Raw genomic sequence first — 57150 nt, forward strand, 5'->3', positions numbered from 1 at the left:
TTCGGCTTACTGATGCGCCTGTGGAGCGTCGTACTGCTGGGGAACCTCATCGGTACAGGCATCGCTGCCTGGGCCTTCGAGTATATGCCCATATTTGATGAACCGACCCGTGATGCATTCGTCAAGATTGGGATGGATGTGATGAAAAACACGCCGGTTGAAATGTTCTCTAATGCCATTATCTCCGGCTGGATCATCGCCACGATGGTCTGGATGTTCCCGTCAGCGGGCAGCGCGAAAATCGTGGTGATTATTCTGATGACCTGGCTTATCGCACTCGCCGATACCACCCACATTGTTGTCGGAACCGTTGAAATCCTTTATCTGGTATTTAACGGCACACTCCACTGGAGCGACTTTTTCTGGCCGTTCGCCCTGCCTACCCTCGCAGGCAACATTTGTGGCGGCACCTTTATTTTTGCGCTGCTGAGCCATGCGCAAATCCGTAACGACATGTCCAACAAACGGAAGGCCGAGCTTAAGGCGCAGGAAAAAAAGGATAAAACAGCCGAAAAATCGGCGTGAACGGTGACTCTTTGAGCAGTCAGGCGGCAATGCGCTTAACGAAAAGTGTAAATAACGCTATACTCTTGCCGCTTCGTCCCCTTAGTTAAATGGATATAACGAGCCCCTCCTAAGGGCTAGTTGCAGGTTCGATTCCTGCAGGGGACACTTCTGTTCGTCCTTATACTTCTCTCTTCAGATCCACCCAGTCCTTAGCATACCGATTCCCACATTGCTTCCGGCTACGATTGCCTTTCTCCCTCTTCCGTGGCGTGGTTCTCCATTATTTATTACCTGAGCAAAATCAACCCACTCCGCAACTGGCGCTTTTTTAATCAAAAACGAGTGATAGCTCATAATGTATAACGGTGCTACATTATGCCGCCCACCCAAGTCAGCAATGGCCAGGCAACGTCGTAAAGAACGGTAAAGCCTGCAACCATGACCTCGTCCTACGGTCTCAATGGCACGTGGTATCGCGAAGTCTGCGCTACCTTCACAGGCTTCACATAGGTTCCACTATTTTGTCTCAATCCAAATTTCAGCGGGCGTTTCTGCACCCGCGCTACTGGTTTACATGGTTCGGCCTTGGCGTGCTTTGGCTGCTGGTTCAACTTCCTTATCCCGTGATCCGTTTCCTGGGTTCGAAGCTCGGCAGCGCATCGCGTCACTTCCTTAAGCGTCGTGAGTCCATTGCCCGAAAAAATCTCGAACTTTGCTTTCCGCATTACAATGCGCAGCAGCGCGAAACGCTGATCGCGGAAAACTTTAAATCTATTGGTATGGCGCTGCTTGAAACCGGTATGGCCTGGTTCTGGCCTGACGAGCGTGTCCGTAAATGGTTCGACGTGGAAGGTCTGGATAACCTGAAACGTGCCCAGCTGCAAAAACGCGGTGTGATGGTTGTGGGTGTGCATTTTATGTCGCTTGAGCTGGGCGGCCGCGTTATGGGTCTTTGTCAGCCAATGATGGCAACCTATCGCCCGCACAACAGCGCGCTGATGGAATGGGTACAAACGCGGGGTCGCATGCGTTCAAATAAGGCGATGATCAGCCGTAACAATTTGCGCGGTATGGTTGGCGCCCTGAAAAAAGGGGAAGCCGTCTGGTTTGCTCCGGATCAGGATTACGGCCCTAAAGGCAGCAGCTTTGCTCCTTTCTTTGCGGTTAAAGATGTCGCTACGACGAACGGCACCTTTGTGATTTCACGTCTCTCAGGCGCCGCCATGTTAACGGTGACCATGGTCAGAAAAGCGGATAAGTCAGGCTATCGTCTGCACATCTCCCCAGAAATGGCGAACTATCCTGAAGATGAGAGTGAAGCCGCGACCTTTATCAATAAGGTCATTGAGTTTGAGATTATGCGCGCACCAGAGCAGTATCTGTGGATGCACCGCCGCTTTAAAACCCGTCCACTGGGCGAAGCCTCACTCTATATCTGACCCCTCCTGAAGGTTAGTTTCGCTAAGAAACTAACCTTTTCAAACACCTGTAATCGCAGTGCGTCACGGCTTTTATCAACCGTCGCTCAACAGGCATTTATTGCGTGCTGAAATCAAACTGTCGCCGTTCCACGACACTCGTAAGTATAGGAAATTATTTAAAAAAATGCCTCTTGTCACCCCTGAAATTTAGGCGTACATTAGCGCCGTCTGGCGACAGGAAAGCACAGAATTCAGAGCTGAAGTTAGCGACGTAACGGGATAATTCCGATTTCCCCTTTCGCATGATTTCAACTCTCTATACTCAGTTGGACTCTGTTTTTTTAATGCGTACCGGAAGATACGCGGAGCGATGAAACGTGAAATATTTCTTTATGGGCATTTCGGTTATTGTTTTAGTTTGGGCCGGAACGTTTGCTCTGATGATCTAGTTAAGAAAATGCAGTCAAAAAAACAGGCGCCGTTGGCGCCTGTTTTTTTTGGTGTCCGTTACGACTCGGGTTGTTCCGCAACGCTCTTCCCTGCAAGCAGGCCATCCGCGCGGAACATGCTTTTAATCCCCCGCACTGCCTGACGGATACGGTCGCTGTTTTCGATCAGCGCGAAACGCACGTGGGTATCACCGTAGTCACCAAAGCCAATGCCTGGAGAAACGCAAACCTTCGCATCCTGAAGCAGTTTTTTGGCAAATTCCAGAGACCCCATCGCCGCATACGGCTCAGGGATTTTCGCCCAGACGTACATGGAGGCTTTAGGCATTTCCACCATCCAGCCAGCTTCATGAAGCCCTTTAACCAGCACGTCACGGCGGCGTTTGTACTGGGCGGCAATATCAAGCACGCACTGCTGATCCCCTTCCAGCGCGGCGATGGCTGCAACCTGTAACGGCGTAAAGGTGCCATAGTCATGGTAACTTTTAATCCGCGCCAGGGCGCTCACCAGCGTTTTGTTTCCCACCATAAAACCAATTCGCCAGCCCGCCATGTTGTAGCTTTTCGACAGGGTGAAAAACTCAACCGCCACATCACGGGCACCCGGCACCTGCATAATTGACGGCGCTTTCCAGCCATCATAAACGATATCGGCATAGGCGAGATCGTGTACCACCAGCACGTCGTAACGCTTAGCCAGCGCAACCACTTTCTCAAAAAATTCGAGTTCGACGCATTGTGCCGTTGGGTTGGACGGGAAACCGAGGATCATCATTTTCGGCTTCGGATAGCTTTCACGAATCGCTCGTTCCAGCTCGTTAAAGAAGTCGACGCCTTCCACCAGGGGGACAGAGCGAACCTGCGCGCCGGCAATCACCGCCCCATATATATGGATCGGGTAGCTCGGATTCGGCACCAGCACGGTATCGCCGTGATCCAGCGTCGCCAGCATCAGGTGGGCCAGCCCCTCTTTGGAGCCGATGGTGACAATCGCTTCACTTTCCGGGTCGATATCCACCTGATAACGATCCTGATACCAGCGAGAGATCGCCCGACGTAACCGGGGAATGCCGCGTGAGGTTGAATACCCGTGCGTATCAGGACGCTGAGCCACCGTGCAGAGTTTCTCAACGATATGCGGCGGCGTTGGGCCGTCAGGGTTACCCATGCTGAAATCAATAATGTCTTCGCCGCGCCGACGCGCAGCCATTTTCAGTTCAGCAGTGATATTGAAAACATAAGGGGGGAGACGATCGATACGCGTAAAACGGCGTTCAGGACTGAATTCAGCCATAGATTCCTCAGAGTCACGTTAGCGCCCGGACCGTCCGAGCGACGCTGCCACCTGTGTGGCATGCTGAGAAAATAACCTGAAGAAAAAGGCGCTGTCGAGAGGATAACGCCAAAACACGATATTGCGCTAAAACGGGAATGCGATAGTAGTGAAAAGCGGAACTCTTATCGCGAACAGGCAGTTTTTAGCGCTACGATTTAACACGGTATTTTCAGTATTGTTACCTGACTTTTCCCCCTGAATGGAAAAGCACCGTCTTTCGGGCAAACGCCAGCAATCCCCTTTGATAATTATGGTTTTTCCGCATTTGATAAATCTGACGGATAGCTGGTCATCAGGCCCCATGTTTTCTATCATAGATTTTTCCCGTTTTCCCAGGCCTGACCGTGCACGAAATCTTCAATATGCTCCTGGCGGTGTTCGACCGCGCGGCATTAATGCTGATCTGTCTCTTTTTCCTTATCCGCATCCGCTTGTTCCGCGAACTTTTGCATAAATCTGCCCATTCGCCAAAAGAGCTGCTGGCCGTCACGTTTATCTTTTCGATGTTTGCCCTGTTCAGCACCTGGTCCGGCGTGCCAGTAGAAGGCTCGCTGGTGAACGTGCGCATCATTGCGGTGATGTCAGGCGGGATCCTCTTTGGCCCCTGGGTCGGGATTATCACAGGCATTATCGCTGGCACCCATCGATACCTGATTGATATTGGCGGCGTGACGGCTGTCCCCTGCTTTATCACCAGTATTATTGCCGGGCTGCTTTCGGGCTGGATTAACCGCAAAATCCCGAAAAAGCAGCACTGGCGTGCGGGGATTATCGCGGGGATGATCTGCGAAACGCTGACCATGATCCTGGTTATCGTCTGGGCGCCAACCATCGCGCTGGGGCTGGATATCGTCTCGAAGATCGGTATTCCGATGATCCTCGGGAGCGTCTGTATCGGTTTTATCGTGCTGCTGGTGCAAAGCGTGGAAGGCGAAAAAGAGGCCAGCGCCGCGCGTCAGGCCAAGCTGGCACTCGATATTGCCAACAAAACGCTGCCGCTTTTCCGACACGTTAACGCCGAATCTTTACGTCAGGTTTGCGATATCATCCGCCGGGATATTCACGCCGATGCGGTCGCCATCACCAATATTGACCACGTGCTGGCTTACGTTGGCGTCGGTGAGCACAATTATCGCGACAGCGACGATACCATCAGCCCGACCACCAGGCAGGCGATTAATTACGGAAAAATCATCATTAAAAACAATGATGAAGCCCATCGAACGCCAGAGATCCACTCAATGCTGGTGATCCCGCTGTGGGAAAAGGGCGTGGTCACGGGCACGCTGAAAATTTACTACTGCCATGCGCACCAAATCACCTCCACCCTTCAGGAGATGGCGATTGGCCTGTCGCAGATCATCTCCACCCAACTCGAAGTTTCGCGTGCGGAGCAACTGCGTGAGATGGCAAATAAGGCAGAGCTGCGTGCCCTGCAAAGCAAAATCAATCCCCATTTTCTGTTTAACGCGCTGAACGCTATTTCGTCCTCTATCCGTCTGAATCCGGATACCGCCCGGCAGTTGATTTTTAATCTGTCGCGTTATCTGCGCTACAACATTGAGTTAAAAGACGACGAGCAGATCGACATCAAAAAAGAGCTGTATCAAATCAAGGATTACATCGCCATTGAACAGGCACGCTTTGGCGATAAGCTGACGGTCATTTACGATATTGATGAAGAGGTCAACTGCGTGATCCCAAGCCTGCTGATCCAGCCGCTGGTAGAAAACGCCATTGTTCACGGTATTCAGCCGTGTAAGGGCAAAGGCGTGGTAACAATTAGCGTAACGGAAAGCGGTAACCGCGTGCGCATCGCCGTGCGCGACACCGGGCACGGCATCGATCCGAAAGTCATCGAGCGCGTCAAATCAAACGAAATGCCGGGCAATAAGATTGGGCTGCTGAATGTACACCATCGGGTCAAGCTGTTGTACGGTGATGGTCTGCACATTCACCGCCTTGAGCCGGGCACCGAGATTGCTTTTTATGTTCCGAATGAACGAACGCCCGTTAATGCCCCCCTGCCCTTGTTGCCGTAGGCCGGAGTAACAGATGAAAGTCATCATCGTAGAAGATGAAATTCTGGCTCAACAGGAGTTGAGCTGGCTTATCAAAACCCACAGCCAGATGGAGATTGTTGGCTGTTTTGAGGATGGTCTGGACGTGCTGAAATTTTTGCAGCATAACCGGGTCGACGCGATTTTCCTCGATATTAATATTCCGTCGCTGGACGGCGTCCTGCTGGCGCAAAATATTAATCAGTTCGCCCACAAGCCATTTATTGTGTTTGTCACCGCGTGGAAAGAGCATGCCGTGGAAGCCTTCGAGCTGGAGGCTTTTGACTATATTCTGAAGCCGTACCAGGAGTCGCGGATCATCAGCATGCTGCATAAGCTGGAAACCGCGTGGCAACAGCAGACACTACCCTCCAGCGCCAGCCCGGTAGCGCGGGAAAACGACACCATTAATCTGGTGAAAGACGAACGGATCATCGTCACGCCTGTCGACGATATTTACTATGCTGAAGCGCACGAAAAAATGACGTTTGTCTATACGCGGCGTGAATCCTACGTCATGGCAATGAACATCACCGAATTTTGCAATAAACTCCCGGCCGCTCACTTCTTCCGCTGCCACCGCTCGTTCTGCGTTAATCTGAACAAGATCCGCGAAATCGAACCCTGGTTTAATAACACCTATATTTTGCGTCTGAAGGATCTGGATTTTCAGGTACCGGTAAGCCGCAGCAGAGTGAAAGAGTTCCGCCAGCTCATGCACCTGTAGTGCGTTCCCTCTCCCGCAGGAGAGGGGGACGGGCATCAGAGGATCTGACCCAGTACCTGACGCAGATGCGCGCCGGAGCCCAGTAAGCCTGGGTTGTCGTGGACAATCAGGTAAACAGGAATGTCCTGGACATAGCTCCTGAAGCGGCCTTTGTCTTCGAAGCCGCCACGGAAGCCGGAGGCGGTAAAGAAATCAAGGAAGCGCGGCACGATCCCGCCCGCAATATAGACTCCGCCAAAGGTGCCAAGATTCAGCGCCAGGTTGCCACCGAAACGCCCCATGATGACGCAGAACAGCGACAGAGCACGGCGGCAGTCAATACAGCTGTCGGCCAGCGCGCGTTCGGTCACATCTTTTGGTTGCAGATTTTCCGGCAGACGACCGTCTGATTTCACAATCGCCCGGTACAGGTTCACCAGACCCGGGCCAGAAAGCACGCGCTCGGCCGACACGTGTCCAATCTCGGCGCGTAGCTCCTCAAGAATAATGCCTTCTTCTTCGCTGTTCGGCGCAAAATCCACGTGACCGCCCTCGCCCGGCAGGCTCACCCAGCGTCTGTCGACGTGGACCAGATGCGCCACCCCCAGACCGGTGCCAGCACCGTAAACGGCAATGGGTTTGCCTTCAACCGGCGCTGTACCGCCGAACTGAATCAGATGCTCTGGTTTAAGCATTGGGATAGCCATGGAAACCGCAGTGAAGTCGTTGATAATTTCCAGATGCGAGAAGCCGAGGTTTTTCTGCATTTCGGCAATTGAGAAGGCCCACGTGTGGTTGGTCATCGCCACCCAGTCGCCGGTGATCGGACAGGCGATGGCGATACAACCGTCTTCCACGCTCACTTTATGCTCTTCCAGATAGACGCGAACCACCGCTTCCAGGCTTGGGTAATCCAGCCCTGAATAGGTTTTCGCCTGAGAAATTTCACCGCTGTTTACATCGCACAGGGCAAGGCGCGCGTTGGTGCCGCCTACATCACCTACCAAAGCATACTTTGTCATTCTTCTACTGCTCCGCTAAAGTCAGAATAAATCTTTGGGACACTGTAAATTCAAGGCGTGATAACAACAACGACCAGAAGGTGACTGCCCATGGATTATCGATCTTCGTCACATAATAACTTTACCGTTTCAGCACCTTTTGCACTATTGCCACAATGCTGATTGTGCAAAGTAACGTTAAGCCGTTTTGTACAAGGAAATCATCATGCTCCATCCGCGAGCCAGAACCATGCTGTTATTGGCTGTCCCGGCGCTGATTATTGGCGTAGCGTCGAGCCTGGTGCTCATCGTTGTCATGAAAGTGGCGGCGGTGCTGCAAACAATTTTATGGACCGCGCTTCCGGTAAAACTCGGCATCAGCATTGACTCGCCGGGCTGGATCATGATGATGCTGACCCTGACCGGGATTGTCGTCGGCCTGGTGATCCGCTATAGCCCTGGCCATGCCGGGCCGGACCCGGCGCTGGAGCCCTTGATTGGCGCGCCGGTTTCTCCTTCTGCTCTGCCGGGGCTTATCATCGCGCTGATTGTCGGGCTTGCGGGCGGCGTAAGCCTCGGGCCTGAACATCCCATTATGGCGGTTAATATCGCGCTGGCGGTATTTCTGGGGGGGCGTCTTTTCCCGCGCGTTGGCGCGCTGGACTGGACGATCCTGGCGTCAGCAGGCACCATCGGGGCGCTGTTTGGCACCCCGGTCGCGGCTGCGCTCATCTTTTCGCAAACGCTCAGCAGTGACCATGAGGTGCCGCTGTGGGATAAACTTTTCGCGCCGCTGATGGCCGCCGCTGCGGGGGCTCTCACCACCAGCCTGTTTTTCCATCCCCATTTTTCGCTGCCCATCCCCCATTACGGTCAGATGCATCTCACCGATATTTTCAGCGGTGCCGTGGTCGTCGCGATCGCCATTGCGCTGGGGATGGTTGCGGTGTGGTGTCTCCCGCGTCTGCATCGCCTGATGCACAGGCTGAAGCATCCGGTGCTGATTCTGGGCATGGGCGGTTTTATTCTGGGCGTATTAGGCGCCATCGGCGGGACGGTTACGTTGTTTAAAGGTCTGGACGAGATGCAGCAGCTGGCCTTCAGCCAGGTCTTTAGCGTCTCGGATTATTTGCTGTTCGCGCTGGTAAAACTGGCGGCGCTGGTGGTCGCTTCGGCCTGTGGCTTCCGGGGAGGTCGTATCTTCCCGGCGGTGTTTGTTGGTGTCGCGCTGGGGCTGATGCTGCATGAGCATGTCGATGCTGTCCCTGCGGCGATTACCGTCTCCTGTTCCATTCTGGGGCTGGTACTGGTGGTCACGCGTGATGCGTGGCTGAGCCTGTTTATGGCGGCCGTTGTGGTGCCGGATACCACGCTTCTGCCGCTGCTCTGTATCGTGATGTTGCCCGCCTGGCTCCTGCTGGCGGGCAAACCGATGCTGATGGGATGGCGAAACGACAGGTAATCAGGCGTTATTGCGCGCCTCCAGCGCTTTGGTCAGCGCGCTCAACAGCGGCGGAATATCGGCTTTCGGCAGCATCACTTCGATCAGCGAAAGCCGTTCATGGTGTGCCACTTTATCCAGCACCTCCGCCAGCGCCTCCGCTTCGCTGACCCGCCAGCACTCTGCCTGAGGCGCCAGGCTCAGCGCCTGCGGGATCTGCGTCCAGTTCCAGAGGGCAATATCGTTATAGCGCTGCTCCGGCCCGTGAATGGCCCTTTCGACCGTATACCCTTCGTTGTTAAGCACCAGAATAATCGGGCGCTGCTTGTCGCGCAGCATCGATCCCAACTCCTGAATGGTCAACTGTGCGGCACCGTCACCCGTCAGGACAATTACGCGTCGGTTCGGACATGCCGTTTGTGCGCCAAACGCCGCTGCCAGCGTGTAGCCAATCGAGCCCCACAGCGGCTGGACGATAAAGTTCACGTCCGCCGGTAAACGCAGATCGATAGCGCCGAAAGCAGACGTCCCCTGGTCAGCCAGAATAATGTCTCCGGGGCGAATAAACGTTTGCAGGGTACGCCAGAAGCTCTCCTGGGTCAGCGCCCCCTCGATAGTCGGGAAGGCAAAGCCGCTGTGATCCGATGGCGCGCGCGTATCACGAACATGCGTTTTACACAGCGCTGTCAGCGTTTCAATAGCCTCCCTCATCGGGATACCCGTAAACCAGACGTCACCGACGCGGGACGCGTGGGGCTGAACCTCTATCGTCTGGGCTGGCGTCAGCTGGTGGGTAAACCCGGCAGTGAGCGTATCGGTAAAGCGGGTACCGATGCACAGCACCGTATCAGCCCCCTCGATGGCCTCTTTGACCGGCGCGGCGCTCGCCGACCCGCTATAGGTGCCGTAAAAACCGCTCTGTCGTTCGTCAAATATGCCCTTGCCCATCAGCATGGTGGCGTGTGCCATCGGCACCTCTTTCACCCACGTCTGAAGGGCCGCGCGCAGTCCGTGGCGGAGTACGAGGAAGTCCGCTAACAGCGCAGTGCTTTTGCTCATGGACAAACGCTTTTCGGCAGCCTCACGGAACGCCTGCAAGCAGGCTGAATCGGCCGGCGCGGGGTGCAAAGTGAGAGCGCTTACAGGATGCGTAGCGGCTTTTTTCGCCACATCGGCGGGCAGCATCAGGTAGCCCGGACGACGCTCCCGCAGCATGGTGGTCAGGACTCTGTCAATTTCATAACAGGCGTTTTGTTCGGTAAGCACCGCCTGTGCAACGGTGATGGGTTCGCTCATATGATAGAAGTGGCGGAACTCGCCGTCGCCTAACGTATGGTGCAATAACTCTCCACGTTGCTGTGCCGCCATACCCGGTGCCCCCACGATGTGGAGCACGGGGACATGTTCGGCAAAGCTGCCCGCCACACCGTTCATGGCGCTTAGCTCCCCAACGCCGAATGTCGTCAGGAGCGCGGCAAAGCCCTTACAGCGGGCATAGCCGTCAGCGGCGTAAGACGCGTTTAATTCGTTGGCACAGCCCACCCAGCAGATGTCCGGGCTGTCGATCACATGATCGAGAAATTGCAGGTTATAGTCGCCCGGCACGCCAAACAGATGATCGGCACCGCAATCTGTTAGTCGGTCCAGCAGGTAATCGGCGACGCAATAGGGGGTACGCATTTTATAGGTGTCCTTCTGACGTTGACCTCACTCTGAGTATTAAATAAGCGTGAAGCGTGTCCAGAATTGGCGACAATCAGGCTCTGGAAAGAATGCTTTACGAAAAAAGCTGAGCTATGCTCATTTTCTTCAGGTTAGTGTAAACGTATACACTAAGTTTTCTTTCCAGCGCCAGAGGTCTCGCCAATGGGTTATCAGCCTGACAAAAATCGTTATCAGACAATGCAATACCGCCGCTGTGGGCAAAGCGGACTCAAGCTTCCCGCCATCTCGCTGGGGCTATGGCACAATTTTGGCGACGCGACGCTGCTCGAAAACAGCCGTCAACTTTTACAGCGCGCTTTCGATTTGGGTATTACGCATTTTGACCTTGCCAATAATTACGGCCCGCCTCCTGGATCGGCGGAACGTAATTTCGGGCGTATTTTGCAGGAGGATTTCCTGCCCTGGCGCGATGAGCTGATCATTTCTACCAAAGCGGGCTACACCATGTGGGACGGGCCTTACGGCGACTGGGGATCGCGTAAATATCTGATTTCCAGCCTGGATCAAAGCCTCAGGCGTATGGGACTGGAGTACGTTGATATTTTCTATCACCACCGTCCCGACCCAGAAACGCCGCTTCGTGAAACCATGAAAGCGCTTGACCATGTGGTGCGTCAGGGTAAAGCGCTGTACATCGGTCTGTCCAACTACCCGGCTGAAGTGGCACGACAGGCGATTGAGATACTGGAGGATCTGGGCACGCCATGTCTGATCCACCAGCCGAAGTACTCCATGTTTGAACGTGCGCCAGAAGAGGGTTTGCTGGACGTGTTGCAGCAAAAAGGGGTGGGATGCATCCCCTTCTCCCCGCTGGCAGGTGGGCAGCTGACCGATCGCTATCTGAACGGCATCCCGGCGGATTCTCGCGCAGCAAGCGGCAGTAAGTTCCTGAACCCGGAGCAGATCACCGACAAAAAGCTGGAAAAGGTACGCAAGCTGAATGCGCTGGCGGAAAAACGGGGGCAAAAACTTTCGCAAATGGCACTGGCCTGGATCCTGCGCCACGATGCGGTGACATCCGTGCTCATCGGCGCCAGCAAAAGCGGGCAAATTGATGATGCTGCGGGCATGCTGGAGAATTGTCGGTTCTCCGCAGAAGAGCTGAAGACGATAGACGCGATCCTGTCCAGCTCAGATTAACGTCACTTTTAGCAAAAAGTGCTCTCCTTCATGATTTAGGAGTTGAGGCGATGAAACGAATGTTTACCAACTCGTAAAATTGCGTTAACAGGTCGCACAGCGGCCCCGATCGTGAAGGAGAAGAGTATGTTCAGGTCACTGATTCTTGCAGCGGTATTACTGGCTTCGGCCCCGCTGGTCGCCAACGCTGGCGAAATCACCCTGTTGCCATCGATTAAATTACAAATTGGCGATCGTGATGACTACGGCAGATACTGGGACGGCGGCTACTGGCGCGACCGTGATTACTGGCATCGTCATTATGAATGGCGTGGCGACCGCTGGCGCAGGCATGATAATGGTCTGCATCGCGGGTGGTATAAAAACAACGCGTATGAACGCGGCTACCGTGAAGGCTGGAATGACCGCGATGACCGTCGCGGCGGCTGGGGCCACGGCAAAGGCCGCGGCGGCCACGGGCATGGCCGACATTAATAATGAATACCACAAAGGAGCCGCGAGGCTCCTTTTTTATTGTCCTGCAACGGTGCCAACCAACAGCCACAGGTTCAGCGCCACCACCACCATCACAATGGCCCACCCGACGCGTTTCACCCACGTCGAATTCACCAGATCGCCCATCAGCGATTTGTTGCTGGTGAATATCAGCAGCGGCACCAGCGCCAGCGCAATGCCGAAGCTCAGCAGCACCTGACTCATCACCAGAATGCGGGTCGGATCCAGCCCCATCAGAATCACAATAAAGGAAGGCAGCATCGTGACCGAGCGGCGAACCCACAGTGGAATATGGAAACGTACGAACCCCTGCATCACTACCTGCCCAGCCAGCGTCCCCACAACCGTAGATGAAAGACCCGCAGCAACCAGGCTTAAACCAAAAATAGTGGCAGCGGCATGGCTCAGCAGCGGCTCCAGCGTCAGGTAAGCCTGGTCGAGATCGGCAACCCCGGTATGCCCGTTAAAGTGGAACGCGGCGGCGGCGGTCGCCATCATCGCCAGATTCACAAATCCGGCAATGGTCATCGCGATAGCCACATCCCATTTCGAGGCGGAGTAGCGCTCTTTGCTTGTCCCGCCATGCAGATTCTGAGTTAACGAAGAGTGCAGATAAATCACGTGCGGCATGATAGTCGCCCCCAGCACCCCGGCGGCCAGAAATACGGCTTCAGAGGTCGGTAACGAAGGGATCACCATCCCTTTCGTCAGCTGCACCAGATTCGGCTGGGAGAAAACCAGTTCAACGATATAGGCGGCGGCGACGAACAGCAGCAGGCCGCCGATGACTTTCTCCAGCGGTTTTTGTCCCCGCCGCTGGAGCATCAGAATAAGGAAAGTAGCGATCCCGGTCAGTACGGCTCCCTGAAGCAGAGAGACGCCCAGAATAAGCTTAAAGCCGATCGCCGCCCCGATAAATTCGGCGAGATCGGTGGCCATGGCGATAATTTCCGCCTGAACCCAGTAAAACCAAACTGCCGGTCGTGGATAGTGATCGCGGATTTGCTCCGCCAGGTTTTTCCCGGTGGCAATACCGAGTTTCGCGGAGAGCATCTGAATCAGCATCGCCATCAGATTGGCCCAAACCACAACCCACAGCAGTTTATAGCCGAAACTGGCCCCGGCCTGAATATTGGTCGCAAAATTACCCGGATCGATGTAGCCAATCGCGGCAATGAATGCAGGTCCCATTAATGCGAACCGCAGCTTGCGTGCCGCTCTGCCGCTGCTACTCTCTACGCGACTATTCGTCATTTCTGCCTCTGGAAATATAGCCTTTGCTATGTTTCATGCTATCAAAATGAGAATGATTATCAAGTTCATTTGTGACGGTTAACATGATTTCTCTGATAGTCAGGAACGATAGACAGGCAGGTGGAGCAAGGTCACAGAATGTGAAAATGCGCAGACATTTGTGAAGCGTAGCACACAAACTTAACTTTTCACTCATTTACCTAACATAACAAAAATGTATTGTTGATCACTATTTTTGAGACTCGTCACAGGATGTAACTATAGTGTGGGCTTGATCTCGTTTTCTTTGTGCTTGTTACATAGAATGTGCACGGAAATTAAACCTGCCTCATATTTGGAGCAAATATGGACCGCGTCCTTCATTTTGTCCTGGCACTCGTTGTCGTTACTGCACTTGCATTGCTGGTCAGCACAGACCGCAAAAAAATTCGTATTCGCTATGTTGTCCAACTGCTGGTCATTGAAGTTTTACTTGCGTGGTTCTTCCTGAACTCCAACGTAGGCCTCGGCTTCGTGAAAGGCTTTTCCGAAATGTTCGAAAAACTGCTCGGATTTGCCAACGAAGGGACAAACTTCGTCTTTGGCAGCATGAACGATCAGGGTCTGGCCTTCTTCTTCCTGAAGGTACTCTGCCCTATCGTCTTCATCTCTGCCCTGATCGGTATCCTCCAGCACATCCGCGTTCTGCCGGTGGTTATCCGTGCAATCGGCTTCCTGTTATCGAAAGTTAACGGCATGGGCAAGCTGGAATCCTTTAACGCAGTCAGCTCGCTGATCCTGGGTCAGTCTGAGAACTTCATTGCGTATAAAGATATCCTCGGCAAAATGTCCCGTAACCGCATGTACACCATGGCGGCGACCGCAATGTCTACCGTTTCCATGTCTATCGTGGGCGCGTATATGACCATGCTGGAACCAAAATATGTGGTTGCGGCGCTGGTTCTGAACATGTTCAGCACCTTTATCGTGCTTTCGCTGATTAACCCATACCGTGTTGATGCCAGCGAAGAGAACATTCAGATGTCAAACCTGCATGAAGGACAGAGCTTCTTCGAAATGCTGGGTGAATACATTCTGGCGGGTTTCAAGGTTGCGATTATCGTGGCGGCGATGCTGATTGGCTTTATCGCGCTGATCGCTGCGCTGAACGCCCTGTTTGCCGCCGTACTCGGTATCTCCTTCCAGGGGATCCTCGGCTACATCTTCTACCCGATTGCCTGGGTGATGGGTGTGCCCGCTCACGAAGCGTTGCAGGTGGGCAGTATCATGGCTACGAAACTGGTTTCCAATGAGTTCGTGGCGATGATGGATCTCCAGAAGGTTGCCAGCACACTCTCCCCGCGTGCGGAAGGGATCCTGTCCGTCTTCCTGGTCTCCTTCGCGAACTTCTCTTCCATCGGTATTATCGCTGGCGCGATTAAAGGCCTGAACGAAGAGCAAGGAAACGTCGTTTCTCGCTTTGGCCTGAAGCTGGTTTACGGTTCAACGCTGGTGAGCGTCCTGTCTGCCTCTATCGCAGCACTGGTTCTGTAATTCATACCGCGCAATAAAAACCGGGAGTCATCGCTCCCGGTTTTTTTATGTCTCCAGCGCCGTCAGGGGCAGTGGTTTGCCAATCAAATAGCCCTGCAAATAATCCACGCCGAATCGCAGCAACATCTCGCGTTGTTCAGTCGATTCCACATATTCAGCCACCACACAAAGCGATTTCGTTTTGGCCATGTTGCAAATGGACTGGACGATCATCGCATCCATGCTGTCGGTGCAGATATCTTTCACGAAGCAGCCATCAATCTTAATGATATCGGCTTCCAGCCGCTTCAGGCGCTCAAAGTTGGCATAGCCAGTACCAAAGTCATCGATAGCAATGCGGAAGCCGTAATCCCGTAGCTGCTGGATATTGTTGATGCTGCTTCCCGAGTCAGAGAAAGCCTGTTCCTCGGTGATCTCAATGACGATATCCTCCGGTGCAACGGCGTAACGTTCAAAAAGCGCGATGATTTCAGTTGCGATCTCATTTTGCATCAGCGTCAGCGGCATCAGATTCACCGAGAACCGCGTTCCGGCACGTTCGGACGGATGGCTGCGCATCCACATCAGCAATTTTTCCACCACGTTCAGGTCAAATCGGTGGCTCAGGTTGAACTGAGCAATCAGCGGAATAAAGCGGTCAGGCGTGATGATTTCGCCATCGCTTTCCAGCCTTGAAAGGATTTCAAAGTACCCTTCTCCGCGCGCGTTATGGATTGGCTGGGCGTAAAGGTGAAGCCCTCCGATATCAAGGGCGCGTTTTATGCGGGCCAGCATCAGCACCCTGTCCGTCGTCTGACCGGAGACATCATCCAGACTGTTGGTTAACGCCAGGACGTTATGCCCGGCACAGGACTGCTCGGACAGCCAGCTCAACTGACCCAGCGTGTGATGCAGGCTTTCTCCATCCGGCACTTCCCCCCAGGAGGCACCAAACTCAATGTCGAGCTCAGTCTTGTTCCAGATAATCTTACGGCTGTTCAGATGGTCAACCATATATTGCAAACGCTCAGCCGTGCCCGGCCCCAGCAGGACCACCACCAGCTCACTGCCTGGCAGCTGGAAGAGCTTCTCGTCTTTTTGCAATAACGGTTGCAGCGACGCGGTGATCATCTTTTTACAGTGCACACGCATGAGGATGCCGTAGTGGCGGCTCAGAAATTCCAGATTGTCCAGGCGCAGGCAGCACACTTTGGCCTCAGGATGGTGCTGTAGAAACACTTCCAGCGCACGAATGTTAGGCAGACCGGTGAGCGGATCGGTGAGCGTCCTCTCCTGCCACCCCTGTTTCAGCCATTCACTCTTCTGGTAGATCCGCGACATGTAAAGCAGGCAGATGGCGAAAGAGATGAGTACCGACAGAATAAAGGAGAGCGAATGGCCCGATTCAACGCCATTGAGAAAATTATAATTATAGGTCAACAGCATGAGCGCCGACGCCGCCCAGAATAAAGAGATGAGCGCATAGCTCAGACGACCAATACCCAGGGTAAAAAGAATAAAAACGATCGGCATCAAATAACCGGCAATAAACTGCGACTCAAAAGGCGCGCATAGAATAGCGATCATCGAGACCAACAGCATCAGCCATACAACGATAAATAACGCTTTTTTCTTACAAAAGAGGGGCTTCACGCTTCGCCGCCAGAATGTTCGGGCATAGCGAGGATTAATCATCATTCTTAACGGGTAATAGAACATCATGGTGAAAATCAGGGCGGCACAAATCAGACTCTGAATATCGATAACGTTATAAATTGCAGAGCCTTCGCCGAAATAGGAGGAGATTGTCACCGGGAAATCAAATAAATATCCCGCCAGATACATCGATAATTTGATGCCCACAGGCACCATAAATCCGAGCCAGAAAATACGGATGCCAATGTACTTATTCGGTATGCTGTGCCGCCAGCGCTTGCCCAGCACCAGACGCATGACGCCACAGGCGGCGAAGACGGTAAACGTCTGACAGCATAATAACACGACGGATTGTAGCGGTGCTAAATCAAGATTATAAATATTAGTAACGCTAAATGCTAACAGCAAAGGAATGATTGCCTGCCGTCCAAATAACAACACGATGGCGAGCATGGCACTTAAGGGCAACCACGCTAAATAAACATCATTTTCGCTGACGATGGCACGTGGATAGATATAACGAGAAAAAGGTATTGCAATCAGGCTGAGTGCCAGGGCAATCATAAATATTTTTACATTATTGTAAAGTTTTTCTATTCATTAATCCAGTTAATCTATTTTACCATCGTCTCATTGACCGGATGGATAATAGGTTTATTAATTACTCGAATCAAGTTCAGGTCTATTTATAGACTTATTTATTGATTTGGATTGAGGTGAGGTGTAGAAAACGACGTTAATTGCAACAAAAACAGTCTAAATACTTTACAAGATATAAAAAAACCCCCGTCTTGCGACGAGGGTTTAAATTTTGGTGGAGCTAAGCGGGATCGAACCGCTGACCTCTTGCATGCCATGCAAGCGCTCTCCCAGCTGAGCTATAGCCCCACATGTTACTTTACTACCGCACTCTGTTGGGTTCAGAGTTTGGTGGAGCTAAGCGGGATCGAACCGCTGACCTCCTGCATGCCATGCAGGCGCTCTCCCAGCTGAGCTATAGCCCCGTCGTAAAGCTGTCATGTTGACGGGCGGCATAATATGAATTCCGCCGCAAAGTGTCAACGGCAAATTCAGCCTCCCCCTTTCAACCGCCGAAAATTCATGCAAATGAATCACTTTGCGAGCCTGCTCGCAGCCAGGAGTTAAGCTTGTCACGTTTTCACGTAAAACGGTGCTATAAAATGAACCACTAATTAACCCCACAGATATTCAGGAAATTGTATGATCAAGGAACGAATGACGCCAGAGGAGTTAGCCCTGCTGACTGGCTATAGCCGACAGACCATCAATAAATGGGTACGTAAAGAGGGTTGGATTACATCGCCAAAACCAGGCGTTCAGGGTGGCAAGGCGCGTCTGGTACACGTCAATGAAAAAGTGCGCGACTTTATTCGCAGCGCACGCAGGGCAACAGAGTCGCCGGAAATGCCAGATAAGGCATACCAGGAAGGTTCACTTCACGCCCTGCTCCTGACGCTGGCGAATGAAATGACGCCGGAAGAGCAAAAGCAGATGACTTCGCTGTTACTGCGGGAAGGGATTACCGGTTTGTTACAACGTTTAGGGATTCGCGACCAACGCTGATATGAAAAGATTACGCAGTAAAATGACCACGGAAGAGCTGGCGGACAGTCTGGGTGTAGCCCGACAAACCGTTAATCGCTGGATACGACAAAAAGGATGGAAAACGGAGGGTATTAATGGCGTAAAAGGCGGAAGAGCGAGGGTGATATGTATTGATGCGCACGTTAAGGAACACATCATAAGTCTCCCCGCCATTCGTAACCGTCGGGCTGTTTACCATGTTGCGGAAAGCCCCTCCCACTACGGCGTGGCAACCTCATCCAGCCTGCTCCCACAAATTATTGACTCACTTGAAAACATGACGACTGTCGAACAGGAACGTTTGCGCACATTGCTCGCTCGTGAAGGTTTGCAGGGTTTTCTCACGCGTCTCGGTATTGCTGAATAACAGGCATAAAAAACGGCAGGTCACCCTGCCGTTTTTTATATTACACGAGCATTACTGCTGGCTTTCGCGCTCAGCAATAAATCCCAGCGCCTTGTTGATTCGCGCAACGCTACGTGATTTGCCGATTGCATGAACGGTCACGTCCAGCGCCGGTGACTGGCCTGCACCCGTCACCGCAACGCGCAGCGGCATACCGACTTTACCCATGCCAATTTCCAGCTCATCAGCAGTAGCCTGAATCGCGTGGTGAACATTTTCCGCCGTCCATTCGGTAATAGCGTCAAGTTTGTCGCGCACCACTTCCAGCGGCTGACGCGCAACCGGACGCAGGTGTTTCTTGGCCGCGTCGGCATCGAACGCGTCAAACTCTTCATAGAAGTAGCGGCAGCTCTCGGCGATCTCTTTCAGCGTTTTGCAACGCTCGCCAAGCAGCTTCACCAGATCTGCCAGTTCCGGGCCCGTACGGGTATCAATGTTTGCCTGCTCAATGTGCCATTGCAGATAAGTCGCCACATATTCTGGCTGCATGGTATTGATGTAGTGATGGTTCAGCCACAGCAGTTTGTCAGTGTTGAACGCGCTGGCGGATTTGCTCACTGAGTTCAGAGAGAACAGCTCGATCATCTCTTCGCGGCTGAAGATCTCCTGGTCACCGTGAGCCCAGCCCAGACGCACCAGGTAGTTCAGCAGCGCTTCCGGCAGATAGCCATCGTCACGGTACTGCATTACGCTCACCGCGCCATGACGTTTGGACAGCTTTTTACCGTCGTCACCGTTGATCATCGATACGTGCGCATACACCGGTACCGGCGCGTTCAGCGCTTTCAGAATGTTGATCTGACGCGGGGTGTTATTGATATGGTCTTCACCACGGATCACGTGAGTGATTTCCATATCCCAGTCGTCTACAACCACGCAGAAGTTATAGGTTGGCGATCCGTCAGTACGACGAATGATGAGGTCATCCAGCTCCTGGTTGCTGAATTCGATCGGGCCACGGATCTGATCATCAAAGATAACAGAGCCATCCTGCGGGTTAGCAAAACGCACTACGCAAGGCTCATCAGCAGCATGCTCGCTGTGGTCATGGCGGCAACGACCGTCATAACGCGGTTTTTCGCCTTTTGCCATTTGCTCTTCGCGCAGCGCATCCAGACGCTCCCTGGAGCAGTAGCACTTATAGGCCGTGCCTGCGACCAGCATCTCGTCAATGACGGCGTTATAGCGGTCAAAACGTTTGGTCTGGAAGTAGGGGCCTTCGTCCCACGCCAGATTCAGCCAGTTCATCCCATCCATAATGGCTTCAATTGCTTCCGGCGTTGAGCGCTCCAGATCGGTGTCTTCTATACGCAGCACAAACTCACCTTTGTTGTGGCGTGCGAAAAGCCAGGAATAGAGAGCGGTACGTGCACCACCGACATGCAGGTAGCCTGTCGGGCTCGGCGCGAAGCGAGTTTTGATTTTCATGAAATGGCCTTACGTTATATAGATGCCGGTAATCGGCAAATCCTGGGAAGAAAACAATGGGCAATATTCTATCACTGTGGGCCGATTCCTCAATGTCGATCACTTTATCCGGTTCGAGATTGCTGTTTTTGTTTAGAAATCATGCGCCACAGTCCGTTTTGCGATCGTTTTGACTAATTTTACGACGAACGAATAAAAACTTTAGAAAATGCGTTGACTCATTTTCAACTCTCCCTATAATGCGACTCCACACAGCGGGGGTGATTAGCTCAGTTGGTAGAGCATCTCCTTTACACGGAGGGGGTCGGCGGTTCGAGCCCGTCATCACCCACCATCTACTTCGGTAGACCCGCAGTGTAGATAAGAATTGAGATTGGGCGATTAGCTCAGTTGGTAGAGCATCTCCTTTACACGGAGGGGGTCGGCGGTTCGAGCCCGTCATCGCCCACCATTCTCAACCTTATCGTAGCAGTTCCGAAATGGGCGATTAGCTCAGTTGGTAGAGCATCTCCTTTACACGGAGGGGGTCGGCGGTTCGAGCCCGTCATCGCCCACCATTTCGGGTCGTTAGCTCAGTTGGTAGAGCAGTTGACTTTTAATCAATTGGTCGCAGGTTCGAATCCTGCACGACCCACCAATGTAAAAAAGCGCCCTAAAGGCGCTTTTTTTGCTATCTGCGATACAGTAAATTCCCCTTGCAGCCACATCGCTTGTTTTACTCAAGCTCACGCCTTTTTTGCCGATACCCCTATTTTATGGCGAAAAGGATCTCAAAATGACAACACTTAAGCCCGTTTCTCTGTCGGCGATGGAAATCGGCAGCGTAGATAACAGCTCCGGCGGAAACGACATTGCCTCTCAGATCAACCGGCTGACCAAACAAATAACGAAAGTCACTCAGCAACTCAAAGAAGTCGCCATGGGTGATGCCTCAGCAGAAGAAAAACAAAAGCAGCAAGAATTACTCGAATCCCAGCTGGCTATGTTGCAGGCACAGCTGGCGCAGTTGCAGCGTCAGCAGGCCGAAGAGGCGATGCCAAAACAGGAAAATGGTCAGGCAGTCGCGGAAGGCGTTAATAAGCCCTCCGCGGAACATCAGATTGATATCTACATCTGATTATTGGTTTCGTTAAAGAGTGGATCGCGTGTGCGGGCCTCCATCAAACATCTGGCCTGCATACGCACCACATCCCAGCAGGCATGCGCTGCTCCAGAAAGAGACCTGTTTTTACGGCGTACCAGCATCAGCTGACGTTCGACACAGGGCACGAAACGCTTCACCGTTAAACGACTCCCCTGTGGGAGTGGCAGCGCCAGCGCCGGCAGCACGCTGATCCCAATCCCTGCCTCGACCATGGGGAAAAGCGTGGCAGGATGCCCAATCTCCTGCACAATGGTTGCCTTAACGCCCTGAGCGACCAGTGCGGCATCTATCAGCGGGCGGCTGCCAGATGCATAATCCTGTAGCACCAGGTTTGCCCCCTGCAAGGCTTGCCAGGTCACCTGTGGCAGCGATGCCAGAGGATCATCATCGCGGCAGAGCAACAAAAAGGGCTCCGAGAGCACCACTTCACATTCCAGGTCGCTTACCGCGCCGGGATCAATAACAATCCCGAAATCCACGTCCCCCTGACGAATGCTCTCCAGTACCCACTGCTGCGGCCTGTCGTGTAAAACAAAATCGATATCCGGATAGCGGTGGTTACTTTCTGCGATGCACTGGGGAATAAGATGCGCCGAAATCGTCTGGCTCGCCGCCACTCTCACGGTGCCGGAAAGCTGTTGCCCGAGCCGTCCCACATCCCTCAACGTACTGTTCAGTTCATCCAGCAGCCTCTCCAGACGCGTTGCCAGCTGCTGTCCCGCTTCGGTGAGTACCACTTCCCGCGTCGTGCGGTCGAGCAGCCTCACGCCGGTTTGGGTTTCCAGCTCTTTAACGCTGTGACTGACGGCCGACTGGCTGAGGCCAATCATCTCCCCTGCCCGGCTAAAGCTGCGGGCCTGCGCGACGGTGACAAAAACGCGAAGCTGACGTAAGGAATAATTCATCTGTTAAATTCATGAATGGATGCAATAAATCAATTTTATTTCTCAAAGGGAAGACAGCACAATAGCGGCATCTGTTTTCAGGAGTGATTATGAAACTTTTTCGTATCCTTGATCCGTTTACGCTGACCCTGATTGGTGTCGTCTTGCTGGCCTCGTTCTTCCCGGCGCGGGGCGGTTTCGTTCCGGTTATTGAAGGGCTGACAACGGCCGCCATCGCCCTGCTGTTTTTTATGCACGGTGCCAAACTCTCCCGTGAAGCCATTATTGCAGGCGGCAGCCACTGGCGTCTCCACCTGTGGGTCATGTGCAGTACCTTCATCCTCTTCCCGGTCCTGGGGGTGCTGTTTGCCTGGTGGGCACCGGTGAATGTCGATCCGGCGCTGTATACCGGTTTCCTTTATCTGTGCATTTTGCCAGCCACCGTGCAGTCCGCTATTGCCTTTACCTCACTGGCGGGCGGTAACGTCGCGGCGGCGGTCTGTTCTGCTTCCGCTTCCAGCCTGCTGGGGATCTTTGTTTCACCGCTGCTGGTCGGTCTGCTGATGAACATGCACGGTGCAGAAGGTAATCTGGAGCAGGTAGGTAAAATTTGTCTGCAACTGCTGCTGCCGTTTGTGCTCGGACACTTATCCCGTCCCTGGACTGGGGCGTTTGTGGCGAAACATAAAAAATGGATCGGGAAAACGGATCAAAGCTCAATTCTGCTGGTGGTTTATACGGCCTTCAGCGAAGCCGTGGTGAACGGCATCTGGCACAGGGTGGGCGCAGGATCGCTGCTGTTTATTGTGGTGGTGAGCATCGTTCTGCTGGCCATTGTCATCGCGGTTAACGTTTTTGTGGCCCGCAAATGCGGGTTCAATAAGGCCGATGAAATCACCATTGTATTTTGCGGTTCGAAAAAGAGCCTCGCCAACGGGATCCCAATGGCCAATATTCTGTTCCCGACGTCCATAATTGGAATGATGGTGTTGCCGTTAATGATTTTCCATCAGATCCAGCTGATGGTGTGTGCGGTACTGGCGCGGCGTTACAAGGCGCAGACTGAAAAGCTGGCGCAGGAAGAGACCCGCGCCGCAAAAGTTTAAGGGCGTTTCAGGGGCTGCACCAGCTGGGTCAGCCCCTCAGTTTTGATCAGTAACGTGATTGCCATCAGCTCGCCCAGACGCCCGGCGGGGAACTCGTCCTTACGAGCAAACCACAGCAGATACTCCTCGGGTAAATCAATAAGCCTGCGGCCCTTATATTTACCGAACGGCATCTCCGTATTGGCGATCTCAACGAGCTGCTCTTTTTCCACGTTACTCTCCTAACAGGCGCATCATTTCCGCTTCGTCGATCACCTCGATGCCAAGCTCCTGCGCTTTTGCCAGCTTCGAACCAGCCGCTTCCCCGGCAATCACCAGGTCGGTTTTCTTCGATACGCTGCCCGCCACTTTTGCCCCCAGCGCCACCAGGCGTGCTTTCGCGTCATCGCGCGAGAGCTGGCTCAGGCTGCCGGTCAGCACCACCGTTTTACCGGCAAACGGGCTGTCGATCTCTTCGGCATTAACCACCACCGGCGCAGGCCAGTGAATCCCCTGCTCCAGTAATTTGCCGATCACTTCACGGTTGCTCTCTTCGGCGAAGAAGTTATAGACATGGGTGGCGACCACAATGCCGACATCAGGGACTTTCTGTAGCTCGTCGATGGTGGCTTTCTCCAGCGCGTCCAGCGTGCCGAAATAGGCCGCCAGCCCGGCCGCCGTCGCCTCGCCGACTTCACGAATGCCGAGCGCGTAAAGGAAACGGGCAAAGGTGGTGTTTTTGGCCGCCTCGAGCGCGTTGACGATGTTCTGGGCAGATTTCGGACCCATACGATCAAGCCCGGTTAGCTTACCTGCCGTCAGGGTAAAGAGGTCCGCTGGCGTATGAACGTACTCTTTCTCAACCAACTGGTCGATTATCTTGTCACCCATTCCGTCGACATCCATCGCCCGGCGGGAGACAAAGTGCTTCAGGGATTCTTTACGCTGCGCACCACAGATTAAGCCGCCCGTACAGCGCGTTACCGCTTCACCTTCCACGCGCTCAACGTCCGAACCACATACCGGACAATGGGCTGGAAACTCGATGGCGCGGGTATCGGCAGGACGCTCTGATTCCACAACGTTAACCACCTGCGGGATCACATCCCCCGCACGGCGAATCACCACTTTGTCACCAATGCGCAGACCCAGACGCGCAATTTCATCGGCGTTATGCAGCGTGGCGTTACTTACCAGCACGCCAGCCACCTGCACTGGTTCCAGACGTGCCACTGGCGTAATCGCCCCCGTACGTCCTACCTGAAACTCCACGTCGCGAACGAAGGTCATCTGCTCCTGCGCCGGGAACTTAAAGGCAACCGCCCAGCGTGGCGCACGGGCCACAAAACCCAACTGTTCCTGCAATGCCAGGGAGTTGACCTTGATCACCACGCCATCAATATCAAACCCGAGCGTAGGACGATCTTCTTCAACCTTGTGATAGAACGCCAACACCGCCTCCGGAGAGTCGCAAAGCTGCACGCGATTGCTTACCGGCAACCCCCACTCTTTGAACTGCAATAAACGACCCAGGTGGGTGTCAGGCAGGTCACCGCCTTCCAGGATCCCGACGCCGTAGCAGAAGAAAGTAAGTGGTCGCTTCGCGGTGATACGCGGATCGAGCTGGCGCAGTGAACCTGCCGCCGCGTTACGCGGGTTAGCAAATACTTTTCCGCCGGTACGACGCGCTTCTTCGTTGATCTTCTCAAAGCCCGCCTGCGGAAGGAACACTTCCCCGCGCACTTCCAGCCGGGCAGGAATATTATCGCCACGCAGTTTCAGCGGGATCGCACGAATGGTACGCACGTTGGTGGTGATATCTTCCCCGGTAGTGCCGTCGCCGCGCGTTGCGGCACGCACCATCACACCGTTCTCGTAAAGAATACTAACGGCCAGACCATCCAGCTTTAGCTCGCAGCACCAGCTCAGGTTGTCGACACTCTTCAGGCGATCCTGTACACGCTTGTTGAAAGCCAGAAAACTCTCTTCATCAAACACGTTATCCAGCGACAGCATCGGCACTTCGTGGCGCACCTGGCTGAAAGCGCCCAGCGGTTCCGCGCCGACGCGCTGCGTTGGGGAATCGGGCGTAATCAGTTCGGGGTGCTGCGCTTCCAGCTCGCGCAGTTCACGCATCAGGCGGTCATATTCCGCATCCGGCACTTCCGGTGCATCCATAACATGATAGAGATATTCATGATGGCGAAGCGTGGTTCGCAGTTCAGTAAGTTGTTGTTCGATTGAGTCCATATCGCACCATCAATGAGAAAAACCCCCGACAGGCGGGGGTTGAGGAGGAGTTGACGTTAACGCGACGATTACGCGTTCGCTTCCTTAACTTCGCGGATGCGGTCCTGATACTCGCGCAGTTTCTGCGGCGTCATCATTCGACGCTGATCGTCGAGCACCACACCGCCCACTTCGTCGGCGATGTGCTGAGCGGACTGGAGCATCAGCTTAAAGTTTTGCAGTTCGTCACCGTAGGACGGCACCTGCATAAAGATCGTTACGCCCGGCGTGACGAAATCACCGGTCATTTCCGGGTCAAACGTGCCTGGATTGACCATATTGGCCAGGCTGAACAGCGCCGGACCGCTACCGTCAGGGCTGAGGTGGCGATGGAAAATATTCATGTCGCCGAACTTAAAGCCTGCCTGTTGGATGCTGTTAAGCAGCACGTCACCGTTCAGATGGGTGCCATGATGAGCAGCCACGTTCATGATGATCACCGCTTCTTTACGCTGCGGCTTTTCAACAACCGGTTCTGGCTCGGCTACTGGCTCTGGCGCAACGCGCGGAGCGGGCTGTGGCGCAGGCGGTTCAGGTTGCGGCTGCGGTTGTTGTACCGGCTGCGGCTGTTGAACAGGCTGTGGCTGTTGCACTGGCTGCACAGGCTGTTGCACAGGTTGCGGCTGCACAGGCTGTGGCGCCACGGGTTGCTGTTGCACGGGCTGCTGCGGCGGATGACGCACAGGCTCTTCCACTGGCGGCGGCGCTGGCTGGCGCGGCTGGGCAGAGGCATACGGTGGTTGATACTGGTGCTGCGGAGCGCGGGGGGCTTCATGCTCTCCATGCGCTGCGCCGGGCGTAGTATTGACCCGATGAACACGAACTTCACCCACGCCGTCGTCGTCCAGACCGTCGATGTCGTCTTCAACGTCATCGTCGTCACGACTGGACTTCATGCGCTTCAGTGGACGATCGCGAAACATAGAGGAACGCTCTTTACGGCTGGTCCAGAAACCATGTACCAGTAAAGCGATTATGGCGATCGCGCCAACAATGATTAATATCAGACGCAAATCCTGCATCATTATATTCTCTGTTGTTCTAACACCTTGCCACCACGGCAAACATTTACTCACTAAGAGTATTTGCCGTTTACGTCAAGTGCAAGTGTATGCAGAGCATTCACAGCATAAAGATGAACTAAATCGTGCTTTTTGCTGGTTTTTCGAACATTTCCGAACTGGTCATTGGTCCATAACTGGATAATATAGGCGGGCAATTCCACTGGTTGTGTAAAAAGGAGTACAGCCTGGTATGGTTTCAACATCTTCTTCTGCCCCACGTAGCGGGGTCTGGTACTTTTCTCAGGGCTGGAAACTGGTCTCCCTGCCGGGCATTCGACGCTTCGTTATTTTGCCGTTACTGATCAACATTATTCTGATGGGCGGGGCCTTCTGGTGGCTGTTCACCAGACTGGAACGCTGGATCCCTTCCCTGATGAGCTATGTGCCGGACTGGTTACAGTGGCTAGACTACCTGCTCTGGCCGATTGCGGTCATTTCCGTGCTGCTGGTTTTCGGCTATTTCTTTTCGACGATAGCAAACTGGATAGCCGCGCCGTTCAACGGTCTGCTGGCCGAACAGCTGGAAGCGCGACTGACCGGTGCGACGCCACCTGACACAGGCGTACTGGGTATCGTGAAAGATCTCCCCCGCATCATGAAGCGTGAATGGCAGAAGTTCGCCTGGTACCTGCCGCGCGCGATTGTGCTGCTTATCCTTTATTTTGTACCCGGGATCGGCCAGACGGTCGCGCCCGTGCTGTGGTTCCTGTTCAGCGCCTGGATGCTTGCTATCCAGTACTGCGACTATCCGTTCGATAACCACAAAGTGCCGTTTAAAGAGATGCGAACTGCCCTGCGCACTCAGAAGGTTGCCAACATGCAGTTTGGTGCCCTCACCAGCCTGTTCACCATGATCCCTTTCCTGAATTTGTTCATCATGCCCGTTGCCGTTTGCGGCGCGACGGCAATGTGGGTGGACTGCTACCGTGCTAAGCACGCGTTATGGAAGTAATGCAAAAATGTGTAAAACAGGGGTGGCTTATGCCGCCCCTTATTCCATACTGATCCCCATTATTTCCTTGCAGCATATAGATATGCGATTTCCTTACTTCCCCATACTTATTCAACAGGTATGCTGGGTCGGTATCCCAATTTCATACAGTTAAGGACAGGCCATGAGTAAGATTTATGAAGACAACTCGCTGACTATCGGTCATACGCCCCTGGTTCGACTGAACCGTATCGGTAATGGACGCATTCTGGCGAAGGTCGAATCTCGTAACCCAAGCTTCAGCGTTAAATGCCGTATCGGTGCGAATATGATTTGGGATGCTGAAAAGCGTGGCGTGTTGAAACCTGGCGTTGAGCTGGTTGAACCCACCAGCGGCAATACCGGTATCGCTCTGGCCTATGTTGCGGCGGCGCGCGGCTATAAGCTGACGCTGACTATGCCTGAAACCATGAGCATTGAGCGCCGTAAGCTGCTGAAAGCGCTGGGTGCGAATCTGGTTCTGACCGAAGGCGCGAAAGGCATGAAGGGCGCGATTCAGAAAGCCGAAGAAATTGTCGCCAGCGATCCGGCAAAATATCTGCTGCTTCAGCAGTTCAGCAATCCGGCCAACCCGGAAATTCATGAAAAAACTACCGGCCCGGAAATCTGGGAAGATACCGACGGTCAGGTTGATGTGTTTATCTCCGGCGTAGGCACCGGCGGTACGCTGACCGGGGTGTCTCGCTATATTAAAGGCACGAAAGGTAAAAAAGACCTGATTACCGTTGCCGTTGAGCCAACCGACTCACCGGTTATCGCGCAGGCGCTGGCGGGCGAAGAAATCAAGCCAGGCCCACACAAAATTCAGGGTATCGGCGCAGGCTTTATTCCAGGCAACCTGGATCTGAAGCTGATTGATAAAGTGGTCGCCATTACCAATGAAGAAGCCATTTCTACGGCGCGTCGCCTGATGGACGAGGAAGGCATTCTGGCGGGTATCTCTTCCGGTGCGGCGGTTGCGGCAGCCCTCAAACTTCTGGAAGATGAAACCTTTACCAACAAGAACATTGTGGTTATCCTACCGTCTTCGGGTGAGCGTTACTTAAGCACAGCACTGTTTGCCGATCTTTTCACTGAGAAAGAACTGCAACAGTGATGCCAGCATGTTAAAAACGCGTAAAAAAGCACCTTTTCAGGTGCTTTTTTGTGGCCTGCTTCAAACTTTTACCCCTCCTGGCATTGCTTCACCCCGTTTGGTCTGGTATTTAAACCAGCAATTATTTTGATGCGCGAAATTAATCGGTGAACGAAATAGCGCTGCTGAATCGATTTTATGATTTGGTTCAAGTCTTGCTTTCACTGCATAATGTTTAATGACGATTGAAACGTCAGCGCTAACTATACAGGCTAAAGTTAAGTCGCCAGGCTAGACTTTAGTTCCACAACACTAAACCTATAAGTTGGGGAAATACAATGTTCCAGCAAGAAGTTACCATTACCGCTCCGAACGGTCTGCACACCCGCCCTGCTGCTCAGTTTGTTAAAGAAGCGAAAGGCTTCACTTCTGAAATCACTGTGACTTCCAACGGCAAAAGCGCTAGCGCAAAAAGCCTGTTCAAGCTGCAAACTCTGGGCCTGACTCAGGGTACCGTTGTCACCATCTCCGCGGAAGGTGAAGACGAGCAGAAAGCAGTTGAGCATCTGGTTAAGCTGATGGCTGAACTCGAGTAAGTTTACCGGGTTCTTTTCAATATCAGTCACAAGTAAGGTAGGGTTATGATTTCAGGCATTTTAGCATCCCCGGGTATCGCTTTCGGCAAAGCATTGCTGCTGAAAGAAGACGAAATCGTCATTGACCGGAAAAAAATTTCTGCCGACAAGGTTGATCAGGAAGTTGAACGTTTTCTGAGCGGTCGTGCCAAGGCATCTGCGCAACTGGAAGCGATTAAAACTAAAGCTGGCGAAACTTTCGGTGAAGAAAAAGAAGCCATCTTCGAAGGGCACATTATGCTGCTTGAAGATGAGGAGCTGGAGCAGGAAATCATAGCCCTGATTAAAGATAAAGGCATGACGGCTGACGCGGCTGCGCATGAAGTTATCGAAGGTCAGGCATCTGCCCTGGAAGAGCTGGACGATGAATACCTGAAAGAACGTGCGGCTGACGTACGTGACATCGGTAAGCGCCTGCTGCGCAACATCCTGGGTCTGGCCATTATCGATCTGAGCGCGATTCAGGACGAAGTGATCCTGGTTGCCGCTGACCTGACCCCGTCTGAAACCGCACAGCTGAACCTGAACAAGGTGCTGGGTTTCATCACCGACGCAGGTGGCCGTACCTCCCACACCTCCATCATGGCGCGTTCTCTGGAACTGCCTGCTATTGTGGGTACCGGTAGCGTCACCTCTCAGGTGAAAAACGACGACTATCTGATTCTGGATGCCGTAAACAACGTGGTTTACGTCAACCCAACTAACGATGTGATCGAGCAACTGCGTTCCGTTCAGGAGCAGGTTGCTACCGAGAAAGCGGAACTCGCTAAACTGAAAGATCTGCCAGCCATCACGCTGGACGGCCATCAGGTTGAAGTGTGCGCTAACATCGGTACCGTACGTGACGTTGACGGCGCTGAGCGCAACGGTGCGGAAGGTGTAGGTTTGTATCGTACTGAATTCCTGTTCATGGACCGCGACGCCCTGCCAACGGAAGAAGAGCAGTTTGCAGCGTACAAAGCGGTTGCGGAAGCATGCGGCTCGCAGGCCGTTATCGTCCGTACCATGGACATCGGTGGCGACAAAGAGCTGCCGTACATGAACTTCCCGAAAGAAGAGAACCCGTTCCTGGGCTGGCGTGCCGTGCGTATCGCCATGGATCGCAAAGAGATCCTGCGTGACCAGGTTCGCGCTATTCTGCGTGCCTCTGCTTTTGGTAAGCTGCGCATCATGTTCCCGATGATCATCTCTGTTGAAGAAGTGCGTGCGCTGAAGAAAGAGATCGAAATCTACAAACAGGAACTGCGTGACGAAGGTAAAGCCTTTGACGAATCCATTGAGATCGGCGTGATGGTGGAAACACCGGCAGCCGCGACCATTGCGCGTCATTTAGCCAAAGAAGTTGATTTCTTTAGTATCGGTACCAATGATTTAACGCAGTACACCCTGGCAGTTGACCGTGGTAATGATATGATTTCACATCTCTACCAGCCAATGTCACCGTCCGTACTGAATTTGATCAAGCAAGTTATTGATGCTTCTCATGCAGAAGGTAAATGGACTGGCATGTGTGGTGAGCTTGCAGGCGACGAACGTGCTACACTTCTGTTGCTGGGTATGGGTCTGGACGAATTCTCTATGAGCGCCATTTCCATCCCGCGCATTAAGAAGATTATCCGTAACACGAACTTCGAAGATGCGAAGGTGTTAGCAGAGCAGGCTCTTGCTCAACCGACAACGGACGAGTTAATGACGCTGGTTAACAAGTTCATTGAAGAAAAAACAATCTGCTAATCCACGAGATGCGGCCCAATTTACTGCTTAGGAGAAGATCATGGGTTTGTTCGATAAACTGAAATCTCTGGTTTCTGATGACAAGAAAGACTCCGGAACTATTGAGATTGTTGCTCCGCTCTCCGGCGAGATCGTCAACATCGAAGACGTGCCGGATGTAGTGTTTGCTGAGAAAATCGTTGGTGATGGCATTGCTATCAAACCAACTGGCAACAAAATGGTTGCTCCAGTTGACGGCACCATCGGTAAAATTTTTGAAACCAACCATGCGTTCTCTATCGAATCCGATAGCGGTATCGAACTGTTCGTTCACTTCGGTATCGACACCGTTGAACTGAAAGGCGAAGGCTTCAAACGTATCGCAGAAGAAGGCCAGCGTGTTAAAGTTGGCGACCCGGTGATTGAATTCGATCTGCCACTGCTGGAAGAAAAAGCGAAGTCTACCCTGACTCCGGTTGTTATCTCCAACATGGACGAAATCAAAGAACTGATCAAACTGTCTGGCAGCGTCACCGTGGGTGAAACCCCGGTTATCCGCATCAAGAAGTAATTCTTGCCGCACAGAAAAATGGCGCCTTCGGGCGCCATTTTTGTTTATGCAGGCAGGATAAGCTCGTCATAGCCTTTCGACTGCGTATAGATCATAACGTCAGTCACCCGATCTCCCGCCATGCGAATGGCGTCAGCCACGGTTTTCCCGCCGACAATACCGCTGACCAGCTCTGAACAGAAGAGATCGCCCGTTCCTTTCAGATCCGTCTCTACGCGCGGGTGCGCGCTTACGGTAACCCCCTCTTCACTTACCAGCACGACGTGAATATTCTGCGGATCGTCAGCCACTGGCGCGCTGGTGATCGCCACCCATTTCAGCGAGTCGGACAGCAGCCCCTGCGCGGCGGCAATGGCGCTCTCTGGCGTACGGCACGGTTTACCACTCAACACTTCCAGCTCAAACACGTTAGGCGTAATGCCCTGGGCCAGCGGCAACAGATGCTCACGGTAGGCTTCAGGAATATCAGGCTTCACGTACATCCCGCTGTCGATATCCCCGATTACCGGGTCAACCAGCACCAGGAGATCGGGGTGTTGTACTTTGATCGCCTTCAGCCACTGCGCGAGCAGCACGATCTGGCTGGCGCTGCCCATATAGCCGGTAGTGACCGCTTTTAGCTCGCGCAGGATCTCGCGCTCTTCCAGCGCCTTCAGGTAGCCGCTGAACCACTCATCCGGGATCACACCGCCGTAGAAAGTGTCGTAATGCGGCGTATTGCTGAACAGCACCGTCGGCACGGCGGTAACGTTCAGCCGGTGGGTGCGAATATTCGGCACCGCTATACTGTTACCCACGCTGCCGTACACCACCTGCGACTGAACGGCGACAATATCGGTTTGCTGCGCCCGGGTGTTATCCCGGAATAAAATCATCTCCATGACGCTTAGATCCCCGCCCCCTGCGAATAACTCTCTTCACCAAAGACACCGGTAGACAGGTAGCGATCGCCGCGATCGCAAATAATCGCGACGACCACCGCCCCCGGCGTGGACTCGGCCACCCGGATCGCGCCCGCTACGGCACCACCAGAGCTGACGCCGCAGAAGATACCTTCACGCACGGCCAGCTCACGCATGGTATTTTCCGCCTCACGCTGGTGAATATCCAGCACCTGATGCACAAGCTGCGCATTAAAGATGCCCGGCATATACTCCGCAGGCCAGCGACGAATGCCCGGGATGCTGCTCCCCTCCTCCGGCTGGAGGCCCACAATAGTGACCGCTTTTTCCTGCTCGCGCAGAAAACGGGACACACCGGTGATTGTGCCCGTGGTCCCCATGCTGGAGACAAAGTGGGTGATGCGTCCGTCGGTTTGCTGCCAGATTTCCGGGCCGGTGGTAGTGTAGTGCGCGTACGGGTTGTCCGGGTTGTTGAACTGGTCGAGCAGCTTGCCTTCCCCGCGCTCGGCCATCGCTAACGCCAGGTCGCGTGCCCCTTCCATCCCCTGCTCTTTGCTCACCAGAATCAGCTCGGCCCCATACGCGCGCATGGCGGCCCGGCGCTCCTGGCTCATGTTATCCGGCATCAGCAGCTTCATGCGATAGCCTTTCAGGGCGGCAATCATCGCCAGCGCAATGCCGGTATTACCGCTGGTGGCTTCGATCAGCACGTCGCCGGGCTTTATCTCGCCGCGCTTTTCGGCCTGGACAATCATCGACAGTGCCGCCCGGTCTTTTACCGACCCCGCCGGGTTATTGCCTTCAAGTTTGACCCAGATTTCGCTGCCGTTATCACACCCCATGCGCTGAAGTTTGACCAGAGGGGTGTTGCCGATGGTGTGTTCGAGTGTATTCACGATTTTTACTCAATAAAAAAGCCGGGTGGCGCTTAGCTTACCCGGCCTACAAGACGCAGTGATAACTGTAGGCCCGGACAGCGTAGCGCCACCGGGCGATAAACATACTAATAACCTATCAGGCTGATTCCGCCAGAGCAATATCCTCGCACGTCTCGATGCGCTCGTTGCCGTGATAAATGCGCGCGTGTTGCAGACCCACAAACAGGCGTTCGCCCCGGTGCGGCGGCACGTCGTCACGCATAACCACGGTCAGCGGCTCGGTGTACCAGCCCAGGGGCTGTACTACCAATTGGGTGTAGTGACCTTTAGGGCTAGCTTCCAGCACCTGCACCGGAAGCGGTGAATCCAGGCTGGTACGGCGGCTGACATCCACTTCCCACGGACGCAGGAACAGATCGACCGGCCCCTGATGTGCTGAGGTATACCCCAGCGGCCAGCGGTGCGCACCAACGTGGAACTGCCCCCCGCGAATGGTGCCCTGAAGGCGGTTTACTTCCCCCATAAACTCCAGCACAAAGCGGGTCGCCGGTTCACGCCAGAGCTGCTCTGGCTCGTCAACCTGCTCAATGTTGCCCTGACTCATCACCACCACGCGGTCGGCCACTTCCATCGCCTCTTCCTGATCGTGGGTGACGAAAACGCTGGTGAACTGGAGTTCCTCATGCAGCTGACGCAGCCAGCGGCGCAGCTCTTTTCGCACCTGGGCATCCAGCGCGCCGAACGGTTCGTCCAGCAGCAGAATTTGCGGTTCAACGGCTAACGCGCGCGCCAGCGCCACACGCTGCTTCTGCCCGCCGGAAAGCTGTGCCGGGAAGCGGTCCGCCAGATGGGCAAGCTGCACCATCTCCAGCAGTTTGGTCACTTTCGCTTTGATGGTGGCAGCATTCGGACGCTCACGACGCGGCAGCACGGTCAGGCCAAACGCGATGTTGTCGAATACCGTCATGTGGCGGAACAGCGCGTAATGCTGGAATACAAAGCCCACTTTACGGTCGCGGGCATGCAGGCGGCTCACGTCGGTGCCGTGAAAGCGGATATGTCCGCTGGTCTGGTGTTCAAGCCCGGCGATAATACGCAGCAGCGTCGTTTTACCGGAGCCAGACGGCCCCAACAGCGCCACCATTTGTCCGGAAGGGATATCCAGCGAGATATCATTCAGCACCTGGGTGCGACCAAAAGACTTCTTAATATTGGCAATCTCAATGCTCATGATTTCCCTCCTGATGCTGACGTTTTTCCTGATTCTCTAAACGCCACTGCACCACACTCTTCAAAAACAGGGTCAAAATGGCCATCAGCGTCAGCAACGCTGCGGCAGTAAACGAGCCGATGGTGTTGTAGTCCTGCTGTAATAATTCAATCTGTAACGGCAGCGACAGGGTTTCACCCCGAATGGAACCGGAGACGACGGATACGGCACCGAACTCGCCAATCGCACGGGCGTTGGTCAACACCACGCCGTAAAGCAGCGCCCAGCGAATATTCGGCAGCGTGACGCGGCGGAACATCTGCCAGCCGGAAGCGCCGAGCAGCACCGCGGCTTCATCTTCATGGCTGCCCTGGCTGAGCATCACCGGCACCAGTTCGCGTACCACGAACGGACAGGTGACAAAGACCGTCACCAGTACCATTCCCGGCCATGCGAACATAATTTGCAGGTCGTGCTCATCCAGCCAGCCGCCCAGCGGACCGTTGGAGCCGTAGAAGAGCAGATAAACCAGGCCCGCTACCACCGGCGACACCGCAAACGGGATATCCAGCAGGGTCAGCAGCAGCTGACGCCCCGGGAAGTTAAAGCGCGTTACCAGCCAGGCCAGCAATACGCCAAACACCAGATTCACCGGGACGGTGATCAGGGCAATCATCACCGTCAGCCAGATGGCGTGGAGCATGTCCGGATCGGCCAGGTTGTTCAGCGCAGGCATCAGCCCCTCACTGAACGCATGAACAAAGATATAAACCGTTGGTACGACGAGAATTAACGTTGAAACCAGCACGCCGGTACCAATTAAAAACCATTTACCCCAGTTGATGCGGGGTGCGTCATAGCGCTTCAATTGCGTAACTTCCGCCATCAGTGACCTACCACACGTCGACCAAAGCGACTTTGCAGAGTGTTAATCGAGAACAGCAGCAACAGCGACGCGGCAAGGATCACCGAAGCAATCGCGCTCGCGGCCGGATAATCAAACTCCTGCAAACGGACAAAAATCATCAGCGAGGTTACTTCAGTTTTCCACGCGATGTTCCCGGCGATAAAAATAACCGCGCCAAATTCGCCGAGGCTGCGGGTAAAGGAGAGCGCCACTCCCGCCAGCAAGGCCGGAGACAGTTCCGGCAGCACAACCTTACGGAAACTCTGCCAGCGCGTGGCGCCGAGGGTTTCTGCGGCCTCTTCGTATTCCGGGCCTAACTCTTCCAGCACCGGCTGCACGGTACGCACCACAAACGGGATGCTGGTGAAGGCCATCGCCACCGCGATACCGAGCCAGGTATAGGTCACTTTAATATCAAATTTCGCCAGCCATTCGCCGTAAAACCCGTTCACCGAGAACAGCGACGCCAGCGTCAAACCGGCCACCGCAGTAGGCAGCGCAAACGGCAGATCCATCAGCGCGTCGAGCAGCGTACGCCCCGGAAAGCGGTAGCGGGTTAAGATCCACGCCATCAGCAGGCCAAACACGCCGTTAAAAATCGAGGCCACAAACGCCGAAAGCAGCGTCACTTTGTAGGCCGCCACCACCTGTGGGTTGGTGACCACTTCCCAGTACTGGGACCAGCTCATCTCAGCAACCTGCATTACCAGCGCGCTGAGCGGTAACAATAAAATCAGACAGACGAACAGCAGGCTGGTCCCGAGGCTTAAGGTAAAGCCCGGCAGCACGCGTTTTGTCGAGACTGCAAACATTACTTACGCCCCGCCGCCAGCAATTTATCTAACTCACCGCCGCTGGCAAAATGCGTTTTCATCACCTCAGGCCAGGCGCCGAAATGGTCTTCCACGCGGAACAGTTCGGTCTGCGGGAATTTGTCTTTCAACTTGTTCATCACGTGCGGATTGTTGACGCGATAGTAGTAGTCGGTGATCACCGTCTGCGCCTGCGGGCTGTACAGATAGTTGAGGTAGGCTTTTGCCGCTTTCTCCGTGCCGTTGGCTTTAACGTTTTTATCCACCCACGCCACCGGGAACTCGGCCAGAATATTGGTTTTCGGGATAACGACCTCAAAGCCCTGCGCTTCGTACTGCTTGCGAATGTTATTCACTTCAGATTCAAAGCTGATCAGCACGTCGCCCAGCCCGCGTTCGGCGAAGGTGGTGGTAGCACCCCGACCGCCGGTATCAAACACTTCGACGTTTTTCAGAAACTGGGTCATAAACTGTTCGGTTTTCGCTTTATCGTTACCGTCCGCTTTGTCCGCTGCACCCCACGCGGCCAGATAGGTATAACGCGCGTTACCGGAGGTTTTCGGATTCGGGAAGATCAGCTTGACGTCAGAACGCACCAGGTCGTTCCAGTCGTGGATGTTTTTCGGGTTGCCCTTGCGCACCAGGAAGCCCATGGTGGAATAGAACGGCGAGCTGTTGTTCGGCAAGCGGCTTTGCCAGTCCGCCGGGATCAGCTTGCCTTTGTCGTGCAGGATCTGCACGTCAGTCACCTGGTTGTAGGTCACCACATCCGCTTTCAGCCCCTGCAAAATAGCCAGCGCCTGTTTGGATGATCCCGCGTGAGATTGTTTGATGGTCAGCTTGTCGCCGTTGTTCTCTTTCGCCCACTGCTGTTCAAATGCGGGATTAAGGGCAGCAAACAGTTCGCGCGAAACATCATAAGAACTGTTCAGCAACTCGGTTGCCTGCGCCTGTGCCACCAGCAGTAAACCTGCCAGCGCCAGCGATCCTTTTTTCAGTACAGTAACGGCCATTGCGCACCCTTATAAATGTGATGACTATCTTATAGTCATAATATTTATAACGGAGTCTAAAGGAGTAACGGTTTTATATACCGTTTGGTGATTTAGAAGCAGAAAAGGGAATAAGGCATTTTTCCCCTCTCCCCTGTGGGGAGAGGGTCAGGGTGAGGGGCATTACAGCGCCAGCAGGCGCTCAACGGACGGCGCAAAGTAGTAGCCGCCAGTCACCGGCTTAGTGAAGCGCAACATGGCGTCACGCTTGCCGTCGGTATCGCCGAACATGCTCAACAGCTGCTGTTCGATGTTGTAGAGGCGTGCGCAGTAAGCGCAGAAGTACAGGCCGTGCGTACCGCTCGCGGTGCCGTACGGCAGGCTCTGGCGAACAATCTTCAGCCCCTTTCCGTCTTCTTTAAGGTCAACGCGGGTCAGGTGGGAGGTGACCGGACGCGCATCGCCGTCAATCTCTTCATTGGCGTCTTTGGTGCGGCCAATCATCATCTCCTGGTCATGCACGCTCATGCGGTTAAGCTGTTTGAGGTTATGCTCCCAGCGCTGGACGAACACGTAGCTGCCGCCCGCGTCCACGCCATCTTTGATAACAGCCACCTCGCGGCGCGTCTCTTCCCCGGCCGGGTTTTCGGTGCCGTCGACAAAGCCGCTCAAATCGCGCTCTTCCACCCAGCGGAAACCGTGAACTTCTTCCTGCACGTCGAGGCTGTCACCAAAGGCCTCCATCGCGGCCTGAGCGACAGAGAAATTCACGTCGTGGCGCAGGGAGAGGATATGGATCAGGACGTCATACTGGGTGGCTGGCGCAAGACCTTTGCCGTAAGGAATAAAGTCTTTCAGCTCTTCTGCGCCTTCGCCGCCGCTCAGCTGACGCCAGACGGTGTTGCCAAAGGCAACCACCGCGCCCAGATGGGCTTCCGGGAATTTGGCCTGGAAGGTGGCCAGTTTATCAACGAAAACTTTGCTGGCCGCGCGCAGGGCATCCACGTCCCCTTTGACATTGGCTTCAATCCAAATCGCCGCGCGGCAATGTTCTGGCAAAATGCCACTCTGAACCTGAGACATCGCTCCTCCTGAAAAAAAGATGCCACGACAGCGTGGCATTGATGGCGGCTATTATACCTGGATTTCAGCGAGGCGGCTTGCTCAGGCGCAAATTACTGCTTCCAGATAATTTTGCTCACTTTCCACTTTTTCAGGGTGTCGTCAGACGGCATTAACCCTTCCGGACCGTTCCAGGTGCCGCTGAAAACGTAGCTGATGTGCTGACTACCGTCGGCCTTACACTCGACCGCCACGCTGTCATCCGACGGCACACTGGCGCAGTGGCCAAACGCTTTTTGATACAGCTCGCCAAATGGCGTCCCCACTTTCACGCCACCCGAGGTCGGGATCTCTTCATCCATCACCGCAATGCGGTTGACCGTGCCGTTATCGCCGTTAATGACCATCGCTACCTTGTCGTCTTTCAACGCTTCGAAATAGCGCACAATGTTGCCGTTCTCGGTTTTCATGCCGCTGCGCAGGCGATAATCACTGCCGATGGCATCCTGAATGGCGTCCTGATCCAGCGCCGTCGAGGCGGTGATTTTGCCCACGCCCTGCTCGGTCACCTCCGTTGAGGAGCCAAACCAGTTCCACGGATAGGCCGCCGACCAGTTGATGGATGAGAGCGTGGAACAGCCGGTTAACGCCAGCGGGAGAGCGCATAAAAGTAAACGCAGCGATTTCATTGAGACGTCCTTACGTAGTAAATCAACGCTTGTTGGAGTGCGGTATCGGCAAAAAGTGCCGTTTTAATCTGACTCTTGCGTAAAACAGGCGCGTAAACGGGGATTCGTGACCAGCCACAGCAGCGCGACAATATCCGCCACCACCAACGCAATCCCGATACCGGAAAGCGGCTCGCCGTACAGCCAGAGCACGGGCTGCCAGACCAGGAGCACAACCTGCGCCAGGATCAACAGCCAGCGAAGCGCGCGCCAGAATCGCGGGAGAGCCTGCCGCCGACCGCTGCACAGGAACGCCAGAACCGCCGGTACACCGGGCAGCAATCCCAGCCAGAACGCATCGTGATCGGGATAAAAGAGATTCAGTAACGTATCGCCCTGCCCGCGCGACGCGCCAGCCATCACGAACAGCACCCAGGTTCTGGCCTGCAACAGCAGAACGCACCAGAACAAAAAAGGCAGACGCAGACGACCGTGAACATCATAGTCGCCAGGGTGGAATTCAGTACTCTTCATCTTCGATCAGGCGCTTACCCAGCGTCAGTACATCCGCGTGCTCGTAGCCCAGACGTTCATACATACCCAGCACCACGTCGTTATCTTCCCGGACCATAATCTGGATTTTCGGGCAGCCACGGGCGATCAGTTTCTTTTCCAGACGGTTAAGCAGCGCATTTGCAATGCCGCGCGCACGGTATTCTGGGTGCACGCCCAGATAGTAAGCCGACCCGCGGTGGCCGTCGTACCCGCCCATCACCGTCCCGACCACCTCGCCGTTAACCTCTGCGACGAGAAACAGACTGACGTCGTGATTCACTTTCCGCTCAATGTCCATTTCCGGATCGTTCCACGGACGCAGCAGATCGCAGCGCTCCCAAAGGGTGATCACCTCTTCGAAATCTTCCTGGCGAAAAACGCGTATCTCCATGGTATTAACCGCCTTTTCGGGTTCAAAAACAGTGATTATGGCGTGAACGGGGCGTTTAGCCAATAACCGGGGAAAAACTCGCCAAAATTTGGCATAATGTCACTTTGTCACGTATTGAAATGAAAAGTAAAACAATTCTCAATAAGGAATGTCGTCACGCAAAACGCGATACGATATAACACCAGGACCCCAATTTTTACAATTCAGGCCGCATGAGCACATTCAAACCATTAAAAGCACTCACATCGCGTCGTCAGGTTCTCAAAGCGGGGCTGGCGGCCTTAACGTTAACGGGCATCGCACAGCAGGCTCAGGCAAAAGAAGAGAGCACGCTTAAAACCAGTAACGGACACAGCAAGCCGAAAACCAAAAAAGCGGGCGCAAAGCGTCTGGTCATGCTCGATCCGGGCCACGGTGGGATCGACACCGGCGCCATTGGCCGAAACGGTTCGAAAGAAAAACACGTCGTACTGGCAATTGCAAAAAATGTGCGATCGATTTTACGCAGCAACGGTATTGACGCCCGCCTGACGCGCACGGGCGACACGTTTATCCCGCTGTACGATCGCGTGGAGATTGCCCATAAGCACGGCGCCGACCTGTTTATGTCCATTCACGCGGATGGCTTCACAAACCCTTCCGCCGCAGGCGCGTCGGTGTTCGCCCTCTCTAACCGCGGCGCCAGTAGCGCCATGGCGAAATACCTCTCCGATCGCGAAAACCGGGCGGATGAAGTGGCGGGGAAGAAGGCTACGGATAAAGATCATCTGTTGCAGCAGGTGCTGTTCGATCTCGTTCAGACCGATACCATCAAAAACAGCCTGACGCTCGGATCGCATATCCTCAAACGGATCAAGCCCGTGCATCGTCTGCACAGTAAAAGCACCGAACAGGCCGCGTTTGTGGTGCTGAAGTCCCCGTCCATTCCGTCCGTGCTGGTTGAAACCTCGTTCATTACCAACCCGGAAGAAGAGCGTTTGCTCGGCACCACGGCGTTTCGCCAGAAGATCGCAAACGCCATCGCCTCCGGGGTCATCAGTTATTTCAACTGGTTCGATAACCAAAAAGCGCACTCCAGGAAACGTTGATGAAACCGAATGCACAGCTGGTCAAAACGTTCCTGATGCAGCTTCAGGACGCGATTTGCCAGAAACTGGCCGCCGCAGACGGCGGTGAATTCCAGGAAGACGCCTGGCAGCGCGAAGCGGGCGGCGGCGGACGCAGCCGCGTGCTGCGTAACGGCGGCATTTTTGAACAGGCCGGGGTCAACTTCTCCCACGTCCACGGTGATGCAATGCCAGCCTCCGCCACGGCGCATCGCCCTGAGCTGGCAGGCCGCAGCTTCGAGGCGATGGGCGTCTCGCTGGTGGTGCATCCGCATAACCCGTTTGTGCCAACCAGCCATGCCAACGTGCGCTTTTTCATCGCGGAAAAACCGGGCGCCGATCCGGTCTGGTGGTTTGGCGGCGGTTTCGACTTAACGCCCTACTATGGCTTTGAAGAGGACGCCGTACACTGGCACACCACCGCGCGCGATCTCTGTCTGCCGTTTGGTGAAGATGTTTACCCGAAATACAAAAAGTGGTGCGATGACTATTTCTATCTGAAGCACCGCGACGAACAGCGCGGCATTGGCGGGCTGTTCTTTGACGATCTCAACACGCCAGATTTTGATACCGCGTTCAGCTTTATGCGCGCGGTGGGTGAAGGCTTTACCGACGCCTATCTGCCGATTGTCGAACGCCGTAAAAATACCGATTACGGGGTGCGCGAGCGTGAGTTCCAGCTGTACCGCCGCGGGCGCTACGTGGAATTTAACCTGGTGTGGGATCGCGGGACGCTGTTTGGCCTGCAAACCGGCGGACGCACGGAGTCAATTCTGATGTCGATGCCGCCGCTGGTGCGCTGGGAATACAGCTACGAGCCAAAAGAAGGCAGCCCGGAGGCTGCCTTGAAAGAGTTTATTCAGGTTCGGGAGTGGGTGTAACTGCCGGATGGCGCTGCGCTTATCCGGCCTACGAGTCCCGTAGGTCGGGTAAGCGAACGCGCCACCCGACACGCAGCGCTTACAGCGGCTGCGTTTGCGCCTCCACTACCGCCAGCGCAACCATGTTGACGATACGACGCACGGAAGCAATCGGCGTTAACACATGTACCGGTTTTGACACCCCCATCAGCACCGGCCCTACGGTCACCCCTTCAGAACTCGACACGCGCAGCAGGTTATAGCTGATACGCGCCGCTTCCACGTTCGGCATAATCAGCACGTTCGCCGAACCTTTCAGCGGGCTGTCCGGCATACGTTCATTACGAATGCTCTCCACCAGCGCGGCGTCGCCGTGCATCTCGCCGTCAATCATCAGCTCCGGCGCGCGCTCACGCACCAGCTCCAGCGTCTGGCGCATTTTGCACGCCGCCGCGGATTTGGATGAGCCAAAGTTAGAGTGCGACAGCAGCGCCACTTTCGGCTCGATACCAAAGCGGCGCACGGTTTCCGCCGCCATCACGGTGATTTCCGCCAGCTCCTCCGGAGAAGGATCGTCGTTGACGTAGGTATCGGCGATAAAGGTGTTACCGCTCGGCAGCAGCAGCGCGTTCATCGCCCCGGCAGTGTGGACGCCCTCGCGATAGCCGAAGATCTCCTGCACCACGCTGAAGTGCTCATGGTACTCACCGATGGTGCCGCAGATCAGCGCATCCGCCTCACCGCGGTGAACCATGATCGCGCCGATGACCGTGGTGTTGCTGATCACCGCCCGCTGCGCCTGCTCCTGCGTGATCCCGCGACGCTTCATGATCGAATAGTATTCGTTCCAGTACTCTTTGAAGCGCGGATCGGATTCGTTATTGACGATCTCAAAGTCGACGCCCGGCTTAATTTGCAGGCCCAGCTTCTGGATACGCATCTCGATTACGCTTGGACGACCAATCAGGATCGGTTTCGCCAGCCCTAAGGTGATCAGCTCCTGCGTGGCATGCAGCACGCGCGCCTCTTCCCCTTCCGCCAGCACCACGCGCTTCGCGTCGGCGCGCGCCTGGGAGAAGATCGGCTTCATAAACAGGTTGGTTTTGTAGACAAACTCGGTGAGTTTATCGACATAGGCATCGAAATCGTCAATCGGGCGCGTCGCCACGCCGGAATCCATCGCCGCTTTTGCCACCGCAGGCGCGATCTTCACGATCAGACGCGGGTCGAACGGTTTAGGGATGATGTAATCCGGACCAAAGCTCAGATCCTGATCGCCATAGGCGGAGGCCACCACTTCGCTCTGCTCGGCATGCGCCAGCTCGGCAATAGCATGAACGGCGGCGAGCTTCATCTCTTCGTTGATTGCCGTGGCGCCAACGTCCAGCGCACCGCGGAAGATAAACGGGAAGCAGAGCACGTTGTTCACCTGGTTCGGGTAGTCGGAACGACCCGTACAGATGATTGCATCTTCACGCACCGCTTTCGCCAGCGGCGGCAGAATTTCCGGCTCCGGGTTCGCCAGGGCCAGGATCATTGGCGCGCGCGCCATCTTCTGCACCATCTCCTGGGTCAGCACTTTCGGGCCTGAACAGCCGAGGAAAATGTCCGCGCCGTCAATCACGTCCTCAAGCGTGCGTTTGCCGTCGTCTTCCACCGCATAGGCCGCTTTGGTTTCCGCCATGTTCGGCTCGCGGTCTTTGTAGATCACACCCTTGGAGTCGCAGACCACAATGTTGTGTTTCTGCATCCCCAGCGCCACCAGCAGGTTCATACAGGCGATGGCCGCTGCCCCTGCGCCGGAGACCACCATGCGCACGTCGGAGAGGCTTTTCTCCACCACACGCAGGCCGTTCAGAATGGCGGCGGTGCTGATGATCGCCGTGCCGTGCTGGTCGTCATGGAACACGGGAATGTTCATACGCTCGCGCAGCTTCTGCTCGATATAGAAACATTCCGGCGCTTTGATGTCTTCCAGGTTGATGCCGCCAAAGGTCGGCTCCAGCGCCGCCACCACGTTGATAAATTTATCCGGATCCAGTTCGTCCACTTCGATATCGAAAACGTCGATACCGGCAAATTTCTTAAACAGAACGCCCTTTCCTTCCATTACCGGCTTACCGGCCAGCGCGCCAATGTTCCCTAACCCCAGCACCGCCGTACCGTTAGAGATAACGGCCACCAGGTTGCCGCGCGCGGTATATTTGTACGCTGCCAGCGGATCTTTTTCGATTTCAAGGCACGGAGCGGCTACGCCTGGCGAGTAGGCCAGCGCCAGATCGCGTTGGGTCGCCAGCGGTTTGGTCGGGGATACCTGGATTTTACCCGGAACAGGAAACTCGTGAAAATCGAGAGCGCCCTGTTTTAACTGATCATCCATCTTGTTATTCCTTTCACGTTTCGGTCAAAAAGGGTGATGTTGACGTTCCTATGCACACCCTGGTGTGCCGCATAGTATCGCCGCAGGCAGGCTCCTAAACTTTGAAGGCTGCCAAACTCTCACCATTGCAGAATAAAAATTGTTATCAATTTATAACAACCATGTTACCCGTCTCAGGGAGCAATGCCTCCCCCGTCTGCTATGCTTTTTTGTTAAGTCCATCATGATTTTCTCAGAAGTGTGACCTAACGCACTCGACTAACTCTTTTATTTCCAAGGAGTAATTATGAACCAGCTAGACGGCATCAAACAATTTACCACCGTGGTTGCAGACAGCGGCGACATCGAGTCGATTCGTCACTACCAGCCGGAAGACGCGACCACCAACCCCTCGCTGCTGCTGAAGGCGGCCGGTCTTGCGCACTTTAGTCATCTGATTGATGACGCCCTGGCCTATGGCAAACAGCGCGGGAAAACGCAGGAGCAGCAGGTCGCCGAGGCCAGCGACAAGCTGGCGGTCAATATCGGTGCGGAAATTCTTAAAAGCATACCGGGACGCGTCTCCACCGAAGTGGATGCCCGCCTCTCATTCGACCAGGAAAAGAGCATTAACAAGGCTCGCCGCCTGGTGGAACTCTACCAGGAGCAAGGGATCGATAAATCACGCATTCTGATTAAGCTCGCGTCCACCTGGGAAGGCATCCGCGCGGCGGAAGTGCTGGAGAAAGAGGGGATCCACTGCAACCTGACGCTGCTGTTCTCCTTTGCTCAGGCCCGTGCCTGCGCCGAAGCGGGCGTATTCCTGATTTCACCGTTTGTCGGGCGTATCTACGACTGGTATCAGGCGAAACAGCCGATGGATCCGTATGTGGTGGACGAAGATCCCGGCGTGAAATCAGTGCGTAATATTTACGATTATTACAAGCAGCACCGCTACGAGACCATTGTGATGGGGGCCAGCTTCCGCCGCACCGAGCAGATCCTGGCGCTCGCGGGCTGCGACCGTCTGACCATCTCTCCTGACCTGCTGAAAAAGCTTCAGGAGAGTGAAGATACGGTGATCCGCAAGCTGGTGCCGACCTCCACCGTCCTGCCAAAACCGAAAGCCATGACCGAAGCGGAATTCCGCTGGGAGCACAATCAGGACCCCATGGCCGTGGAAAAACTGGCGGACGGCATCCGTCAGTTCGCCGTCGACCAGCGCAAACTCGAAGATCTTCTCGCCGCTAAACTTTAACCTTGCCACGGAGTGAACTATGTCCCGTAAAGAGCTCGCCAACGCCATTCGCGCCCTTAGCATGGATGCCGTACAAAAAGCCAATTCCGGCCACCCTGGCGCCCCCATGGGTATGGCTGATATTGCCGAGGTGCTGTGGAACGACTTCCTGAAGCACAACCCAACCGATCCGACCTGGTACGACCGCGACCGTTTTATTCTTTCCAACGGGCACGCCTCGATGCTGCTCTACAGCCTGCTGCACCTTTCCGGTTACGACCTGCCGCTTGAGGAGTTAAAAAACTTCCGCCAGCTGCACTCAAAAACGCCGGGCCACCCGGAGATCGGCTACACCCCGGGCGTTGAAACCACCACCGGCCCGCTGGGTCAGGGGCTGGCGAATGCCGTCGGTCTGGCGATTGCCGAGCGTACGCTGGCCGCGCAGTTCAACCAGCCCGACCACGAGATTGTCGATCACTACACCTATGTCTTTATGGGTGACGGCTGTCTGATGGAGGGGATCTCCCACGAGGTTTGTTCTCTGGCGGGCACGCTGGGTCTGGGTAAGCTGATTGGCTTCTACGATCACAACGGCATCTCCATTGACGGGGAAACCGAGGGCTGGTTTACCGACGACACGGCGAAACGCTTTGAAGCCTATCACTGGCACGTGGTGCACGAGATCGACGGTCACGATCCTGAGGCGGTGAAAAAAGCGATTCAGGAAGCGCAGAGCGTGAAGGACAAACCGTCCCTGATCATCTGCCGCACCACCATCGGCTTCGGCTCGCCGAACAAAGCGGGCAAAGAAGAGGCGCACGGCGCGGCGCTGGGTGAAGAGGAAGTGGCGCTGACCCGCCAGAAACTGGGCTGGAAACACCCGGCCTTTGAGATCCCAAAGGAGATCTACAAGGCCTGGGATGCCCGTGAAACAGGTGAAAAAGCGCAGCAGGCCTGGAACGAGAAGTTTGCCGCCTACAAAAAAGCGTACCCGGAGCTGGCCGCCGAATTTACCCGCCGCATGAGCGGCGGCCTGCCGGAAGACTGGGAAGAGAAAACCCAGGCGCTGATTGAAAACCTGCAATCCAACCCGGCGAAAATCGCCACCCGTAAGGCGTCACAAAATACCCTGAACGCGATTGGCCCTGTCCTGCCCGAACTGCTGGGCGGCTCGGCGGATCTGGCGCCAAGTAACCTCACCATCTGGTCCGGCTCTAAATCCCTGAAGGAGGACATTGCCGGGAACTACATCCACTATGGCGTGCGCGAGTTCGGGATGACCGCCATTGCTAACGGCATCGCCCACCACGGCGGCTTCGTGCCGTACACCGCCACCTTCCTGATGTTTGTCGAGTATGCCCGTAACGCGGCGCGTATGGCGGCCCTGATGAAAGCGCGGCAGATCATGGTGTACACCCACGACTCCATCGGGCTGGGTGAAGATGGCCCGACGCACCAGGCGGTAGAGCAGCTGGCGAGCCTGCGCTTAACGCCTAACTTCAGCACCTGGCGTCCGTGCGATCAGGTTGAAGCGGCAGTGGGCTGGAAGCTGGCCGTAGAGCGTCATAATGGCCCCACGGCGCTGATCCTGTCGCGCCAGAATCTGGCGCAGATCGAGCGCACGCCGGAGCAGGTGAAAAATATCGCCCGCGGCGGGTACATCCTGAAAGACAGCGGCGGCAAGCCGGACGTGATCCTCATTGCCACGGGTTCCGAGGTGGAAATCACGGTGAAAGCGGCGGAGAAATTGACCGCCGAGGGTCACGCGGTGCGCGTGGTTTCCCTGCCTTCAACGGATATCTTTGATGCGCAGGATGAGACGTACCGCGAATCGGTGCTGCCTTCAAACGTCGCGGCGCGCGTGGCGGTTGAGGCAGGCATCGCTGACTACTGGTACAAATACGTCGGGCTGAAAGGGGCGATTGTCGGCATGAAGGGTTACGGTGAATCCGCTCCGGCCGACAAGCTGTTCCCGTATTTCGGCTTTACCGTTGAGAACGTGGTGGAGAAGGCGCTGAGCGTGCTGTAGTGCGGTCTTCGTGCCCGGTGGCGGCTTCGCCTTACCGGGCCTACGGTTTGAGGTGTTGTAAGCCGCCACCCGGCAAAACTAGCGTGTGATCCACAGCGTGGGCCAGGCATCTGGCCCATTCCAGTTATCGCAGCTTGGCTCTTCCGCGTAGCGCACCAGGCGGAAGCGCTGGCCGTTAAAACGCCAGCGGGTCTGGATGCCGCAGTCGCCAATCCCGCGTCCCAGCGCCAGCGTGGTCAGCTCGCGCGTTTTTTCATCGAAGCTGGCATTCATCAGCTCCATGTCGCTACTCTGGCTGGAAGGGGTAAACGGCAGGCGCAATCTCACGCTCCTGGCCGCAAACGGTTTTTTACGCGACACCAGCCACGCTAGGTCGACGGTGTTGTACGCCCCCGCCTCACAGCTGATGATCATCAGCGCTTTGTCATCGGTCAACGCGGTCACGCGCACCTCACGCCGGTTCGGATCGAGCGAGCACTGGCTGTGGTTCATGCGCCAGGTACCGTAATCCAGCAGATCGTTGAGTTCGTTATGCGTCAGCGGCGTTGGCGTCGGGTTCACCACCGCCACCTTTTTTAATGCTGGCGCAGGCGGCACGCTCAGCGGTGGACTATCCCCTTTTTTGATCCATGCCGTTTCACTTCCGACGCGTTTTTGCTGGGCGTCGATAAACAGCAGTGCGGCTTTCAGACCGGCCAGGGAGATCGTCTGCTTCCCCCCGCGCAGGGTCAGCGCCTGCCCTTCCTGAATGGTTTTCAGAAACGTAGTGATGGTGCCCGTATCGTCTGTCTTAAGGTGCCAGGGGGTTAACTGCCAGTGTTGCGACGTGAGTTTAAGCGGCGCATTGTCGAGCAGCAGGCGCGGGGCGATATCAGGCTCTTTCACCGGAGGCGCTGAAAGCCCACCGAGATCGATACGCAGGCTGGCGTCCGTTTTTGCCCCCGCACTACGGCTCAGCGTCATGACCAGCCCGCGATGTTCGCCGGTATTCCGCGCTACGCAGAAATTCTGGTTGTTGCAGGTCACCTGCCAGTCTGAAAAAGACTGCTGCGCAGGCGCAGCCCACACCAAAGGCGCGGGAAGCACGCAAATGAAGAAGAGAAGAAAAACGCAGTAGCGCATGAATGGCACAGCCCCGGAAACGAATAGGTCAATCTGGGGCGTATCTTCGTGCCCTGGGCGGGCTGGCTCAATCGGATTTATCGGATAGATTTATCTGAAATACAACTTATCACGCTACCGCCGCAGCGTTCATCAGGCCGCTGGTTTGCAGATATTGCAACAGGATCACCGCTTTACCGTCGCGGATCTCGCCGCGTTTCACCATGTCGACAGCCTGGGCGAAAGGCATCTCCAGCACTTCGATGTCTTCATCATCCACGCCGCCGCCCCGATGCGTGCGCTGGGCATCGGTGTATTCCGCAACGAAGAAGTGGACCAGCTCGGTGACGCCGCCAGGGGACATAAACAGCTCAAAGACTTTCTGCACCGCCCCCACTTCAAAGCCCGTCTCCTCAATGGCCTCTTTGCGAATACACACTTCCGGTTCATCGTCATCAAGCAGACCGGCACAGGATTCAATCAGACGCCCGTCCGCGTTGCCATTGACCCATGTTGCGATCCGAAACTGGCGGATCAGCACCACGCTTTGCTTTTCACGGTTATAGAGCAGAATCGTTGCGCCATTGCCCCGGTCGTAGACTTCGCGTTTGTGGCGAATGACATCCCCGTTCTTACGGGTCAGATCGTAAGTGATGTTACGCAGGACAAAGTAATTTTCAGAAAGGATTTTGTCTTTAATAACGGTAATGTTCAGGGACATACGGGCTCCACGGCAAAATGAGTCTGTTTATACTACGCCGTGATGCCCGCTTTGTCGCCCGTCTGCGTTAATGCATGCTGCGCGGCGGCACGCCAAGCCAGTCCATGATCCCCTGCGCGGCATGGCGCCCTTCTGCCATGGCGGTGACCACCAGATCCGCACCGCGTACCGCATCACCGCCAGCAAAAATCTGCGGATTCGAGGTCTGGTAGCGATAACGGCTCTCCACGGACGCTCTGATGCGCCCCCAGTCGTCGGTGTCGACGCCCTGCGCCTGAAGCCACGGCATGGCGTGCGGATTAAACCCAAACGCCATGATCACCGCATCCGCTGGCATCACAAACTCGCTGCCCGCCACCGGGACAGGGCGACGCCGCCCCTGCGCGTCCGGCTCGCCCAGACGGGTGCGCAACATCCGGATGCCGTTGACCTTGCCGTTGGCATCCAGCGTAAGCTCAACCGGCTGAACATTAAATTCGAACGCCGCCCCCTCTTCTTTGGCGTTTTTGACCTCTTTCTTTGAGCCGGGCATGTTGGCCTCGTCCCGCCGGTACGCGCAGGTCACTTTCGCCGCGCCATGTCGCAGCGCGGTGCGCACGCAGTCCATCGCCGTATCCCCCCCGCCCAGCACCACCACGTTTAACCCCTGCGTGTCGATGAACGGCTCGTCTGCGGCGGGTTCAAGGCCCATCACGTTCCGCGTGTTCGCCACTAAAAACGGCAGCGCGTCGTACACGCCAGGGGCGTCTTCGTGAGGAATACCCGCTTTCATGGAACGATAGGTCCCGACACCGATGAACAGGGCATCGTAGTCGTTTTGCAGTTGGGCCATCGACACGTCTTTTCCCACCTCGCAGTTCAGCTCGAAGCGGATGCCCATCGCGCTGAATATCTCTCTGCGCCGCGCTAACAGGGATTTATCCAGCTTGAAAGCCGGAATACCGAAGGTCAGCAACCCGCCGATTTCCGGATGGCGGTCGTAAACCGTCACACCTACGCCACTGCGCACCAGCACGTCGGCGCAGGCCAGCCCTGCCGGACCGGCACCAATGACGGCGACACGCTTACCGACCGGCGTAACGTGGCTGACGTCCGGCGTCCAGCCCATCGCCAGCGCCCGATCCGAGATATACCGTTCGATATTACCGATGGTCGCGGCACCAGAAGCATCACGCAGGGTGCAGGCGCCTTCACATAATCGATCCTGGGGACAGACGCGGCCGGTAATTTCCGGTAAACAGTTGGTCTGGTGAGAAAGCTCAGCCGCACCGGTGATATCCCCCGCCCTGACCCGCTCAATCCACTGCGGAATGTGGTTATGCAGCGGACAGGTCCACTCGCAAATGCTGTGCTCGCCACATTTCAGGCAGCGGGATGCTTCGCGCTGCGCCTGTTCCGGGCGAAACGGCAGGTAGATTTCGTTAAAATGGCAGGCGCGCGCTTCAGGACTGAGCTTATCCGGCTCACCGCGCGCCGGGGTGTTTTGCATCTGCTGCCGTTTGGTTTGCGACGGTACGGACTGGATCGCCTCGCTGTGCCACGGCAGCGCGTCCAGCCTTGCGCTGCGCTGTCGGCGCTGTTTAGTCAGGTTATCCAGTACGGCCGGGGTGGCGAGCGTGAGCACCTCCGCCGGGCAGTTTTCCACGCAGGCGGGGCCTTGCGGCCTTTCCAGACAGAGGTCGCATTTGTGCGCCGAGGCCTTTACGCTGTCGTTTTCCAGTGGGGTGACCAGCATGTCCATCGTGCCAAACGGACAGGCCACCACGCAGGCTTTACAGCCAATGCATTTTTGTTGATTGACCTGTACGCTGTCGCTGTGTTGCGTGATGGCCCCGTTCGGGCAGCTTTGCACACAGGGCGCGTTTTCACAGTGGTGGCAGGTCACTGGGCTTTTTCGCAAGCCAGAGGTAAGGACCGTAATGCGGGGATGAAAATGGCGCTCGCTCAGCACGTGCTGTTCCCCATTGTGCGCCATCACACAGGCGACTTCGCAGGCGCGACAACCGATACACTGCTGAGCATTGGCCATAATAAAACGATTCATAACAACACCTGTTTTTGGTTCAATAACCTTATTCTTTCTATTGTTATCGTATTTACCCACAGCGGCATGGCGACGCAATGTTCAAATGCCCAGGAAGACGAACTATTTCCAGTGAACCTGTGGCAGATCAATTTAATTCAGGAAGCTGATGAGTGACCGTTAAACGCCCCGTATCGGGAAGCCTGGCTCGGGCTTTCTTTTCGATGATTGTCTTGTCCGTTCTGATCAGCGCCATTGCGCTGGTGACACTCGCCAGCAGCCAGCGCGACGCCGAGGCGATTAACATCGCCGGTTCGCTGCGCATGCAGAGCTACCGCCTGGGCTACGAAATGCAGCGCGCCAGCCCGTCGCTGGCCCAGCACCGCGCGGTCTGGCAGAAAACCCTGAGCGCACCTGCGTTGCAGAAGCTCAACCGCTGGTATGTGCCCGAGGACGTCAAACAGCGTTACCAGCAGCTCCACCTTGGCTGGCAGGAGATGGACAAACGCATCGCCAGCGGCGATACCGGGTGGTATCAGCACCACATTGAAGATTTCGTTGGCCGGATAGATGCCTTTGTGCTGGCGCTTCAGTACTACACTGAACATAAAATTCAGCTGGTGATTTTCATGTCGCTGACGGGCGGGCTGGGCATTTTGCTGCTGGCGGTATTCACCCTGCGGCGCATCCGACGTCAGGTTGTGCTGCCGCTGAATAATCTGGTGGCGGCGAGCGAGCGTATCGAACAGGGGCAATTCGACACCCCCGCGCCGGATACCGCGCTGCCCAACGAACTGGGCCAGCTTTCCCGCGCCTTCAACCACATGTCGGCGGAATTGCACACTCTGTATCGCTCCCTTGAGCACTCCGTTGCCGAAAAAACCCGCCACCTGAATGAAGCGCATCAGCAGCTCGAAATGCTGTTCAAATGCTCACAGGCGCTGAATACCGGGCAGATAGACAGCCACTGCTTCCGGCATATTTTGCAGATTGTGCATGACTATACGCAGATGAATTACCTGCAATTGCGCACCAGTGACGACTGGCAGCTGTGCGAAGGACAGGAATCGCCAGGCGAGAAAATGCACAATTTACCGGTGTTAATGCAGGACACGCTGTACGGTGAATTGCGCTGGCAGAGCACGACGGGCGATGTTCCGCTGCCGCTCATGGAAAGCGTGGCGACGATGCTGGGCCGGGGGCTTTATTTCAACCAGGCGCAGAAACATTATCAGCAGTTGCTGCTGATGGAGGAGCGCGCCACCATCGCGCGCGAGCTGCATGATTCGCTGGCGCAGGTGCTCTCCTATTTGCGCATTCAGCTTACGCTGCTCAAGCATGCCGTGCCGGGCGACAATGCTCCGGCGCAGACCATCATCACGGACTTCTCCCGCGAGCTGAATAACGCCTGGCATCAGCTACGCGAGCTGCTCACCACCTTCCGCCTGACGCTCAATCACGCCAATCTACCTGCCGCGCTACAGGAGTCTCTCGACGGACTGCAAAGCCAGACCTGCGCGAAGCTGGTGCTCGACTGCCGTCTCTCGTCGCTGGCGCTGGACGCGCAAAAACAGGTACACCTCTTACAGATTGTGCGTGAGGCGGTGCTGAATGCGATTAAACATGCCGATGCCAGCGAGATCGTGGTCAGCTGCGTCACCACCGCGGACGGCACACACACGGTTACGATCCGCGACAACGGTATTGGTATTGGCGAGGCGAGTGAACCGCCGGGGCATTACGGGCTGAACATCATGCGCGAACGCGCGGGACGGCTCGGCGGGACATTACACTTTTCTCAGCCGCCACAGGGCGGGACACAGGTCAGCGTGACGTTCCGGACGCCTGCGGCGCAGGCTGAAAAATAGCGAGAAAGAAGGCGCGCTGAAAAAAGCGCATGATAATTTACATTATCTCCTTTATTTCTCCACGTTTGACCTGGGCCTTACCGCTAAAGTTAGGCGGACAATAGACAATAACAACGTGCTGCATAACGAGGTCACTTTTTCATGGCGAATTTTTTCATCGATCGCCCCATTTTTGCCTGGGTGCTTGCAATCCTGTTGTGTCTGACGGGTGTCCTGGCGATTACATCACTTCCTGTTGAGCAATACCCCGACCTCGCGCCCCCCAACGTGCGTATCACGGCGAACTACCCTGGCGCCTCGGCACAGACGCTGGAAAACACCGTCACGCAGGTTATCGAGCAGAACATGACCGGTCTCGATAACCTGATGTACATGTCCTCGCAGAGCAGCGCCACGGGCCAGGCGACGGTAACCCTGAGCTTTACGGCGGGCACGGATCCGGATGAAGCGGTGCAGCAGGTGCAAAACCAGCTGCAATCGGCCCTGCGTAAACTGCCTCAGGCGGTGCAGAACCAGGGGGTGACCGTGCGTAAAACCGGTGACACCAATATCCTGACCATCGCGTTTGTTTCAACCGATGGCTCGATGGACAAGCAGGACATCGCGGACTACGTCGCCAGTAATATTCAGGATCCGCTCAGCCGTATTAACGGCGTGGGTGATATCGACGCCTATGGCTCGCAATATTCCATGCGTATCTGGCTGGATCCCAACAAGCTGAACAGCGTGCAGATGACTGCCAAAGACGTCACCGACGCTATCGAGTCGCAGAACGCCCAGATTGCCGTGGGACAGCTGGGCGGTACCCCATCCGTGGATAACCAGGCGCTCAACGCCACCATTAACTCCCAGTCGCTGCTCCAGACGCCTGAACAGTTCCGTAATATCACGCTGCGCGTGAATCAGGACGGTTCGGAAGTGCGTCTGGGTGATGTCGCGACCGTGGAAATGGGGGCGGAAAAATATGACTACCTGAGCCGCTTTAACGGCAATGCCGCCTCCGGGCTGGGGGTGAAACTGGCCTCCGGTGCCAACGAAATGGCGACGGCGCAACGGGTTCTGGACCGCCTGGATGAGCTGTCCCACTATTTCCCGCACGGACTGGAGTACAAAGTCGCTTACGAAACCACCTCGTTCGTTAAGGCCTCCATCGAAGATGTGGTGAAAACCCTGCTCGAAGCCATCGCGCTGGTATTCCTCGTGATGTACCTGTTCCTGCAAAACTTCCGCGCCACGCTGATCCCCACCATTGCGGTGCCGGTGGTGCTGCTGGGCACCTTTGCGGTGCTGTATGCCTTTGGTTACAGCATCAACACCCTGACCATGTTCGCCATGGTGCTCGCCATCGGCCTGCTGGTGGATGATGCCATCGTGGTGGTGGAAAACGTCGAACGCATCATGAGCGAGGAAGGGCTTTCGCCCCGCGAGGCCACGCGCAAATCGATGGGGCAAATTCAGGGTGCGCTGGTCGGTATCGCCATGGTGCTGTCGGCGGTATTTATCCCGATGGCGTTTTTTGGCGGCACCACGGGCGCGATTTATCGCCAGTTCTCGATCACTATCGTCTCTGCGATGGTGCTCTCCGTACTGGTGGCGATGATCCTCACCCCTGCCCTGTGCGCGACGCTGCTGAAACCGCTGCATAAGGGCGAACACCACGGTCAAAAAGGCTTCTTTGGCTGGTTTAACCGCATGTTCAACCGCAATGCGGCACGCTATGAAGCGGGCGTGGGCAAGGTGCTGCACCGCAGTGTGCGCTGGCTGGTGGTTTATGTTCTGCTGCTCGGCGGCATGGTCTTCTTATTCCTGCGACTGCCAACCTCGTTCCTGCCGCTGGAAGATCGCGGCATGTTTATCACCTCTGTACAGTTACCGAGCGGCTCGACCCAACAGCAGACCCTGAAAGTGGTGCAGAAGGTTGAGAACTACTTCCATACCCAGGAGAAAGATAACGTGGTTTCCGTCTTCTCCACCGTCGGCTCTGGCCCTGGCGGTAACGGGCAAAACGTGGCGCGCATGTTTGTGCGCCTGAAAGACTGGGACCAGCGCGACAGCGATACCGGCTCCTCCTTTGCCATCATTGAGCGTGCAACCAAAGCGTTCAACAAAATCAAGGAAGCGCGCGTTTTCGCCAGCAGTCCACCTGCCATCAGCGGGCTGGGCAGCTCAGCCGGGTTTGATATGGAGCTTCAGGATCACGCGGGCGCCGGGCATGATGCGCTAATGGCGGCACGCGATAAACTGCTGGACCTGGCCGGAAAAGATCCGCAGCTCACCCGCGTTCGGCATAACGGTCTGGATGACAGCCCTCAGCTACAGGTGGATATTGACCAGCGTAAAGCGCAGGCGCTGGGCGTCTCCATCGACGACATCAACGACACCCTGCAAACGGCATGGGGCTCAAGCTACGTGAATGACTTTATGGATCGTGGCCGCGTGAAGAAGGTGTACGTTCAGTCTGCTGCCAAATACCGCATGCTGCCGGACGATATCAACCGCTGGTATGTGCGCAATAACACCGGCGGCATGGTACCATTTTCGGCGTTCGCCACGTCACGCTGGGAGACCGGTTCACCGCGTCTTGAGCGCTATAACGGTTATTCGGCGCTGGAGATTGTTGGTGAAGCCGCGCCGGGCGTCAGTACCGGTACCGCAATGGACATTATGGAAAAACTGGTTCAGCAATTGCCGACCGGCTTTGGCCTGGAGTGGACGGCAATGTCCTACCAGGAACGGCTTTCCGGCGCGCAGGCGCCTGCCCTGTATGCCCTTTCGCTGCTGGTGGTGTTCCTCTGCCTGGCGGCGCTGTATGAAAGCTGGTCAGTGCCGTTCTCCGTGATGCTGGTGGTGCCGCTCGGGGTTATCGGCGCGCTGCTGGCAACCTGTATGCGCGGCCTGGAAAACGATGTCTATTTCCAGGTCGGGCTCCTTACCGTCATCGGGCTGTCGGCGAAAAACGCCATTCTGATTGTTGAATTTGCTAATGAGATGAATGCCAAAGGTCACGAACTGATGGCCGCCACGCTGCACGCCTGTCGTCAGCGCCTGCGTCCGATTCTGATGACCTCGCTGGCGTTTGTGTTTGGCGTCCTGCCGATGGCCACCAGCTCCGGCGCTGGCTCCAGCAGCCAGCACGCAGTAGGGACAGGCGTGATGGGGGGAATGATTTCTGCGACGATCCTGGCTATCTATTTCGTACCGCTGTTCTTTGTGCTGGTACGCCGCCGTTTTCCGCTGAAGGATAAGCCGGAATAAGCCGTTGAAATAAAAAAAGGCGGCTTTACAGGCCGCCTTTTTATTGTGTGATTCTTTCACACTATGGTTATTTTAGTTAATTAAGTGCTCTTGCATTTCTTACAGGAAATTCATTTACGAAGCATGCCTTCGATAAAATCTTTCCAGTTCCCCAGTTCACGTTCAATCATAACAACCTCTCTTATTATTATGCGCATTCTACGAAAACGTATCATCATTGTGAAGCCACTTTAACCGATTGCTGTGATTGCGCCCCGCTGTACTGGTAGGTTTATGATCACTATGAGCGTTGCCGGGTAAATTTTATGTGACCTACAGCAATATTTTGAAATAGTCAGAAAAATGACAGCATTTTTAATTTCCTCCTGAGTTTATTGGCTATTTTATCAGGCTGGACAACTATGCTTAAAAGATGAAAGACTATTCAGCTTACAACTGTTCGTTGAATTATGGAGAATTGTAAATCCCGAAAAATTCCGAATGTGATATATTCCACTTAAGGATATATCTTCGAAAATATTGAACATTTAATCCACAAATGCACAAAAGGATTCACTATGGTTGTGATGTACGGCATTAAGAATTGCGACACGATCAAAAAAGCCCGCCGCTGGCTTGAAG

The 57150-nt window shown here is 55.1% G+C and carries 51 protein-coding genes and 7 tRNA genes (2 of these 58 cut by a window edge); 31 read left to right on the plus strand and 27 right to left on the minus strand.

The features are described 5' to 3' along the window. From ACOTX7_RS00775 to ypdK, 4 genes are all read left to right on the plus strand, one after another. Positions 1–525: the 3' portion of a formate/nitrite transporter family protein gene (locus ACOTX7_RS00775; protein ID WP_017383457.1), read on the plus strand. It extends 405 nt beyond the left edge of the window; only the last 525 of its 930 coding nucleotides appear in the window; its start codon lies off the left edge, out of view; it ends in the stop codon at positions 523–525. 75 nt (positions 526–600) lie between these two features. Then, positions 601–672: transfer RNA gene (locus tag ACOTX7_RS00780), tRNA-Arg, on the plus strand. Between the two features lie 353 nt (positions 673–1025). Then, entirely contained in the window at positions 1026–1946 is a 921-nt protein-coding gene (lpxP, locus tag ACOTX7_RS00785; protein ID WP_139237277.1) for a kdo(2)-lipid IV(A) palmitoleoyltransferase, read from the plus strand. Positions 1947–2305: 359 nt separating this feature from the next. Further along, on the plus strand, positions 2306–2377 hold the full coding sequence (gene ypdK, locus ACOTX7_RS00790; RefSeq protein WP_099458937.1) for a membrane protein YpdK: 72 nt from the start codon (positions 2306–2308) through the stop codon (positions 2375–2377). A gap of 58 nt (positions 2378–2435) precedes the next feature. Here ypdK and alaC read toward each other — a convergent pair whose 3' ends face one another. Further along, complete coding sequence (gene alaC / locus ACOTX7_RS00795) at positions 2436–3671, minus strand: alanine transaminase (RefSeq protein WP_006811430.1); 1236 nt, start codon at positions 3669–3671, stop codon at positions 2436–2438. A gap of 386 nt (positions 3672–4057) precedes the next feature. Here alaC and ACOTX7_RS00800 point away from each other — a divergent pair, with 386 nt between their 5' ends. Both ACOTX7_RS00800 and ACOTX7_RS00805 read left to right on the plus strand, forming a co-directional pair. Next, on the plus strand, positions 4058–5755 hold the full coding sequence (locus tag ACOTX7_RS00800; RefSeq protein ID WP_006811431.1) for a sensor histidine kinase: 1698 nt from the start codon (positions 4058–4060) through the stop codon (positions 5753–5755). A gap of 13 nt (positions 5756–5768) precedes the next feature. Further along, positions 5769–6500, plus strand: a complete 732-nt coding sequence (locus ACOTX7_RS00805) for a LytR/AlgR family response regulator transcription factor (protein WP_221256292.1) — start codon at positions 5769–5771, stop codon at positions 6498–6500. A 35-nt stretch (positions 6501–6535) separates the two neighbouring features. Here ACOTX7_RS00805 and glk read toward each other — a convergent pair whose 3' ends face one another. Continuing rightward, positions 6536–7501 (minus strand): glucokinase, encoded by a 966-nt coding sequence (gene glk, locus ACOTX7_RS00810; RefSeq protein ID WP_039274211.1) that lies wholly within the window; start codon positions 7499–7501, stop codon positions 6536–6538. A gap of 205 nt (positions 7502–7706) precedes the next feature. On the opposite strand from glk, the gene ACOTX7_RS00815 reads away from it, so the two are divergent. Further along, entirely contained in the window at positions 7707–8942 is a 1236-nt protein-coding gene (locus ACOTX7_RS00815) for an ion channel protein (RefSeq protein WP_032673982.1), read from the plus strand. Here the strand turns inward: ACOTX7_RS00815 and ipdC are convergent, their stop codons facing one another. Next, complete coding sequence (ipdC, locus tag ACOTX7_RS00820) at positions 8943–10601, minus strand: indolepyruvate decarboxylase (RefSeq protein ID WP_221812878.1); 1659 nt, start codon at positions 10599–10601, stop codon at positions 8943–8945. 186 nt (positions 10602–10787) lie between these two features. On the opposite strand from ipdC, the gene mgrA reads away from it, so the two are divergent. Both mgrA and ACOTX7_RS00830 read left to right on the plus strand, forming a co-directional pair. After that, on the plus strand, positions 10788–11786 hold the full coding sequence (mgrA, locus tag ACOTX7_RS00825) for an L-glyceraldehyde 3-phosphate reductase (protein WP_221256294.1): 999 nt from the start codon (positions 10788–10790) through the stop codon (positions 11784–11786). Positions 11787–11912: 126 nt separating this feature from the next. Further along, entirely contained in the window at positions 11913–12260 is a 348-nt protein-coding gene (locus ACOTX7_RS00830) for a DUF2502 domain-containing protein (RefSeq protein ID WP_006811438.1), read from the plus strand. A gap of 36 nt (positions 12261–12296) precedes the next feature. Here the strand turns inward: ACOTX7_RS00830 and ACOTX7_RS00835 are convergent, their stop codons facing one another. Next, positions 12297–13535, minus strand: a complete 1239-nt coding sequence (locus ACOTX7_RS00835) for an Nramp family divalent metal transporter (protein WP_071850058.1) — start codon at positions 13533–13535, stop codon at positions 12297–12299. A 345-nt stretch (positions 13536–13880) separates the two neighbouring features. On the opposite strand from ACOTX7_RS00835, the gene nupC reads away from it, so the two are divergent. Next, positions 13881–15068, plus strand: coding sequence for a NupC/NupG family nucleoside CNT transporter (nupC, locus tag ACOTX7_RS00840; protein ID WP_221256296.1), 1188 nt, complete (start codon positions 13881–13883; stop codon positions 15066–15068). Positions 15069–15113: 45 nt separating this feature from the next. Here nupC and ACOTX7_RS00845 read toward each other — a convergent pair whose 3' ends face one another. The 3 genes from ACOTX7_RS00845 to ACOTX7_RS00855 form a co-directional block, all read right to left on the minus strand. After that, a complete protein-coding gene (locus ACOTX7_RS00845) occupies positions 15114–17267 on the minus strand; it encodes a sensor domain-containing phosphodiesterase (protein ID WP_221812874.1) in 2154 nt (717 codons plus the stop codon). Between the two features lie 248 nt (positions 17268–17515). After that, positions 17516–17591, minus strand: a tRNA-Ala gene (locus ACOTX7_RS00850). A gap of 40 nt (positions 17592–17631) precedes the next feature. Beyond that, a tRNA-Ala gene (locus ACOTX7_RS00855) sits at positions 17632–17707 on the minus strand. A gap of 217 nt (positions 17708–17924) precedes the next feature. On the opposite strand from ACOTX7_RS00855, the gene ACOTX7_RS00860 reads away from it, so the two are divergent. Next, positions 17925–18287, plus strand: a complete 363-nt coding sequence (locus ACOTX7_RS00860) for a YfeC-like transcriptional regulator (protein ID WP_006811442.1) — start codon at positions 17925–17927, stop codon at positions 18285–18287. A gap of 1 nt (position 18288) precedes the next feature. Beyond that, positions 18289–18675: a YfeC-like transcriptional regulator gene (locus ACOTX7_RS00865; RefSeq protein ID WP_205922558.1), complete on the plus strand. Its 387-nt coding sequence runs from the start codon at positions 18289–18291 to the stop codon at positions 18673–18675. A 51-nt stretch (positions 18676–18726) separates the two neighbouring features. Here the strand turns inward: ACOTX7_RS00865 and gltX are convergent, their stop codons facing one another. Beyond that, entirely contained in the window at positions 18727–20142 is a 1416-nt protein-coding gene (gltX, locus tag ACOTX7_RS00870; RefSeq protein WP_006811444.1) for a glutamate--tRNA ligase, read from the minus strand. A gap of 258 nt (positions 20143–20400) precedes the next feature. Between gltX and ACOTX7_RS00875 the strand changes: the two genes are divergently transcribed. The 5 genes from ACOTX7_RS00875 (at position 20401) to ACOTX7_RS00895 (ending at position 21259) form a co-directional block, all read left to right on the plus strand. Beyond that, positions 20401–20476 (plus strand) — tRNA-Val (locus tag ACOTX7_RS00875). Between the two features lie 41 nt (positions 20477–20517). Beyond that, positions 20518–20593 (plus strand) — tRNA-Val (locus ACOTX7_RS00880). A 30-nt stretch (positions 20594–20623) separates the two neighbouring features. Beyond that, positions 20624–20699: transfer RNA gene (locus ACOTX7_RS00885), tRNA-Val, on the plus strand. Positions 20700–20703: 4 nt separating this feature from the next. Then, positions 20704–20779: transfer RNA gene (locus ACOTX7_RS00890), tRNA-Lys, on the plus strand. Positions 20780–20917: 138 nt separating this feature from the next. Beyond that, positions 20918–21259, plus strand: coding sequence for a FlxA-like family protein (locus ACOTX7_RS00895; protein WP_047353640.1), 342 nt, complete (start codon positions 20918–20920; stop codon positions 21257–21259). On the opposite strand, the gene ACOTX7_RS00900 is transcribed toward ACOTX7_RS00895, so the two are convergent. Then, positions 21250–22191 carry a LysR family transcriptional regulator gene (locus tag ACOTX7_RS00900; RefSeq protein WP_221256298.1) on the minus strand — a complete coding sequence of 314 codons (942 nt, stop codon included), beginning with the start codon at positions 22189–22191 and terminating at the stop codon, positions 21250–21252. The genes ACOTX7_RS00895 and ACOTX7_RS00900 overlap by 10 nt on opposite strands. Positions 22192–22280: 89 nt before the next feature. Between ACOTX7_RS00900 and ACOTX7_RS00905 the strand changes: the two genes are divergently transcribed. Further along, entirely contained in the window at positions 22281–23276 is a 996-nt protein-coding gene (locus tag ACOTX7_RS00905; RefSeq protein WP_006811448.1) for a bile acid:sodium symporter family protein, read from the plus strand. On the opposite strand, the gene ACOTX7_RS00910 is transcribed toward ACOTX7_RS00905, so the two are convergent. From ACOTX7_RS00910 to zipA, 3 genes are all read right to left on the minus strand, one after another. Continuing rightward, on the minus strand, positions 23273–23488 hold the full coding sequence (locus ACOTX7_RS00910; RefSeq protein ID WP_003861328.1) for a DUF3820 family protein: 216 nt from the start codon (positions 23486–23488) through the stop codon (positions 23273–23275). The two genes, ACOTX7_RS00905 and ACOTX7_RS00910, sit on opposite strands and share 4 nt — an antisense overlap. 1 nt (position 23489) lies before the next feature. After that, positions 23490–25505: an NAD-dependent DNA ligase LigA gene (gene ligA, locus ACOTX7_RS00915; RefSeq protein WP_006811449.1), complete on the minus strand. Its 2016-nt coding sequence runs from the start codon at positions 25503–25505 to the stop codon at positions 23490–23492. Between the two features lie 68 nt (positions 25506–25573). Next, positions 25574–26569: a cell division protein ZipA gene (gene zipA, locus ACOTX7_RS00920; RefSeq protein WP_221813377.1), complete on the minus strand. Its 996-nt coding sequence runs from the start codon at positions 26567–26569 to the stop codon at positions 25574–25576. A gap of 229 nt (positions 26570–26798) precedes the next feature. Here zipA and cysZ point away from each other — a divergent pair, with 229 nt between their 5' ends. From cysZ to crr, 5 genes are all read left to right on the plus strand, one after another. Continuing rightward, entirely contained in the window at positions 26799–27560 is a 762-nt protein-coding gene (gene cysZ / locus ACOTX7_RS00925; protein WP_045896679.1) for a sulfate transporter CysZ, read from the plus strand. Between the two features lie 163 nt (positions 27561–27723). Then, a complete protein-coding gene (cysK, locus tag ACOTX7_RS00930) occupies positions 27724–28695 on the plus strand; it encodes a cysteine synthase A (protein ID WP_006811453.1) in 972 nt (323 codons plus the stop codon). A 317-nt stretch (positions 28696–29012) separates the two neighbouring features. Continuing rightward, positions 29013–29270, plus strand: coding sequence for a phosphocarrier protein Hpr (ptsH, locus tag ACOTX7_RS00935; RefSeq protein ID WP_000487600.1), 258 nt, complete (start codon positions 29013–29015; stop codon positions 29268–29270). Positions 29271–29315: 45 nt separating this feature from the next. Next, positions 29316–31043 (plus strand): phosphoenolpyruvate-protein phosphotransferase PtsI, encoded by a 1728-nt coding sequence (ptsI, locus tag ACOTX7_RS00940; RefSeq protein WP_006811455.1) that lies wholly within the window; start codon positions 29316–29318, stop codon positions 31041–31043. A 40-nt stretch (positions 31044–31083) separates the two neighbouring features. Then, positions 31084–31593, plus strand: a complete 510-nt coding sequence (gene crr, locus ACOTX7_RS00945; protein ID WP_003861316.1) for a PTS glucose transporter subunit IIA — start codon at positions 31084–31086, stop codon at positions 31591–31593. A gap of 44 nt (positions 31594–31637) precedes the next feature. Here crr and pdxK read toward each other — a convergent pair whose 3' ends face one another. From pdxK to ACOTX7_RS00995, 10 genes are all read right to left on the minus strand, one after another. Further along, entirely contained in the window at positions 31638–32474 is an 837-nt protein-coding gene (gene pdxK / locus ACOTX7_RS00950; RefSeq protein WP_006811456.1) for a pyridoxine/pyridoxal/pyridoxamine kinase, read from the minus strand. Between the two features lie 5 nt (positions 32475–32479). After that, positions 32480–33391, minus strand: a complete 912-nt coding sequence (gene cysM, locus ACOTX7_RS00955; RefSeq protein WP_221256300.1) for a cysteine synthase CysM — start codon at positions 33389–33391, stop codon at positions 32480–32482. Between the two features lie 118 nt (positions 33392–33509). Continuing rightward, positions 33510–34604: a sulfate/thiosulfate ABC transporter ATP-binding protein CysA gene (gene cysA, locus ACOTX7_RS00960; protein ID WP_221256301.1), complete on the minus strand. Its 1095-nt coding sequence runs from the start codon at positions 34602–34604 to the stop codon at positions 33510–33512. Continuing rightward, positions 34594–35469 carry a sulfate/thiosulfate ABC transporter permease CysW gene (cysW, locus tag ACOTX7_RS00965; protein ID WP_006811459.1) on the minus strand — a complete coding sequence of 292 codons (876 nt, stop codon included), beginning with the start codon at positions 35467–35469 and terminating at the stop codon, positions 34594–34596. The genes cysA and cysW overlap by 11 nt, the downstream gene beginning before the upstream one ends. Then, positions 35469–36302, minus strand: a complete 834-nt coding sequence (gene cysT / locus ACOTX7_RS00970; RefSeq protein ID WP_006811460.1) for a sulfate/thiosulfate ABC transporter permease CysT — start codon at positions 36300–36302, stop codon at positions 35469–35471. Before cysT ends, cysW begins: the two co-directional genes overlap by 1 nt. Further along, a complete protein-coding gene (locus tag ACOTX7_RS00975) occupies positions 36302–37315 on the minus strand; it encodes a sulfate ABC transporter substrate-binding protein (protein WP_221813375.1) in 1014 nt (337 codons plus the stop codon). The genes cysT and ACOTX7_RS00975 overlap by 1 nt, the downstream gene beginning before the upstream one ends. A 162-nt stretch (positions 37316–37477) precedes the next feature. Next, the gene (locus ACOTX7_RS00980) at positions 37478–38377 is read right to left on the minus strand and encodes a Dyp-type peroxidase (RefSeq protein ID WP_006811462.1); all 900 of its coding nucleotides are present in this window, start codon (positions 38375–38377) and stop codon (positions 37478–37480) included. A 92-nt stretch (positions 38378–38469) separates the two neighbouring features. Further along, positions 38470–39045, minus strand: a complete 576-nt coding sequence (locus ACOTX7_RS00985) for an RpoE-regulated lipoprotein (RefSeq protein ID WP_221256303.1) — start codon at positions 39043–39045, stop codon at positions 38470–38472. Between the two features lie 63 nt (positions 39046–39108). Beyond that, positions 39109–39558: a DUF2919 domain-containing protein gene (locus ACOTX7_RS00990; RefSeq protein ID WP_006811464.1), complete on the minus strand. Its 450-nt coding sequence runs from the start codon at positions 39556–39558 to the stop codon at positions 39109–39111. Then, positions 39545–39970 (minus strand): GNAT family acetyltransferase, encoded by a 426-nt coding sequence (locus tag ACOTX7_RS00995; protein WP_003861292.1) that lies wholly within the window; start codon positions 39968–39970, stop codon positions 39545–39547. The genes ACOTX7_RS00990 and ACOTX7_RS00995 overlap by 14 nt, the downstream gene beginning before the upstream one ends. 212 nt (positions 39971–40182) lie before the next feature. Here ACOTX7_RS00995 and amiA point away from each other — a divergent pair, with 212 nt between their 5' ends. Next, positions 40183–41058 (plus strand): N-acetylmuramoyl-L-alanine amidase AmiA, encoded by an 876-nt coding sequence (gene amiA / locus ACOTX7_RS01000; RefSeq protein WP_006811465.1) that lies wholly within the window; start codon positions 40183–40185, stop codon positions 41056–41058. Further along, positions 41058–41957 carry an oxygen-dependent coproporphyrinogen oxidase gene (gene hemF / locus ACOTX7_RS01005; protein WP_205923509.1) on the plus strand — a complete coding sequence of 300 codons (900 nt, stop codon included), beginning with the start codon at positions 41058–41060 and terminating at the stop codon, positions 41955–41957. Before amiA ends, hemF begins: the two co-directional genes overlap by 1 nt. A 79-nt stretch (positions 41958–42036) precedes the next feature. Here the strand turns inward: hemF and maeB are convergent, their stop codons facing one another. Further along, positions 42037–44316 (minus strand): NADP-dependent malic enzyme, encoded by a 2280-nt coding sequence (gene maeB, locus ACOTX7_RS01010; RefSeq protein ID WP_221256304.1) that lies wholly within the window; start codon positions 44314–44316, stop codon positions 42037–42039. Positions 44317–44602: 286 nt separating this feature from the next. Here maeB and tal point away from each other — a divergent pair, with 286 nt between their 5' ends. Together tal and tkt are read left to right on the plus strand one after the other, a co-directional pair. Continuing rightward, on the plus strand, positions 44603–45553 hold the full coding sequence (gene tal, locus ACOTX7_RS01015; RefSeq protein ID WP_221256305.1) for a transaldolase: 951 nt from the start codon (positions 44603–44605) through the stop codon (positions 45551–45553). Between the two features lie 19 nt (positions 45554–45572). Next, complete coding sequence (tkt, locus tag ACOTX7_RS01020) at positions 45573–47561, plus strand: transketolase (RefSeq protein ID WP_221256306.1); 1989 nt, start codon at positions 45573–45575, stop codon at positions 47559–47561. A gap of 78 nt (positions 47562–47639) precedes the next feature. Here the strand turns inward: tkt and ACOTX7_RS01025 are convergent, their stop codons facing one another. The 3 genes from ACOTX7_RS01025 to aegA form a co-directional block, all read right to left on the minus strand. Continuing rightward, positions 47640–48683, minus strand: a complete 1044-nt coding sequence (locus ACOTX7_RS01025) for a DUF1176 domain-containing protein (RefSeq protein ID WP_006811470.1) — start codon at positions 48681–48683, stop codon at positions 47640–47642. A gap of 109 nt (positions 48684–48792) precedes the next feature. Continuing rightward, entirely contained in the window at positions 48793–49383 is a 591-nt protein-coding gene (gene nudK, locus ACOTX7_RS01030; protein ID WP_205923506.1) for a GDP-mannose pyrophosphatase NudK, read from the minus strand. Positions 49384–49450: 67 nt separating this feature from the next. Beyond that, positions 49451–51427 (minus strand): formate-dependent uric acid utilization protein AegA, encoded by a 1977-nt coding sequence (gene aegA, locus ACOTX7_RS01035; protein WP_221813371.1) that lies wholly within the window; start codon positions 51425–51427, stop codon positions 49451–49453. Between aegA and ACOTX7_RS01040 the strand changes: the two genes are divergently transcribed. The 3 genes from ACOTX7_RS01040 to acrD all read left to right on the plus strand — a co-directional run bounded on the left by ACOTX7_RS01040 (position 51311) and on the right by acrD (position 56529). Next, positions 51311–51583, plus strand: coding sequence for a hypothetical protein (locus ACOTX7_RS01040; RefSeq protein WP_032673988.1), 273 nt, complete (start codon positions 51311–51313; stop codon positions 51581–51583). The genes aegA and ACOTX7_RS01040 overlap by 117 nt on opposite strands. Then, complete coding sequence (narQ, locus tag ACOTX7_RS01045; RefSeq protein ID WP_221256307.1) at positions 51580–53274, plus strand: nitrate/nitrite two-component system sensor histidine kinase NarQ; 1695 nt, start codon at positions 51580–51582, stop codon at positions 53272–53274. Before ACOTX7_RS01040 ends, narQ begins: the two co-directional genes overlap by 4 nt. Positions 53275–53415: 141 nt before the next feature. Beyond that, positions 53416–56529: a multidrug efflux RND transporter permease AcrD gene (gene acrD, locus ACOTX7_RS01050; RefSeq protein ID WP_221256308.1), complete on the plus strand. Its 3114-nt coding sequence runs from the start codon at positions 53416–53418 to the stop codon at positions 56527–56529. Between the two features lie 110 nt (positions 56530–56639). Here acrD and ypfM read toward each other — a convergent pair whose 3' ends face one another. After that, positions 56640–56699 carry a protein YpfM gene (gene ypfM, locus ACOTX7_RS01055; protein WP_015572204.1) on the minus strand — a complete coding sequence of 20 codons (60 nt, stop codon included), beginning with the start codon at positions 56697–56699 and terminating at the stop codon, positions 56640–56642. A 387-nt stretch (positions 56700–57086) separates the two neighbouring features. On the opposite strand from ypfM, the gene ACOTX7_RS01060 reads away from it, so the two are divergent. Continuing rightward, positions 57087–57150, plus strand: partial view of an ArsC family reductase gene (locus ACOTX7_RS01060; protein WP_006811475.1) — the 5' portion only. It continues 293 nt past the right edge of the window; only the first 64 of its 357 coding nucleotides appear in the window; it begins with the start codon at positions 57087–57089; its stop codon lies beyond the right edge, outside the window.

This window comes from Enterobacter cloacae complex sp. IR5418 (genome assembly GCF_049238105.1).
Lineage (GTDB): Bacteria > Pseudomonadota > Gammaproteobacteria > Enterobacterales > Enterobacteriaceae > Enterobacter > Enterobacter hormaechei.

Bases quoted from the DNA above. Each gene is read 5' to 3' on its own strand.
- ACOTX7_RS00975 (WP_221813375.1), bottom strand. From the start codon at position 37,315: ATGGCCGTTACTGTACTGAAAAAAGGATCGCTGGCGCTGGCAGGTTTA.
- maeB (WP_221256304.1), bottom strand. From the start codon at position 44,316: ATGGATGATCAGTTAAAACAGGGCGCTCTCGATTTTCACGAGTTTCCT.
- mgrA (WP_221256294.1), top strand. From the start codon at position 10,788: ATGGGTTATCAGCCTGACAAAAATCGTTATCAGACAATGCAATACCGC.
- aegA (WP_221813371.1), bottom strand. From the start codon at position 51,427: ATGAATCGTTTTATTATGGCCAATGCTCAGCAGTGTATCGGTTGTCGC.
- ACOTX7_RS00900 (WP_221256298.1), bottom strand. From the start codon at position 22,191: ATGAATTATTCCTTACGTCAGCTTCGCGTTTTTGTCACCGTCGCGCAG.
- nupC (WP_221256296.1), top strand. From the start codon at position 13,881: ATGGACCGCGTCCTTCATTTTGTCCTGGCACTCGTTGTCGTTACTGCA.
- ACOTX7_RS00980 (WP_006811462.1), bottom strand. From the start codon at position 38,377: ATGTCTCAGGTTCAGAGTGGCATTTTGCCAGAACATTGCCGCGCGGCG.
- nudK (WP_205923506.1), bottom strand. From the start codon at position 49,383: ATGTCCCTGAACATTACCGTTATTAAAGACAAAATCCTTTCTGAAAAT.
- crr (WP_003861316.1), top strand. From the start codon at position 31,084: ATGGGTTTGTTCGATAAACTGAAATCTCTGGTTTCTGATGACAAGAAA.
- ACOTX7_RS00815 (WP_032673982.1), top strand. From the start codon at position 7,707: ATGCTCCATCCGCGAGCCAGAACCATGCTGTTATTGGCTGTCCCGGCG.
- ACOTX7_RS00865 (WP_205922558.1), top strand. From the start codon at position 18,289: ATGAAAAGATTACGCAGTAAAATGACCACGGAAGAGCTGGCGGACAGT.
- amiA (WP_006811465.1), top strand. From the start codon at position 40,183: ATGAGCACATTCAAACCATTAAAAGCACTCACATCGCGTCGTCAGGTT.
- cysZ (WP_045896679.1), top strand. From the start codon at position 26,799: ATGGTTTCAACATCTTCTTCTGCCCCACGTAGCGGGGTCTGGTACTTT.
- tkt (WP_221256306.1), top strand. From the start codon at position 45,573: ATGTCCCGTAAAGAGCTCGCCAACGCCATTCGCGCCCTTAGCATGGAT.
- ACOTX7_RS00845 (WP_221812874.1), bottom strand. From the start codon at position 17,267: ATGATTGCCCTGGCACTCAGCCTGATTGCAATACCTTTTTCTCGTTAT.
- gltX (WP_006811444.1), bottom strand. From the start codon at position 20,142: ATGAAAATCAAAACTCGCTTCGCGCCGAGCCCGACAGGCTACCTGCAT.
- hemF (WP_205923509.1), top strand. From the start codon at position 41,058: ATGAAACCGAATGCACAGCTGGTCAAAACGTTCCTGATGCAGCTTCAG.
- ACOTX7_RS00995 (WP_003861292.1), bottom strand. From the start codon at position 39,970: ATGGAGATACGCGTTTTTCGCCAGGAAGATTTCGAAGAGGTGATCACC.
- ptsH (WP_000487600.1), top strand. From the start codon at position 29,013: ATGTTCCAGCAAGAAGTTACCATTACCGCTCCGAACGGTCTGCACACC.
- ACOTX7_RS00805 (WP_221256292.1), top strand. From the start codon at position 5,769: ATGAAAGTCATCATCGTAGAAGATGAAATTCTGGCTCAACAGGAGTTG.
- ACOTX7_RS00860 (WP_006811442.1), top strand. From the start codon at position 17,925: ATGATCAAGGAACGAATGACGCCAGAGGAGTTAGCCCTGCTGACTGGC.
- ptsI (WP_006811455.1), top strand. From the start codon at position 29,316: ATGATTTCAGGCATTTTAGCATCCCCGGGTATCGCTTTCGGCAAAGCA.
- cysW (WP_006811459.1), bottom strand. From the start codon at position 35,469: ATGGCGGAAGTTACGCAATTGAAGCGCTATGACGCACCCCGCATCAAC.
- ACOTX7_RS00895 (WP_047353640.1), top strand. From the start codon at position 20,918: ATGACAACACTTAAGCCCGTTTCTCTGTCGGCGATGGAAATCGGCAGC.
- acrD (WP_221256308.1), top strand. From the start codon at position 53,416: ATGGCGAATTTTTTCATCGATCGCCCCATTTTTGCCTGGGTGCTTGCA.
- cysT (WP_006811460.1), bottom strand. From the start codon at position 36,302: ATGTTTGCAGTCTCGACAAAACGCGTGCTGCCGGGCTTTACCTTAAGC.
- ligA (WP_006811449.1), bottom strand. From the start codon at position 25,505: ATGGACTCAATCGAACAACAACTTACTGAACTGCGAACCACGCTTCGC.
- cysA (WP_221256301.1), bottom strand. From the start codon at position 34,604: ATGAGCATTGAGATTGCCAATATTAAGAAGTCTTTTGGTCGCACCCAG.
- ACOTX7_RS00990 (WP_006811464.1), bottom strand. From the start codon at position 39,558: ATGAAGAGTACTGAATTCCACCCTGGCGACTATGATGTTCACGGTCGT.
- ACOTX7_RS01040 (WP_032673988.1), top strand. From the start codon at position 51,311: ATGAAAATGGCGCTCGCTCAGCACGTGCTGTTCCCCATTGTGCGCCAT.
- ACOTX7_RS00905 (WP_006811448.1), top strand. From the start codon at position 22,281: ATGAAACTTTTTCGTATCCTTGATCCGTTTACGCTGACCCTGATTGGT.
- ACOTX7_RS01025 (WP_006811470.1), bottom strand. From the start codon at position 48,683: ATGCGCTACTGCGTTTTTCTTCTCTTCTTCATTTGCGTGCTTCCCGCG.
- tal (WP_221256305.1), top strand. From the start codon at position 44,603: ATGAACCAGCTAGACGGCATCAAACAATTTACCACCGTGGTTGCAGAC.
- pdxK (WP_006811456.1), bottom strand. From the start codon at position 32,474: ATGGAGATGATTTTATTCCGGGATAACACCCGGGCGCAGCAAACCGAT.
- ACOTX7_RS00830 (WP_006811438.1), top strand. From the start codon at position 11,913: ATGTTCAGGTCACTGATTCTTGCAGCGGTATTACTGGCTTCGGCCCCG.
- ipdC (WP_221812878.1), bottom strand. From the start codon at position 10,601: ATGCGTACCCCCTATTGCGTCGCCGATTACCTGCTGGACCGACTAACA.
- glk (WP_039274211.1), bottom strand. From the start codon at position 7,501: ATGACAAAGTATGCTTTGGTAGGTGATGTAGGCGGCACCAACGCGCGC.
- cysK (WP_006811453.1), top strand. From the start codon at position 27,724: ATGAGTAAGATTTATGAAGACAACTCGCTGACTATCGGTCATACGCCC.
- zipA (WP_221813377.1), bottom strand. From the start codon at position 26,569: ATGATGCAGGATTTGCGTCTGATATTAATCATTGTTGGCGCGATCGCC.
- alaC (WP_006811430.1), bottom strand. From the start codon at position 3,671: ATGGCTGAATTCAGTCCTGAACGCCGTTTTACGCGTATCGATCGTCTC.
- ACOTX7_RS00985 (WP_221256303.1), bottom strand. From the start codon at position 39,045: ATGAAATCGCTGCGTTTACTTTTATGCGCTCTCCCGCTGGCGTTAACC.
- ACOTX7_RS00835 (WP_071850058.1), bottom strand. From the start codon at position 13,535: ATGACGAATAGTCGCGTAGAGAGTAGCAGCGGCAGAGCGGCACGCAAG.